A 57,671-nucleotide genomic window follows, 5' to 3' on the forward strand; every position below is an offset into this window, starting at 1 on the left:
GTGTCTTCGCCGTTGATGAACCCGCTGAACGAGAGTTCAAACTCGGGATTCTCCTCGCCCTCGATGCGCACGGCGTTGGCCACGCTCACGCTCAGGGGCGCTTTGCCGATGGTGAAGTCGAGGGCTTCCGACTCGCCGGCCGAGAAGAAGGCGCTTTCCTCCTGATAGGCTTTCAGCGAGGTCGTTCCGCTCTTGACGATGACAATCTTGCCGTTTTCAAGTCGGGCGATGGTGGTGTCGGCGATTTCGAAGCGCACGGGGCTTTCGGTGTTGTTCGACGAGAAAGAGGGGGTGAAAGGCGTGTCTCCATATCGCTTGTCGGTGATTTCACCGAGCGTGATGCGGGTCTTGCCCTTGACGAGCAGCGTACCGCCGATGTATTGGTTGAACGCATAATTCTCATCTTCGCCGCCACTGATGACGATGTCGTAATAACCGCCGGACGAGAGGGCGTCGGCCTCGCAGGAGGCGGTGGGCAGGACGTCGAGGCAGGAGGCGTTATCTCCGTTGAGGAAGCCGCGGTAGGAGAGGACAAATGCGGGATTCTCCTCGCCCTCGATGCGCATCGTGTCGCCGGCAATCACTTGCAGCGGGGCTTTCTCTACGGTGAGGGTGATTTCTTTCGATTCACCCTCGGTGTAGTTGGGGCTGCTCTTTTGTACGGCTTTCAAGGTGGTTGTTCCGCTTTTGAGGATATGGAACGCACCCTCCTTGTATTCCACAACGTCCGGGGTACCGAAGACAAATTCCACTTCGGTCTCGTTGTTGTTGGTGGTGACGGTGGGGGCAAACGGGGCGTCGCCGTAGCGTTTGGTGTCGATGCTCATGAGTGAAATCATGGTCTTCGACAAGGTGGCCGACCGCACGGTATATGTTCCTTCGGTGTAATTGAAATCATAGCAATCGTCCTCGCCGCCGCTGATGATGAGCGGATAGAAGCCAATGGGCGAGGAGACCGTCACTTCGCACGTCACGGTGGGCATCAAGTCGATGACCGAACGTTCTTCCCCGTTGACAAATCCGGTGATGTAGAGTTCGAAGTCGGTGACCGGCGTTTGTCCCACGATGCTCGATTCGTTGCGGCAACTTACTTCGAGGGTCGCTTTCCCGATGGTCAGTTCACCGTCGAGGGTCTCTATTGCATATCGCTCGTCGGTTATTTCGGTGAGTGTGATGGGGTAGTTGCCCGGTATGGAGGTGGAAGTTGCCTCGCAAGCAATTTCGGGAACCTCGATGTCGTCTTTGTTGTCGCCATTGACAAAGCCTTCATACACGAGGGTGAGGGTCGGGTTGGCCTCGCCATACTTGCGGCTCTTGTTTTCGGCCTGTATGGTAAGGGGGGCTTTGTTCACCACCAGTTCGGTTGTCGTCGTTGCCTCGCCGAAGTTGGTCGATGCGGCCTGGTGGGCGGAGATGGTAGTCTTGCCGGCTTTGAGTATCGTCACCGTGCCGTCGCTGATGGTGGCGATGCTTTCATCTTCGATGGAGAAGGTGATGGGGGTCTCGGTGTTGGGTGACGAGATTTTCAGGGCAAAGGGGGCGTCGCCGTAGGTTTTCTCGCCGATGGCGGTGAAGGTGAGTTCACCCGACGAGGCGGTGACGGTGAGTGCACCTTTCACATACACAAACCGGTAGTTCTCGTCTTCGCCGCCGCTGACGATGATGTCATAGCGTCCGGCCTGAGACGTGGAGGTCGCCTCGCACGAGGCCGACGGTTGCATGGTGAGTACCGACTCGTCCTCGCCGTTGACGAAACCGCTGTATGTGAAGGTGAGTGTGGGGTTCTCCTCGCCATAAGAACGCGTTTGGTCGTCGGCCGTGACCGTCAGCGGCGCTTTCTCCACGATAAGGGTGCCCGGGGTGTATTCGAGGGTGTAGTTGCTGCCTTCGCCGCCGCTCACCGTGATGTCATAGCTTCCGGCCGGCGATTGGGGGGTTGCTTCGCACGAGAGGGTGGGGAGGCTGGTAAGCACGGCTTCGTCTTCGCCGTTGGCAAATCCGCTGTATGAGAGGGTCAGCGTCGGGTTCTCGGCTCCGTAGGTGCGCGAGAGGTCGTCGGCCGTAACGTCAAGAATGGCTTTCTCCACGGTGAGGGTGGCGTTGGCAAAGGCGTAGGTGTAGTTCACGTCGTCGTCACCGCCGGCAACGATGTCGTAGGTGCCCACCGGCGAAGCGGGGTTGGCTTCGGTCGTTGCTGTGGGCGGGAGCACGAGGTCGCTCTCGGAGTCGCCGTTGACAAAGCCCTCATAGGAGAAGGAGAAGGTCGGGTTTGCCTCGCCGTAGGCTCGCGATGCGTCGTTGGCCGAGGCTTTCAGTGGGGCTTTGTTTACCACCAGCAGCGCCGTGGCCGAGGCTTCGCCGTAGTTGGTCGAAGCATCTTGATGGGCGGTGATGGTGGTCGAGCCGGCTTTGAGTATCGTTACCGTGTTGCCGCTGATGCTGGCGATGGTCGGGTCTTCGATGGTGAAGGTGATGGGCGTCTCGGTGTTGGGCGACGATACTTGCAGGTCAAATGCCGCATCGCCGTAGGTCTTCTCGCCGATGGCGGTGAAGGTGAGCTCACCCGACGAGGCCAGGACCGAAAGGGTGCCGTTGACATATCTCAGGGTGTAGTTCTCGGCCGCACCTCCGCTCACGACAATGTCGTAGGAGCCGGCCGGCGACTCGGCGGTGGCTTCGCAGGTCACCGTGGGGAGGCTGGTGAGCACCGATTCATTCTCGCCGTTGACAAAACCGCTGTATGAGAAGGTCAGTGCCGGGTTCTCCTCGCCGTAGGAGCGCGAGGCGTTGTCGGCCGTTACCGTGAGGAGGGCTTTGTTCACCACCAGTTCGGTCGTGGCCGAAGCCTCTTCGTAGTTGCCCGAGGCTGCCTGGTGGGCGGTGATGGTGGTTGAGCCGGCTTTGAGTATCGTTACCGTACTGCCGTTGATGCTGGCAATGGCCGGGTTTTCGATAGAGTAGGTGATGGCGGTCTCTTTGTTGGGGCTGGTGGCCTGCAATTCAAAGGGGGCATTGCCGTAGGTCTTCTCGCCGATGGGGGTTATCGCGATTTGTGCCGCCGAGGACGAGACGGTGAGCGTTCCTTTGACATAGGTAAACGCGTAGTTGGTGCTCACGCCCCCTCCCACGGTGATGTCGTAAGTCCCCACGGGTGATGAGGTCGTCGCGTTGCAGAAGGCGTTGGGTTTTATCGAGAGGTCGTCTTCGGTGTCGCCGTTGACAAAGCCCGAATAGCTAAGGGTGAAGGTCGGGTTTTTCTCGCCGAAGGCCCGGGTGGCGTCATTGGCCGTGACCGTCAGCGGCGCCTTGTTTACCACCAGTGTCGTGGTGGCCGACGTGGCATTGAAGTTGCCCGAGGCCGCCTGGCTGGCGGTGATGGTGGTCGAGCCCGCTTTGAGTATTGTGACCCGTCCGTTGCTTACGGAGGCCACTGTCGGGTCGGCCACCGTGTAGGTGATGGCGGTGGCGGTGTTGGTGCTGGTGGCCTGTATGTTGAAGGCGGCATCGCCGTAGGTCTTCTCACCGATGGGGGTAATCGTTATTTGGGCGGCGGCCGAGGTGACCGTGAGGGTACCTTTCTTATAGATAAAGGTGTAGTTGTCGCTCTTTCCGCCGCTCACGGTGATGTCGTAGGTGCCCACGGGCGAAGTCGCCGTGGCCGGGCAGGTGGCGGTGGGGCGGGTGGTGAGGCTGGCCTCGGTGTCGTTGTTGACGAAGCCCGAATAGCTGAGGGTGAAGGTCGGGTTGCCGGCTCCGAAGGCGCGGGTGGCGTCATTGGCCGTGACGGTGAGATGAGCCTTGTTGACGGTGATTTTTACGGTCTTGCTGGCTGCCGTGTAGTTTTTCGAAGCCTTTTGCGAAATGGTGAGTGTGGTCGAACCGGCTTTGAGGGGAACGACCTTGCCGTTTTCCACGCGGGCTATCGTGGGGTCGGCCACGGCATATTCGAGGGCGCTTTGGTTGTTGTTGGTCGTTACCGACAGGGCCTTTTCGGTGCCGTAGGTGGTGATGACGTCCGATGCCGTGATGGTGGTGTTCACCGTGTAATTGATGACGTAGGTGTGTATGTTCGAGGGGTTCGACGAGTAGTCGTTGCCTTTCACGGTGACGGTGGTCGACCCGTCGGAGGTGCTCTGGGTTACGCTGGCACCTATGCCGTCGGCGGTGGCGGTGACGGCGGGGAGCGAGCTGAGCGAGCTTACCGTGTAGGCGTATTCATAGGTGTTTTTGTCGAAGCCGCTGAGGTCGCTGCCGCCCACCTTCAACGAGGCGAGCCGGGAGTTGTAGACAAACTCGACGTCATCGATATATACAAGATCATTGGTTGTCCCTTCACCTGCATTTTTATTGGTGGAGAAGGAGATGAGGATATAGGCCGGCGTCACGCTGCTGTTGAGGACATTGAAGGGAATGTTCAACTGCTGCCAGCCGTTGCCCGAGGCGGCTTGGTAATTGAGGGTGGCCTGGGCATATTTTATGCTGGTGTAGTCTGTGTTTTCGGGGTCCTGGTAATTGGCGTTTCCGTGAATCACCGTGTTTACGCGGGCATAGTCGCCGGCATTCCCGGGCACATATTTTACCCACACCGTCATGGCATCGGGTTTCCCGGTGAACGGTTGGTTGTAACCCGTATTGGAGGGATAGGATTTGTTGTGGTTGGCTGTACTTGACGGTGTGGCTGATCCTGCTACTATTTGGCCCGTTGTCAGGTTGCCATTGGCTTTTGCACCCATCGCCGATCTAGAATTAATACGAGCAGAATATGAACCCGAACTACCGGGTCGAGTATCTGTTTCTTTGGATAATTGATCGGCTGTTTTAGCGATTGAATATATTCCCGAAGCACTTGCTGAATTAAAAGAGTGAAAACCAACAGGCTCTTCGCCTTTTTCTGCCGAAACCCAGTTTTCAAAACCGGGGTTGGGCAACTGGTATTGGCCGTATGCGATGAAAGGAAGGGCAAATAACGTGAGCAACAGAATGCCAAGTCTCAATTTTCTCATAATACTATTTTAGAAAAAACGCTGCAAAGATAGTGTAAGATTTCTTATCATTATTTCATTTCTCTTTAATATTAAGTATTTATAACTTTATAAAACTCGAAAGGTGTATAAAGTTTTCTCCCATGTTTCATGTTTGAAGGGGTAGGGGCGTAGGTCTTCTCTCTCAGAGGAAAAGGCTCATGGCCGGACGGAAATTCTCCTGACGCTCACTGTTTATCGAAAAACGAACATAAAAAGAAGAAATTGCTATCTTGACTTTGCAAAAAAAAAGAAAATAGTTTATCTTTGTCCCGAAATATAGCCGAGAAAGATGGAGACATTTTTTAAGACACACAAATATCTGGTCGAGCATGTAAACTCTCCCGTGAAGAGGGGGCTTATGCAGGAAATCGACTGGTCGCACCGTCTCATCGGTATCAAAGGAAGCCGGGGCGTGGGCAAGACGACGTTTCTCCTGCAATATGCCAAGGAGAAGTTTGGCGCCGACGACCGCACCTGTCTCTACATCAACCTCAACAACCTCTATTTTGCCGACAAGAAACTGGTCGACTTTGTCGATGAGTTCTACCGCCTCGGCGGCCGTTGCCTGCTCATCGACCAGGTGTTCAAGTATCCCTTCTGGGCCGAAGAGCTGGCACATTGCTACTATGCCTACCCCGATCTCCATGTTATTTTCTCGGGTTCGTCGGTCATGCGGCTCAAAGAAGAAGACTCGCCCATACACGAAATCGTCGACTCGTACAACCTGCGCGGGTATTCTTTCAGAGAATTTCTCAACCTCATGGCCGGCACCGATTTCCCGGCCGTGAAACTCGACGACATCTTGCGCGACCACACGGCGATGGCCCGCGAGGTGGTTTCGCGCATACACCCCCTGAGCTACTTCAAGGAATACCTGCACCACGGCTTTTATCCGTTCTTCATCGAGCAGCACAACTTCACCGAGACCTTGGTGAAGACGATGAACATGATGATGGAGGTCGACATACTCTTCATCAAGCAAATCGAGCTCACCTATCTGCCCAAGATACGGCGGCTGCTCTACCTGCTGGCCACCTCGTCGCCCTGCTCGCCCAACGTGAGCCAGTTGAGCAAGGAGATACAGACCTCGCGCGCCACGGTGGTCAACTACATCAAGTATCTCAAAGACGCCCGCCTCATCAACATGCTCTACCCCGTCGACGAGGAGTTCCCCCGCAAGCCGGCCCGGGTGTACCTGCACAACACCAACCTGATGTACCCCATCTGCCCCGACCATGTCGACCCCCAGGCGGTGCGCGAGACCTTCTTCTATAACATTTTGCACAAGGACAACCGCCTCAACGAAGGAATACGCAACACCCATTTCCTGGTAAACCGCCGCTACAACTTCAAAATCGAAGGCGAGATTTTGCGGGGCCGCAACAACCCCGACTACTACTACGCCATGGATAACAACGAAATAGGGAAAGAAAATAAGATTCCTTTATGGTTATTCGGTTTTTTATATTAACTTTGCTATTCATCAAAAAAATATAACCTTAATCCTCAAATATTAATTTGTATGAGCAAACAAAAGAAATTCATTACCTGTGATGGTAATCAGGCTGCTGCGCATATCTCCTATATGTTCAGTGAAGTAGCCGCCATTTACCCCATCACTCCGTCCTCGACCATGGCCGAGTATGTAGATGAATGGGCTGCCGCCGGAAGAAAAAACATCTTCGGTGAGACTGTTCTTGTGCAAGAGATGCAGTCAGAGGCCGGAGCTGCCGGTGCCGTACACGGATCGTTGCAAGCCGGTGCTTTGACAACCACCTACACCGCTTCGCAAGGTCTGTTGCTGATGATTCCCAATATGTACAAGATTGCCGGAGAATTCCTTCCCTGTGTATTCCATGTATCGGCTCGTACATTGGCATCGCACGCCCTCTGTATTTTCGGTGACCACCAAGACGTGATGTCGACCCGCCAGACCGGTTTCGCCATGCTCGCCGAAGGTTCGGTACAAGAAGTGATGGACCTGGCCGGTGTTGCCCACCTCTCCACCATCAAATCGCGTGTGCCGTTTGTCAACTTCTTCGACGGCTTCCGTACCTCGCACGAGATACAGAAAATCGAGATGCTCGAAAACGAAGACCTCGCTCCGCTCATCGACCAGAAAGCCCTGAAAGAGTTCCGCGACCGTTCGCTCAACCCCGAGCACCCCGTGGCACGCGGTATGGCCGAGAACCCCGATACCTTCTTTGCTCACCGTGAATCGTGCAACAACTTCTATGACGCCGTTCCCGCCATCGTAGAAGAATACATGAACGAAATCTCGAAAATCACCGGTCGCAAATACGGCTTGTTCGACTACTACGGAGCCCCCGATGCCGAGAACATCATCATCGCCATGGGTTCGGTTACCGAAGCCATTCGCGAGACCATCGACCACCTCGCTGCCAAAGGCGAGAAAGTGGGTTTGGTTGCCGTGCACCTCTATCGCCCGTTCTCGACCAAACACCTCATGGCCGCTATCCCTGCCAGCGTAAAACGCATCGCCGTCCTCGACCGCACCAAAGAACCCGGTGCCAACGGTGAGCCCCTCTACCTCGACGTGAAAGAGGCTTTCTACGGAAAAGAAAATGCCCCGCTTATCATCGGTGGCCGCTACGGTCTCGGTTCGAACGACACCACGCCGTCGCAAATCCTTGCCGTGTATGAAAACCTCGCTTTGCCCGAGCCCAAAAACCACTTCACCCTCGGTATCATCGACGATGTAACCTTCACCTCACTGCCCGTGGGCGAAGAAGTCGCCATGGGTGGCGAAGGCATGTTCGAAGCCAAATTCTACGGCCTCGGTGCCGACGGTACCGTAGGTGCCAACAAGAACTCGGTGAAAATCATCGGTGACAACACCGACAAACACTGCCAGGCTTACTTCTCCTATGACTCGAAGAAATCGGGCGGTTTCACCTGCTCGCACCTGCGCTTCGGTGACAGCCCCATTCGTTCGACCTACCTCGTAAATACGCCTAACTTCGTTGCTTGCCACGTTCAAGCCTACCTGCGTATGTACGACGTGACCCGCGGTCTCCGTCAGAACGGTACCTTCCTGCTCAACACCATTTGGAGCGAAGAGGAACTGGAAAAACACCTGCCCAACAACGTAAAACGTTATTTCGCACAAAAGAACATCACCGTTTACTACATCAACGCTACCCAGATTGCCCAGGAAATCGGCCTCGGTAACCGCACCAACACCATTCTGCAATCGGCCTTCTTCCGCATTACCGGCGTTATCCCCGTTGACCTCGCCATCGAGCAGATGAAGAAATTCATCGTGAAATCTTACGGCAAGAAGGGTGAAGACGTGGTGAACAAGAACTACGCCGCCGTTGACCGTGGTGGTGAATACAAACAACTCACCGTGAAACCCGAATGGGCCAACCTGCCCGACGATGAAGTGGTTGCCAACAACGACCCCGCCTTCATCAACGAAGTGGTACGTCCCATCAACGCCCAGAACGGCGACCTGCTGAAAGTTTCGGCTTTCAAAGGCATCGAAGACGGTACTTGGCCCCAAGGAACCGCCAAATATGAAAAACGCGGTGTGGCTGCTTTCGTTCCCGAATGGACGGCCGAGAACTGTATCCAATGTAACAAGTGTGCCTATGTTTGTCCTCACGCTGCTATCCGTCCCTTCGTACTCGACGCTACCGAGCAAGCCGGCGCACCTTTCAAATCGATCAAGGCCGTAGGCAAGATGTTCGACGGCATGACGTTCAGAATGCAAGTCGACGTGCTCGACTGCCTCGGTTGCGGCAACTGCGTCGATGTATGCCCCGGCAACAAGCAAGGCAAGGCTTTGGCCATGAAACCGCTCGAAAGCCAACTCGCCGAAGCTCCCAACTGGGAATATTGCGTAAACAACGTGAAGAGTAAACAAGCTCTCGTCGACATCAAATCGAACGTGAAGAACTCGCAATTCGCCACTCCGTTGTTTGAATTCTCCGGCGCTTGCTCGGGTTGCGGTGAAACTCCCTATGTGAAACTCATCTCCCAACTCTTCGGCGACCGCGAAATGGTATCCAACGCTACCGGTTGCTCGTCGATTTACTCGGGTTCGATTCCTTCGACTCCCTACACCACCAACGAAAAAGGTCACGGACCTGCTTGGGCTAACTCGCTCTTCGAAGACTTCTGCGAATTTGGCATGGGTATGGCTCTCGCCGTTGAGAAAATGCGCGACCGCATCGAAATCCTCATGAACAAGGCCATCGCCGACGAGGCTTGCCCCGAAGAAAGCAAGGCCCTCTTCAAAGAATGGATCGAAAACCGCGAGAACACCGAAAAGACCGTTGAACTCGCTGCCAAGATTCTTCCCATCGTTGAAGCCAATGCCGACAAGTGCGACGTTTGCAAGGGTATTGCCGACCTCGGTAAGTTCCTCGTTAAGAAATCGCAATGGATCATCGGTGGTGACGGTGCATCGTACGACATCGGATTCGGTGGCCTCGACCACGTTCTCGCTTCGGGCAAGAATGTAAACATTCTCGTTCTCGATACCGAGGTTTACTCCAACACCGGTGGTCAGGCTTCGAAAGCCACCCCGCTCGGCGCCATCGCCAAATTTGCCGCTGCCGGTAAACGCGTTCGCAAGAAAGACCTCGGTCTCATCGCTTCGACCTACGGTTATGTTTACTGCGCACAAATCGCCATGGGCGCCGATCAGGCTCAAACCCTCAAAGCCATTCGTGAGGCCGAGGCTTACAACGGACCGTCGATTATCATCGCTTACGCTCCCTGTATCAACCACGGTTTGAAGAAAGGTATGGGCAAATCGCAAGCCGAAGAAGCTGCTGCCGTTGAATGCGGATACTGGCACTTGTGGCGTTACAACCCCGAGTTGGAAGCCGAAGGCAAGAATCCTTTCACCCTCGACAGCAAAGAGCCGCAATGGGATAAGTTCGAAGACTTCCTCAAAGGTGAGGTTCGTTACGCATCGGTAATGAAACAATATCCCGCCGAAGCCGAACAACTCTTCGCCGCTGCCAAGGAAAACGCTATGTGGCGCTACAACAACTACAAGCGTTTGGCCAAACAACAATGGGGTACCGATGCCGAATAATCCCGGATAAGGAATCCTGATATGACAAAGCCGCACGGATTTTTCCGTGCGGCTTTTTTTATGAATGCGGGGATTGTCGCGGATTTTGCGTATTTTTGCAATTCGTAGTTATCTCTGTTTATGAAAAATAGTTTCTTCTTGGCAACGTTGTGTGTTGCCCTGCTTCTCCCGACCCATCGTGTGTTCGCATCGACGCCCGATTCGGAGCCGGCAACGGCTCCCCTCACTGTCGAGAATCCGCTTTTGGACGCTTCCCGCACGGGCGCGTCTGTTGCCCCGGTCTTGGATAAAGGTTATGCCGGATATTTCGACCTCGGAGTCGAGGCGACGATGCGGGGTGAGAGTGCATTTTCGTTCTCCACGTCGCATGGCTATCGGTTCAACCCCTACCTCTTTGCCGGAGGCGGTATCGCCCTCTCGGCTCATGCCGACGGCTCGCTCTTTACGCCGCTCTATGCCGTGGGACGTTTTACGCTTCCGCACTACCCGACTATTCCCTTTGCCGATGTGCGCGTAGGCATATCACCCGGTCTCAAAGACGGTTCGCATTGGGCTTTCGGAGCCTATTTCTCCCCGTCGGTAGGGCTTTCCTTCCCTGTGGGTGTGGCTGCCGCCGTGCAGGTGGGTGCGGCCTATACCTTGCAATCGCAGAGTACCGATTACTCCTATGACGATGGTTACAAGCGTTATTTCGGAACCCGGGTGACGCTGCATCACGCCCTTTCGTTGCGGGTGGGGCTGGCTTTCTGACACCCATGCTTTGTAAAAACGAGAGAGAGTAGAGTCACCCGATGACTCTACTCTCTCTCTCGTTCTGTTGTGTGTGGGACGGCTATTTTACCGGTTTTTCGTCGGCAATGCCGATATGCAGCAAGGCGCCGCTCTCGGGGCAGAATGTTGCCTCGACGGCTCCGCTGCCGTTGAAAACCGAGGGGTCGATGCCATACGCGGCACCTAGTTGGGCCATCGGAATCTCCTTCTGGCACAGGGTCTCGCCCTTATAGGAGACTTTTACGTCGGCCTTTCCGGGCGTGATGTAAACCAATGCGTTCGAGGCCGGGGCAATGACCTTCCCTTTGGAATCGGTCGGAGCCTCTATCACCTCTTTTACTTCGGTGCTTACATATATCGGTTCGCCCGAGAGGTCGTCGGCGGGAAGAATCCCTTTGCGCTCGGAGAAGCGGAACGCCACGCTGTTTTTGTTTTCGGGGTCGATGACAATGTCTTCGACGAGGGTCTCGGTCTCTACCGTACCCAGGAACAGGGAGGTGAGGAGAGCTTCACGCTTGTCCATCTCCCGGAGGAGGATTTCAAACGATTGTCCTTGTGGAATCTCGTCGCTGTTGCCCGTGAGCAGGTCGAGCCGGTATTCGCGCAGGAGGTAGATTTGCTGGGCGGCCGCCTCGGCCATGTTGCGGGTCGAGGAGCTGATGAGCATCGTCTCGGTGTAGAGCTGGGCATACTCGGCGGCCTGCTTCTGCTCTTTTTTCGCTGCTTTTTCGGGAGAGGGGGCGGGGCGTTCGGCTTTGGGCATCGGGGCGGGACGTGTCGAAGCCGGTGCCGGTGCGCGGTTTATCGACACCAGCATGCCCTCTTCGTTGAGGTAGAATGCGGTGCGATTCTCTTTTTTCAACTGTATGGCATATCTTTTCTCCGGGTCGGCTATCCCCTTTGGCAAGATGTCGACGTTCTCGATTTTCCACACCGTGCGTTCTTGGGTTACCGTGGGACTTTGCCCGAGATACTTCTGGGCAAATTGGGCAAACGGGCCCGGCTTTTCGACCGAGCGGGTGACCGTTGCCCGCACGTCGATGGCGGTTTTCGGCAGGGAGTAGACGATGCCGTATCCGTTGAATTTGTTGGCCGTCACTTTGACGGTCTCTTGCGCATAAACGCCGAGAGCCGTGAAAAGACCGAGGGTCAGAATAAGTTTTCTCATAATGATGGGGTTATTTAGTTTCTATGTTTTTATATGCATGGAGTTTGGCAAATGCCCGTCCTAAACTGGCCGAGATGTCGCCTGCGGTGATGTACTCTTGCGATTCCCGGTTGGCGGCGATGTCGCCGGCCATGCCGTGCAGGGTCACCCCCATGATGGCGGCTTGCAGGGGCGTGTAGTGCTGGCACAGCAGGGCCCCGATGATGCCGGTGAGGGTGTCGCCGCTGCCGGCCGTGGCCATGCCGGGATTGCCGGTGCCGTTGAAATAGATATTCCCGTCGGGTGAGACAATGGCCGTGTGAGCTCCTTTCAGCACGATGATGATGTGGTAATAGTTGCTCATTTCAAGTGCCTTTTGCAGCCGGTCGTAGGGCGTTCTGCTCTCACCGAAGAGCCGGTCGAACTCTTTCTGGTGCGGTGTGATGATCGACCACTTGGGTAACAGATTGAGGGTTGTCGGACTGCCTTGCATGAGATTGAGGGCATCGGCGTCGACCACGATGGAGGCCGTGCATTGCGCCAGCAGTCTGATGTAAGCCTCCCGGGTTTCAGGGTCCCGGCCCAGACCCGGGCCGATGGCGACACTGTCGTATCGACGGGTAACAGGTATGTCGCTGATGTGGTTTTCGTTGGCGTCGGCCTGGAACATGGCTTCGGGCACGGCGGTCTGCAAGATAGTTTCGCAGCCGGCGGCCGAGTGTATGCTCACCAGTCCGGCCCCGCTGTGCAAGGCGGCGCGGCTTGCCAGTACGGCGGCACCGGCCATGCCCCGGCTTCCGGCAACAACCAACAGGTGGCCGTAGTCATATTTGTTCGAGAACTTTTCCCGGCATTTGAGCCACCTTGCCACTTCGCTGGGGGGCAGGTAATGGTAAGGGGTCTCTTCTTTCTCGATGATGTCGGGGTGCAGTCCGATGTCGAGCACTTTCCAATGGCCGGTGAGCGGGGTATCTTCGGCGATGAAGAATGCCAGTTTGGGAAATTGCAGCGTGAGGGTGAGGTGGGGGTGTATCATGTTTTTCCACAGGCATTCCCGGTTGTCCTCGCCCATCATGCCCGACGGCATGTCTATCGACACGATGGTGGCGCCCGATGCGTTGATGTATTGGACGACGGCCGCATAGGCGTTGTCGAGAGGCCGTTGCAGCCCCGAACCGAAGAGCCCGTCGATGACGATGTCGTCGCTGTCGAGTCGTGGCGGGGCAAACTCGTGCATGACCTCATGCAGAGGGACATTCGTTTCCCTGAGCCGGTCCCGGTTGATTTCGCAGTCGGGAGAGAGGCGGTTCTTGGGGTTGAAGAGAAAGCATTCCACATGGTATCCGCATTTGGTGAGCATGCGGGCCACGGCCAAGGCATCGCCGCCGTTGTTGCCGGCGCCGGCAAAGACCACGATGCGTCGACGGGTATCCCACCGTTCGGTGATTTCCCGGGTGATGGCCGTGGCAGCCCGTTCCATCAGGTCGACCGAGGCAATCGGTTCATGTTCGATGGTGTAGCGGTCGATTTGCTTTATCTTTTCGGTAGGGAATATCTTCATGTCGGCTACGATGTTTTTGAGTGCGGAGAGATGTTTGCCGCAAGGCGCGGTTGAAATTTTGAAGTTTCCCCCGGGCCCGGGGCACATATCCCAAACAAAGATATTGTTTTTTTCGGGAATAACCTTTTCCTGCCGCTAAAAACCATAGTCTGGGGAAAAACTCTCTCTTCTTTTCGGCAAATAGCCCTGACTTTTCGTGATTTTATGCCATAAAGTTTGTACCTTTGTCTGCCTTTTGAAACAAGATGGAAAAGATACATATCAAAGACAAGACATTCCGCCCGTATATTTCGGGAGAAGAGATTGCCCGTGCCGTGGACCGCGTGGCTCGTTGCATACGCGAAGATGTGAGGCAGGAGGAGGGTACCCCCCTTTTTGTTGTCATGCTCAACGGCGCGTTTATGTTCGCATCGGACTTGTTGCGTGCCATCGATGTTCCTTGTGAGGTCGCTTTCATGCGCATGAAGTCTTATCAGGGAACGGCTTCGACCGGCACGGTCGACCTGTTGCAGGATATGCATGCCGAAATAAGCGGTCGCACGGTGATTGTTATAGAGGATATTGTCGATACGGGAGCGACGATGCATGCTTTGCTGGAACACTTGCAAAGGTGTCGACCCAAATGCGTGAAGATAGCATCGTTGCTGTTTAAGCCTGAGTCGTTGCAATATGATGTGCCGGTCGACTATGTGGCCTTTGAAATTCCCCGGGACTTTATCGTGGGGTATGGCCTCGATTATGATGAGGAGGGACGGAACCTCAAAGATATTTATGTGATAGATAATTAGGCTGACTTTTCCGCCTTGGGTGGAAAACGAGGTAAAAAGGAAAACAAGAAATAGGTAAAAAATTATGATGAACATTGTTATTTTCGGTGCCCCGGGTTCGGGAAAAGGCACCCAAAGCGAAAAACTCATCGAGAAGTATGGCTTGTACCACATCTCTACCGGAGACCTCCTGCGTCAGGAAATCAAGGCCGGTAGCGAACTGGGAAAAATCGCCGACGGTTACATCTCCAAGGGACAGTTGCTTCCCGACTCGCTGATTATAGATATGCTGGCCAAGTTGCTCGACACGACGCCCGAGACACGCAAGGGCGTTATCTTCGACGGTTTCCCCCGCACCATTCCGCAAGCCGAAGCTCTCGAAGCCCTTCTGCGCGACCGTGGCATGGAACTCTCGGCTGTCGTGGGTCTCGAAGTCGACGAGCCCGAGCTGATCGACCGTCTGCTCAAACGCGGACAAGTATCCGGCCGTTCCGATGATAACCTCGAAACTATCAAAAAACGTCTCGACGTGTATCACAACCAGACTACACCGCTCAAAGAATTTTATATCGCAAACGGCAAATACAAAGCAATTCACGGCATGGGCTCGGTCGACTCGATTTTCGAGACCATCACCCGCGCTCTCGACGGTTGCGCTTGCTGATAGGCGCACCGCGAGAAACGTCGGTGCCCGCGTCGTTCTCAAAAAATCCCTTCGTCCCGCAGGGTGATGAAGGGATTTTTTTCGTCCCGCACCTTCCTGTTTTGTCGGAGAAAAAGAAAACCATATCTTTGTACGACCGTTTATCTTGTGGCGGGTTGTCTCTATTTCCATTAAAAAAAGAAACGTATGGCCGAATCAAATTTCGTCGATTATGTAAAGATTTATTGCCGCTCGGGAAAGGGCGGAGCCGGGTCGGCTCACCTGCACCGGGCCAAGTACACCCCCAAAGGCGGTCCCGACGGTGGCGACGGCGGGCGCGGCGGACATATCATCTTGCGTGCCAATCGCAATTACTGGACCCTGCTGCACCTGCGTTACGAACGTCATGTCTATGCCGGAAACGGGGAGTCGGGCAGCGACTGTCGCAGCACCGGAAAAGATGGCGCCGACCGTGTCATCGAGGTGCCTTGCGGTACGGTGGCTTACGATGCCGTGACCGGTGAATACTTGTGCGAGTTGACCGACGACGGTCAGGAAATCGTGCTGCTCAAAGGGGGCCGCGGCGGCTTGGGCAACTGGCACTTCCGCAGTGCGACCAACCAGACGCCCCGTTATGCACAGCCCGGCGAACCGGCCATCGAACGCACTGTCGTGCTCGAACTGAAACTTCTCGCCGACGTGGGTCTGGTAGGTTTTCCCAATGCCGGGAAATCGACCCTCCTCTCGGCCGTGTCGGCGGCACGTCCCAAGATTGCCGACTATCCTTTCACGACGATGGAACCCAACCTCGGCATTGTCTCTTATCGCGACAACCGCTCTTTTGTCATGGCCGACATTCCCGGTATCATCGAGGGCGCGAGCGAAGGCAAAGGGCTTGGCTTGCGTTTCCTGCGCCACATCGAGCGCAATGCCGTGCTGCTCTTTATGGTGCCGGCCGACTCCGACGACATAACCCGTGATTATGAGATACTCTTGGGCGAGTTGGCCGCTTACAATCCCGAGTTGCTCGACAAGCACCGCATACTCGCTGTCTCGAAATGCGACATGCTCGATGACGAACTCCTGCGCGACTTGAAAAAGACCGTTCCCGATGACCTGCCCGTCGTTTACATCTCTTCGGTTACGGGGCAGGGTATCGGTGAACTGAAAGACGTCTTGTGGGAAGCCGTCAACAGCGAAGACAACAAAGTCTCGACCTTGACCCATCACAACCTCGACCCTCGTTTCGACGATGACGAGTGCGTCGAAGATGAAGGTGAAGAGAATTACGACGAGTATGACTGGGACGACGACGATAAAGCCTGAGATGCTTTTCTCTCATCTCGACCCCGAAATTGAGGTCGGGACATATCCTTTGTTTCGACGCTTTCCCGAAATTTCCCATTTTGTCACGTTGCGTGGGACGGTTGTCCCCGATGACCCCTTTTCCTCTTTCAACCTGGGGCGTCATTCGGGAGAGGATTTGTCTCGCGTGATGAAAAACCGCGACCGCTTGTGCCGTGCGCTTTCGCTGCCTTCATCGGCTCTTGTGCAGCCGCGCCAGGTGCATGGCAATGAAGTGTTGCCGTTGTTGCCCGATTTTTTCTCTCTCACCGACGAGGCGCAAGCCGAATATCTGTCACTGGCCGACGGGTTGGTCACGGCACTGCCCGGCGTGTGCGTGGCCATATCGACGGCCGACTGCGTCCCGCTCCTGTTCTATGACCCTTGCCGCGGGGTGGTGGGGGCTTCGCATGCCGGTTGGCGGGGTACGGTGGGTCACATCGCCCGCAAGACGGTCGAGGCGATGCATCGTGTCTATGGCAGCGACCCGCGTGACATTTATGCGGCGATAGGCCCCTCGATTGGACGTCCGGCATTCCAAGTCGGCGATGAAGTGGTCGAGGCTTTTCGCGAAGCCTATCCCGGTGAGGTGCCGGTTGTCTCTCCCTGTCGGGACGACGAAGGTCGCCATCATGTCGATTTGTGGGAGGCCAACCGGGCCGATCTCCTCTCCTCGGGCATCATCGGTGGACATCTCTCATTGGCCGCCATCTGCACCTATGCCCGCAACGACCTTTTTTTCTCTTCCCGCCGGGCTCGGGGCAAGAATTTCGGCCGTTTCCTGTCGGGAATTTTCCTGCACAACGATGAGTAACAAACAATAAGGGGCAGCCTTACGAGCCGCCCCTTATTGTTTCGATTTATTTTTTGTCGGTTTATTTCTGTTCGCTGGCGTATCTCTTGTTGAGTATCCGGGTGACCTCGGGGGTGATGTTGTATTCGGGTTTGATATAGAGCACGCTGCTGTTGTTGAGAATGGCTTCGTACCGGCCGTCCTTGTTGTACTCTTTGATGAAGTTGGTAATCGAGTCGGTGACTTGTATCAACATCTTTTGTTGTTCTTGCAGCAATTCATTTTCGAGTTGTTGGGCATAAGCCTGCAACTCTTGTTGCTTTTTGAGGAGACGTTGCTGCTCTTGCTCGAAACGCTCTTGGGAGAGGAAGGCGTTGTTCTTGACTTTCCGTTCAAATTCGGCGACCTCTTTTTCGAGTTGGCGGCCTTTCTCATTGATGGTGGCACGGGCATTTTCTTGCCGCGTGAGCATTTTTTCGTTGAGGTCTTTGGCCAGGTTATAGTTGCTCAGCAGGGAGTCTACTTCGACATAAGCGATAGGCAGGTGTCCCGAGAAGTCGACCGTCTGAACTTGTGTGTTGTTTTGAGGGGCGGCAGGTGCCGTGGTTTGTTGCTGGCAACTCGACGAGCAGAAGAGTATTCCGGCGATGGCCGTCGATAGCATAAAAAATTTGTGCATGTTTTTATTTTGGTTTAGTGAATAATGCGATAGTGTGTTTAGTGATGGAGACCTTCTTTGTGGCGGTCGGCGTAATCGGTCGATATGGCGCATCTTATCCCCCTCTTTTTCATCTCGGGATTATCTCCGATGTGGGTTTTGGGAAAAGTTCCTCCCTTCACAAAAAAGACTTTTATTCCCAGTAACAATATGGCCACGGCCACAATTATTATGGAGAGAAGAATGACTTTTACCATATATTCGCTATATTTGTATGCAAATATAAATAAGAAACAGAGACTTGGTACTTTTTGTCGGTCGATTTGGAGGTTTATATTAATTTATAAAACTTTTTAACAAAGACTGACTTCTGTTTACCCGCCAGTCTCATAAATCATCATAACTATGAAAATCAAAGATTTGAAACCGCAGTTGATTTGGAGTTATTTCGATGAGATAACCCAAGTGCCCCGACCCTCGAAAAAAGAAGAAAAAATAAGGGCTTACCTGCTCGATTTTGCCCGGAAACACCATTTGGCCGTGCGCACCGATGCCATCGGTAACGTGCTTATGAGCAAGCCGGCCACGCCGGGCAGTGAAGGCAAGCCCGGTGTCGTCTTGCAGGCGCACATGGATATGGTGTGCGAGAAAAATGCCGATGTGCAGCACGATTTTGAGAAAGACCCCATCGACACTTATATCGATGGTGAATGGGTGAGAGCCCGCGGTACGACGCTCGGAGCCGACAACGGTATAGGTATGGCTGCCGCCTTGGCCGCCCTCACCGATGATACCCTGGTGCACCCGGCTCTTGAAGCTCTGTTTACCGTCGATGAGGAGACCGGCCTTACCGGAGCTTTCAATATGGAAGAGGGGTTCATTACCGGCAAATATCTGCTCAATCTCGACTCCGAAGATGAGGCCGAGGTATTCATAGGCTGTGCCGGAGGTATCGACACGACATCGACATTTACTTATACCGCTACGCCGTTTCCTGCCGGAAATGTGGCTTTGCGCATCTCGGTGTCGAAACTGCAAGGCGGCCACTCGGGTAGCGACATAAATGCCGGTCGTGGCAATGCCAACAAGATACTGGCCCGTTTCCTGTGCAGCTGTCTGGCCAAATACGATATGCAGTTGTGTGCCATCGACGGAGGTAACCTGCGCAATGCCATTCCGCGGGAGGCTTGGGCGATCATTGCTGTCCCGGCCGATTGCAAGGAAGCTCTGCGGGTCGACTTGAACCTTTTCCACGCCGTCATCGAATCGGAACTTGCCGAGACCGACCCGGCTGTGTCTCTCACGCTGGCTTCGTGTGATGCCCCGGGAGAGTGCATCGACAAGACAACGGCCGTCTCTTTGCTTCGCGCCCTCTATGCTTGTCCCCATGGAGTGATAGGCATGAGCCGCGATATGCCCGGACTGGTGGAAACCTCGACCAACCTGGCTTCGGTGAAGATGAAAGAAAATCACACGATTGTCGTGGCGACCAGCCAGCGCAGCTCGGTCGAGTCGCTCAAAAAGGACATTGCCGGTCAGGTCGAGAATCTCTTTGCCCTGGCAGGAGCTGTACCTACCCATAGCGAAGGCTATCCCGGTTGGAAACCCAACCTCAAATCGCCGCTGCTCGATGTCGCCGTGAAGGCTTATGAAGAGTTGTACGGAATTACGCCGGCCGTGAAAGCCATTCATGCCGGTCTCGAATGTGGCCTGTTCCTGACGAAGAATCCCGAGTTGCTCATGATTTCGTTCGGCCCCACATTGCGCGGCGTACACTCTCCCGATGAAAAAATGCACATTCCCGCCGTTGAGAAATTCTGGAATCACCTGACGCTGATTCTGAAAAAACTGGCTCAGTAATCTTCGGGTTAAAGAGCTGCATCGATAACAGAACAGCGTAATCCGAAGACCGGATTACGCTGTTCTGTTTTGTTTTTAACCTGCCGACGGTAAACGTCGGGACTCATGGTTGGTGTGGCACGAATTGTGATGGCATCGCTTCCGGTTTATTTTATCTTTTTTCCGTTGAAAGAGACATTCTTTACCTCTTCCCAGATGACGGCATCGCCCTCTTTGGGGGTAATGACGACATTCTCCATGACGATGTTCTCCGATTGTCGAATGATGGCACCGGTTGTGCTGCCCGAGATGGAGATGTTTTTCAGTGCAATGTTCTTGACCGGCATTTCGGGCAGTCCGTTGAAGAGCATGGCGCAACGTCCGCCGATGGCTTTCACGTTGGCTATATATATGTTGCGGAATTGGGGTGTACCCTCGTCGACGGCGACCGGGCGGTTGTCTTTGTCTTTGACACCGTAGTAGAGGTCGAAGAGAATATTCTCGTTGGCAATATCAAACATGTTGATGTTGCGGCAATAGATGTTTTCTACCACGCCGCCGCGGCCCCGGGTGCTTTTGAAGCGGATACCCACGTCGGTGCCGATAAAGGTGCAGTTGTCGATGAAAATGTTTTTTACGCCACCCGACATTTCGCTGCCCACGACAAAGCCGCCGTGTCCGTGATACACCACATTGTTGCGGGCGATTACATTCTGGCAGGGCCAGCCCCGTTCGCGTCCGGCTTTGTCTTTGCCCGATTTGAGGCAGATGGCATCGTCGCCCGCATCGAAAGTGCAGTCGTAGATGACTACCCGGTCGCACGACTCCACATCGAGGGCGTCGCCGTTTTGCGAATACCACGGGTTGATGACCGATACCTGGTGCAGGGTCAGGTCTTCGCAATGAATGGGGTGTATGCACCATGCCGGCGAGTTGCGGAAGGTAACGCCTTGCAGCAATACCCGGTTGCACTCGAAGAGCCGCACCATGTTGGGGCGCCCTTCGCCCTCCATGGCAGCCTGGCTCGGGTACCACACGTCGCCGGCTTCGTTGACCACGCCACCCGAGGTGACCCGTTCTTTCCACTGTCCGGCCGTGAGTTTGCTGCGTTTCACCATGCGCCAGGTGTCGCCGTTGCCGTCGAAGATGCCGTCGCCCGTGATGGCGATGTTGTCGGCATGGTCGGCAGAGATGGGTGAGAGCGACGGTTCGCCTTTTTTAGCTCCTTCTTTTTTATACAGGCTGTGGTCTTCGGAGAAGAGGATAAAGGCGTTTTTCTCGGTGTGGAGTTCAACTCCGCTTTGCAGTCTGATGGGGCCGGTAATCCAGTAGCCTGCCGGAATTATAACCGTACCGCCACCCTTGCGGCTCACGGTGGCGATGGCATTGTTAATGGCTTCGGTATTCAGCGTCTTGCCGTCGGGTACGGCACCGAAGTCGGTTATCGACACTGTGTATCGGGCGAAATGGGGTTGCTCTACTTTTTTCATCTCAAAAGGCAAGCCCTCATAGACCGATGCCGGCAAGGCATCGCCCGGTTGGGCGTGCAGCGTCCCTGCCAGGCCGACCGTGAGGAAGAGGAGGATTCTTGGTAACAGTTTTTTCATGAGGTAAAATATTGTGTTTGTTTGTCTCTTTTCGGTTGTCGCCCGTAGCCGGTAAGGCGAGTGGGGTTCCGGTTGCATTCGTCGAGGCGGGAACCGTCAGCCCAAAGATAGCCATAATAAGTATATCGGGCAAGAAAAGTCCCGATTTACCCGGCGGGTCTTACGGCTTTTGTGGAGCCGATATGGCGGCCGATGATAAAAAAACGCTGCGTTTGGCGTAGAAAAAATAAAAAAATGTAGGAGTTTTGAGATATTTTGCGTAATATTGCCGCCGAATATGAAATTCAGATAATATGCACTGCCGGAATATAATGACTTGTTTCACGATGACAACCCCTTAGGGGGTCCGTTGTTATTTTCCGCGAATTTATGCCAACTTCCGCTTCGGGAAGTATTTTTCACTATTATTTGTTTTGAAATGACGTTCTGATGAAAAAGTGCCGCTATATGCCTTTTTCTCAGGCATGAAATAGTTGTATATCTCTATGAAAGTATTGAAATTCGGCGGGACCTCGGTAGGGTCGGTAAAGAGCCTGAAAAATGTAAAACAAATCGTTGAATCGTGTCACGAACCGGTGATTGTGGTGGTCTCGGCCTTGGGCGGAATTACCGACAAACTGCTCGAAACCGCGCGTGAAGCCGCCTCGGGTTCGCTCGATTACCAAGACAATTTGCGAGAAATCATTGCCCGCCATCACGATATTATTGCCGGAGTGGTTCCGGCCGAGCGTCAGCAAGAGGTGCGCGTGCAGACCGATGCGCTTCTCGAAGAGCTTTCGAACATCTACAAGGGGGTGTCGCTCATACGCGACCTCTCGTCGAAGACACAAAACATCATTGTGAGCTACGGTGAGCGGCTGTCGTCGTTCATCATCAGCCGCATTATCGATGGAGCCGTGCATTATGACTCGCGCACCTTTATCAAAACCGAATCGCAGTTCGAGAAAAACATCGTCGATTTCGAAAAGACCAACGCTCTCATACACGAGACATTTACCCGCCTGCCGCAGGTCGCTTTGGTGCCGGGTTTCATCTCCTCCGACAGCCAGACGGGTGAAGTGACCAATCTCGGCCGGGGCGGCTCGGACTACACGGCTGCCATTATTGCGGCCGCTCTCGATGCCTCGCGTCTCGAAATATGGACCGATGTCGACGGCTTCATGACAGCCGATCCCCGGGTCATCAACAACACCTATGTCATCGAGCAGCTCTCGTTTACCGAGGCCATGGAGTTGTGCAACTTCGGCGCCAAGGTGATATATCCCCCGACGATATATCCCGTATATCACAAAAACATTCCCATCGTTATCAAGAATACGTTCAACCCCGAAGCTCCCGGCACGCTCATCGCCGAGGGGGCTCATGCCACCGACGGGAAAGCCATCAAGGGAATCTCCTCCATCAACGATACCTGCCTCATCACCGTTTCGGGATTGGGCATGGTGGGCGTCATCGGTGTCAATTACCGCATATTCAAGGCGTTGGCCAAGTCGGGTATCAGTGTGTTCTTGGTTTCGCAGGCCGCTTCGGAGAACAATACTTCGATTGCCGTGCGTAATGCCGATGCCGACAATGCCATTGCCGTGCTCAACCGGGAATTTGCCCATGAAATCGAAATGGGTGAGATGAGCAAGGCTTTTGCCGAGCGTGACTTGGCCACGGTGGCCATCGTGGGGGAGAACATGAAACATACCCCCGGTATTGCCGGAAAACTTTTCAACACGTTGGGACGAAACGGTATCAATGTGATAGCTTGCGCGCAAGGTGCCAGCGAGACCAACATATCGTTTGTCATCGAGTTGGGCAGCCTGCGCAAGGCACTGAACGTGATTCACGACTCGTTTTTCCTCTCCGATACACAGGTGCTCAATGTCTTTATTGCCGGCATCGGCCTTGTGGGAAGCAATCTGCTCGAACAGATTCGCAGCCAGCAGCCCCGCCTGCTCAAAGAGAAATCGTTGCGCATCAATATCGTGGGGCTCTCCAATTCCCGCCAGTCGGTGTTCTGCCGCGAAGGTATTCCGCTCGACAATTACAAGGAGTTGCTGAAAAATTCTTCCATAAAGAGTTCTCCCGAGGAGATTCGCGACTCGATTATCAAGATGAACATCTTCAACTCGGTCTTTGTCGATTGCACGGCCAGTCCCGAGATTGCGGCCATATACCAGCAGCTGCTCGACCACAACGTGTCGGTCGTTGCCGCCAACAAGGTGGCTGCCTCGTCGGACTATGAGAATTATGCCCTCTTGAAACAGACTGCCCGCCGTCGCGACGTGAAGTTCCTCTTCGAGACCAACGTCGGTGCCGGGCTGCCCATCATCAATACCATCAACAGCCTGATAAACAGTGGCGATACCATACTGCGCATCGAGGCAGTCGTTTCGGGTACGCTCAACTACATCTTCAACGTGCTGAGCGAAGACGTGCCTCTGAGCCGGGCCATACGCATGGCCCAGGAGGCCGGATACAGCGAGCCCGATCCCCGTGTCGATTTGAGCGGACAGGACGTTTTGCGCAAACTGGTCATTCTCGCCCGTGAAGCCGGCTACCGCATCGAACAGTCCGATGTGGAAAAAAATCTCTTTATTCCCGACAAGTATTTCGAGGGTTCTTTGGAAGATTTCTGGAAAGAGGTTCCCGAGCTCGACGCCGAGTTTGAGCAACGTCGCCGCGAAGTGGCCGCCCAGGGCAAGCGTTTCCGTTTTGTCGCTTCGCTCGCCAATGGCAAGGCCCGCATCGGTTTGCAGGGAGTCGGCCGCGAGCACCCCTTCTACGAATTGGAAGGCAGCAACAACGTCATTCTCATTACGACCGACCGATACAACGAATACCCGATGATTATCAAAGGATATGGTGCCGGAGCACCGGTTACCGCTGCCGGCGTGTTTGCCGACATTATAGGAATTGCCAACATACGATAATTTTGACGACATGAAATATATTATAGTTTTGGGCGACGGCATGGCCGACGAACCTATCGATTCGTTGGGCGGACGCACCCCCATACAGGCGGCCGACACACCGGCCATGGACTGGCTGGCGGCTCACGGCCGTTGCGGTCGATTGCATACCGTACCGGCGGGTTTTGAACCGGGCAGCGAAATTGCCAATATGGCTATTTTGGGCTATGACCTGCCCACCGTTTTTGAAGGGCGCGGTTCGCTCGAAGCTGCCAGTATGGGCATCGACATTCTCCCCGGCGAGATGGCCATGCGTTGCAATCTCATCTGCATCGAGGAGGGGAAGATAAAGAACCATTCGGCGGGGCACATCTCAAACGAGGAGGCTCACGAATTGATCACTTTCCTCCAACAGGAGTTGGGCGACGAGACGGTGCATTTCTATCCCGGTGTCTCCTATCGTCACCTGCTCAAAATCAAAGATGGCGACAAGCGTCTCCATTGCACCCCCCCGCACGATGTGCCCGGCACCCCGTTTCGCGACGTGCTGGTGCGTCCGCTCGATGTCCGGGCCTCTGAGACAGCCTATCTCATAAACCGGCTTATTCTGCGTTCGCAAGAAATTCTGCCCCGGCACCCGGTGAATATCCGGCGTCGGGAACAAGGCAAGGATATGGCCAACAGCATTTGGCCGTGGTCGCCCGGTTACAAGCCTCGCATGGAAACTCTGGCTTCGCATTACGGCATCAAGAGCGGAGCCGTCATTTCGGCCGTCGACTTGATAAAGGGCATCGGCGTGTATGCCGGCCTGCGTTCCATCGATGTGCCCGGAGCCACCGGCCTCTACGACACCAATTACGAAGGAAAGGTGGCTGCGGCGATTGAAGCCTTGAAGACCGATGACTTTGTTTACCTCCATATCGAGGCCAGTGATGAGGCGGGACACGAGGGCGATGCCCAGTTGAAGAAGACGACGGTCGAGTACCTCGACCATCGTGTGTTGCAGCCCTTGCTGGCTGCTGCCGATTCATTGGGCGAGCCGCTTACCATAGCCCTCTTGCCCGACCACCCGACCCCCTGTCGGCTGAAAACGCACACCAATGCTCCCATACCGTTTGTCATCTACAAGCCCGGTGAGACCCCCGATGCCGTGCAGGTATATGACGAGGAGAGCGTTGCCCGGGGCTATTATGGCACACTCTCGGGCGATGAATTTATCAAGGCATTCTTTGCCAGCCCAAGGAAGTAGGGCAAGAGATTGTCGTATAAGCGCAGATAAGTGTGCATGCTAAGTAATAAAAACAATCGTTGGAATATTTCAACTAAAATAGTTCGCACGAGCTTCTAAAAAGAACTTCTTTTAAGAAACACTTCTCCAAAAAAAATTTATCTTTGTATCGGTAGCCTTGCACGGCCGGAATCTCCGGCTCGGAGAGGTTCCCGAACAGTGAAAGATAAGAAACATCATGCAATATTACAGTACCAATAAACAGACACCACCTGCCTCGCTCGAAGAGGCCGTTGTCAAAGGACTCGCCCCCGACAAGGGGCTCTATATGCCCGAAAAGATCAAGCGTCTCCCACCGGCATTTTTCCATAACATGGGAGGAATGTCGCTCCAAGAAATCTCGTTTATCGTAGCCGAGGCTTTCTTTGGCGAAGACGTTGATGCCAATGTGCTCAAAAACATTGTTTATGATACCCTGAATTTCGACATACCGCTGGTGCCGGTGCATGACTCCATTTACAGCCTCGAACTCTTCCACGGTCCCACGTTGGCGTTCAAAGATGTCGGTGCCCGTTTCATGGCTCGCCTGCTGGGCTATTTTATCCAGCGTGAAGGCGGCAAAGACGTGAATGTGCTGGTCGCCACCTCGGGCGACACGGGCAGTGCCGTGGCCAACGGTTTCCTGGGTGTGCCGGGCATACAGGTGTATGTGCTCTATCCCAAGGGAAAGGTGAGCGAGATACAGGAGAAGCAGTTTACCACCCTCGGCCGCAACATCACGGCACTCGAAATCGACGGTACGTTCGACGACTGTCAGGCTTTGGTGAAGAGTGCCTTCATGGATAAGGACCTGAACAAGATGATGCATCTTACCTCGGCCAACTCCATCAACGTGGCCCGTTTCCTGCCGCAGGCATTCTATTATTTCTATGCCTATGCCCAGTTGCTCCGCCGGGGAATTTCCGAAAATGTGGTGATATGCGTGCCCAGCGGAAATTTCGGGAACATCACTGCCGGCCTTTTTGCCAAACGCATGGGATTGCCCGTGAAACGTTTCATCGCTGCCAACAACCGCAACGACATTTTCCTGCATTACCTTCGTACGGGCGAGTATGAGCCCAAGCCTTCGGTAGCCACCTTGGCCAATGCCATGGACGTGGGGGCCCCCAGCAATTTTGCCCGGGTGCTCGATCTTTACGGCGGTTCACACGACGCCATCTGCGCCGACATCAGCGGTGCGGCCTATACCGACGGGCAGATACGCGAGACGCTGGCCGACGTCTACCGCCGTCACCATTACTTGCTCGACCCGCATGGGACGTGCGGGTACCGTGCTCTCTCCGAAGGTTTGCAGCCCGGAGAAACCGGTGTCTTTCTCGAAACCGCCCACCCGGCCAAGTTCCTGGCTACGGTCGAGGAGATTATCGGCGAACCGGTTGCCGTCCCCGACACGCTGCAACGCTTTATGCAGGGCAAGAAACGCGCGGTCGAGCTGTCGTCCGACTTTACCCACTTCAAACGCTATCTCTTGGGAAAATAATAATCCCCGCAGACATAAAGACACCGAAGGCAAATCGTTTTCGCGATTTGCCTTCGGTGTCTTTGCTTGTATCAAGTCTGTCCATAAGGGACGATGGCCTTCTCCGGGGAAACCCGTCGTCTCCTGCCATTCCCGGTTGAGGTTACGAACCGAAACCCTTTCTGTGGGTGTTGTACCAGTGTCGGCGCAACAGGTAGTCGGCCAGGAGGAGTATTCCGGCCAAAAAGGCCAGCCCGTAGTAAGGGAGGCTTTCGACCCAATAAAGTTTGATGTTTTGCTTTATCGAAGCAAAGGTTTCTTGCACGGTTTCTTGTGAGGGTAATATGCCGTAGTGATGGAGTATGACCCCGGCCATGACAATGAGTGTCAGCGATACGAGGGCGGCGGCGATGAGGCCCGCGATTTCTGCGCGTCGTTCCCTGACAGCCTTTTCGCGTTGCAGGCGATGCAGGGTGCGGGCGGTGAAATCGGCAGGCAGCACGGCCGGACTTTGCCGGGCAATGGCCTCCTTCATCAATTCATGATAGCGGTCTGTTTCCATATTTGATGCGATAAATATACGAAGATAATTTTTTCCGTATGCGATGTAGGCGCACTTTTATGTTGGCTTCGGACAGTCCGGTAATGTAGGCGCAATCCTCGATGCTCTTGTTGTCGTAGTAGAAAAGGGTAATCAGGGCGCGCTCTTCGGTCGTGAGCCACGAGAGGGCGAGTTGCAGGTCCTCGATGCGTTCGTCGCGTTCTTCCTCGTCGGCGAAGTCGAAGGAGGAATCGGTGTCGGCCGGTTCCGGTGTGTTTTCGTCGGTCGGCAGGAACTCCTGCCGTTGTTTGCTTTTCCGCAGGGCACTGTTTGTCATGTTGTAGGCGATGCGGTATATCCAGGTGACGAACTGGCAATCGCCCCGGTAATTTTTCAGCGATTCGAAGGCTTTTACAAAAATATCCTGCGTGAGGTCCTCGGCATCTTCGCGGTTGGAGACAATCTGCTGCACCAACGTGAAGATGCGTTGGCCATAAGTGTCGAGAAAGTAGCCATACAGCTCGGTCTCGCCACGCAGAATGCGTTTGATGTAGGTCTGTTCCTCCGGATTCATCGGAATGGTCGGGCACCGAAGGAAAAGTAACCGGTGCTCGGGCTTTTAGGGGATATTTCGGCTTTTTTGATATTAGACGCTGATGTAGGGAAAAGGTTACACAAAAATAGGAAGAAATTTCATACCTTTACTGTAACCTTTTGAGAGCTTCTGCGTCTAACTGAGTAGAACCAAAATTATTCATCTCATAAAAATCTGCGTTATGTTTAATTTTTTGACACCTATCTTTGTGACAGCTACGATTTGCTTGACGGTATATAAGCTTTTCGAACTGTTTGTCCGTCGGAAAGAGCGGAACATGTCTGTCGAAAAATTGTCCGAAATACCGGTCGAGAATCTGTCCGGCTTTTCCGGTCGTGTGCCCTTTATCCATGAGACGGGGTTGGGGCGCCCGTGGAGCTTTGCCGCTTTGCGCATCGGCATGTTGCTCTTTGGTATAGGCGTGGGCCTTTTGGTCGGATATTTCATTGCCGATATAAATGTCTACACCAATGAAGATGTGTTGCTTCAAGCCCGGCATCGCACCTATATCAATATGGTGAAGGAGTCGTTGCCGGTTATTTACGGTTCGTCGGTGCTTTTCTTCGGTGGCCTCTCACTGGTAGGTTCGTTCTTGATAGAACAGCAGGTGTTGCGGCAACGCGACAAAGCGGAATGCCAAAAGAAAAACGACACAATCGGTGGCGAGATTTGATCCTTCCCGGCCGAAGAGTTGCCACCCGTGCTTACCCTCGTTGTCGCGAGTCGATGGTCAAGATTATTATGTTAGGTATAAAATGGATATAATCATGAAAAAAAGTATTGCACTGTTCTGCTTGTTTGCCCTCTGCTGTTGTGGCGTGCGGGCCCAAAAAATCGAACCCCAGGTAAAGGAAGAGGTCGAGCTCATGTCGTCCTTGGCCCGGCTGGCCGGATACAAGGAGTATAATTCTGATTATGGCCGTCGTTATACGGCCGATATCGACTCAGTTTTGGGAGAATACCGTTCGCATCAGGCGGTTGAAATGATGAAACAGTTCCGGAACAAATATGGATTGGCGTATGACCGTGTCATGTCGATGGCCTTGCAGATTGAGTGCCGGGGCGACAGTATCATCAAACTCGATACCGGGAAGAAACGTCTTAGCCCCGTGAGTGAACAGGAAACACCCGGGTTTCTGGCCGCCCTCAACGATTTCTACCGGACCAGCCGCTTCAACGACTTTTTCCATGCTCATGCCGATGTATATGCACTCGGACTGCAAGTGTTCAACGACTCGGTTATGGCCTATTTCGACGAGGACTGGTACACCCGTTTTTACGGTACGCCTCCCGTCGAACAGTTCCGTATCGTCATAGGTTTTGCCAACGGACCACAAAATTATGGTGTCAGCCGCAAACTGGCAGACCAGCCCAAAGAGGTCTTTGCCATCATGAACTATATGGTCAACAAAAGCGGGCAGCCTCTTTTCAACAAAAAAAGCGCGGAGCTCCTTGTTCACGAATTTTGCCATTCGTTTACCAAAATCAAAGGCGATACCGAAAAAGCGTTGGAAAAATCGGGTAAGGCTCTACGAGAATATACCCGGAGTTCGATGAAAAGGCAGGCTTATGGCCAGTGGAAAATTATCTTGGAAGAGTCGTTGGTGCGTGCCGCCACGATATGCTACCTCATAGACCATGGTTATGATGAGAAAGCTGTACGCGGAGCCATCGTGGAAGAGATGGACCTTAATTTCTCCTGGATGCCCGAGTTGGTGCAGACGTTGCGTTATTATGAATCGCATCGCAGGAAATATCCTGCTTTTGCCTCGTTCTGGCCCGAAATCGTGAGGTTCTTCGACAATTATGTGGCCGACAGGGAAAAGCAGATAAGCAAGGCCATGAAATAATGTGGCGCGTTTTGTTGGAACCAAACGGGGGGGCAGCAACAGCTGCCCCCCCCGTTGTTTTTTCTTCAATCTCTGTTAGGACGAGAGGCTGGCGGAGGTTATATAATGTGCCATACGACTCTTACGGTTATCCATACGAGAGCAACCAGCCATAGAACCAGTGCGACTATTTTTACGATGCGGAGGGTTGACGGTTCTTGCGGCCACCGGCGGTTGATGAACAGGAAAATGACGGTGAGCAGTGGTACGAGCCACAATACATTGAGCATCAGGGTCGACACCCAGTCGCCGAGGGTACCCGGCGGGAGAATGCCTCGTTCGAGATGATGCATGGCGGGCCCGAAGTGGAACAGTTCGTCAAGCGCGTCCCATGCAATCGGTATGCTCATGAGCAAGGTGAGCAGGGCCAGGACGATTACCGGCAGGAGTATCAGGATACCGCACCCGATGGCCGAGGCTTGCAGGCACCCGTTCCCATTTTGGGTCGGCAGATTGCCGCATTCAACCGATTTGGAAACATAATGGCGTATGTTTTCGGCAGTTGGCCGTATGCCCTGCATTTCGAGCCGTTGTGCGGTTGTGCGGGCTTGCGGCATGACAATCCACAAGACCAAGTAGATGATGAGGACGATTCCGCCGCTGAACAGGAAGAAGAGAACAAACAAGATGCGGGCCCAAACCGATTGTATGTCGAGGTAGGTGGCCAGTCCCGATGCCACGCCGCCGATGACCTTGTCGTCGGGGTTGCGGAACAGTTTTTTGCGAATCATGTCTTTCTCGGGATACCCTTGGCTTGCCGGCTCATTCTCGGGCTCAACGGGTTGTGCCGATTCTCCGTCCGTTTTGTTTTCGGTTGTGTCTGTTGATTCCTCGATGGTCCCGAAGTCGTCGACCTTGCCCAGTATCGACATGGCTTCTTCGACTTCACGCATCGACACGACTTGCATGCCATATCGTTTGTGCTCGTCGAAAATCTCCCACAACCGCATCTCGATGTCGTTCATCACTTCGTCGGTCGACGGGTTGTCGCCGAAATGGCGGCGCAGTTCGTCGAGATAGTTTCTCAGTACCTCGGCGGCATCGTCGTCGATGTAGCAGGCATTCCCGCCCAAATTAAAGATAGATGTCTTTTTCATATGTCCTTGTGTTTTTGTTCTTGTTTTATGATAACCCTTTGAGGTGGTTTACGGTTTGGTTCAGACTGTTCCATGTCGCTTCCAGTTCCGAAAGGAATGTCTCTCCGTCGGGGGTGATGACGTAGTATTTGCGCGGCGGCCCCTGGGTCGACTCTTCCCATTCGTAGGTGAGCAGACCGTCGTTTTTCAGACGGGTGAGGAGGGGGTAGAGCGTCCCCTCGACGACGATGAGGTGAGCCTTTTTCAACTCATCGATGATGTCCGAGGCGTAGGCTCGTTTGCATTTGAGCAGAAGCAGGATACAGTATTCGAGCACCCCTTTGCGCATTTGTGATTTGAGGTTTTCGCTGTTCATCTCTTTTTTTCTTTTTCACTACTGGGACAAAAGTATATAATTATATAGTACTATGCAATACATGGTACTATTATTTTTAGATAATTAACAAATTGAGGGCACCATTGATTGGGTTACAGGCAGGAGACCGGTGGCGGAAAAAGGTCGGGTAATCGGGGAATATTCTCATGACGGGGATTTGGATCTGTTTGTCCGAGGCCGGCCTTACGCGTGTGGAGTAATCGGGGCAGAGCGGAAAAATCATGTGAACGGGTATGTTTTTGAGAAGGGGCAACAGGTTTGTCAAAGGTCTGTCTTGCGCGTGTGGCGTAAGCGGGCTGGCGAAAAAGGTCGGGTAATCGGGGAATATTCTCGTGATGGGGTCTTTTGACAGTTGTCAAAGATCGGCCTGGTGGGACAGCGCAGACAGGCTGGGGCACCGTCTTGCTCTCTTATATAAAAGAAACGGGATTGTGTCGGGCATTTCGGCACAATCCCGTAATAGGAGGGGAAAAGTCGGTCTTAATCTTCCTGCTCGGGCGTATTGAGGTCGAGTACCTCTTTGTCGCCGCTCTTGTCGAAATATTGCTTGCGCAGCGGGTTGGCATGTTCGGCCGCGTGGTAAGCCCGATTATTGGTCACGTCGATGGCAAGGTAGAGAGCCTGTCTGAACGACTCTTCCGAGGCTTTGTTTTGGCCGGTGATGTCGTAGGCTGTTCCGTGGGCGGGTGAGGTGCGCACGATAGGCAATCCGGCGGTGAAGTTTACGCCGTCTTCCATGGCCAGGGTTTTGAACGGGGCGAGACCTTGGTCGTGGTACATGGCCAGTACGCCGTCGAACTGGGCAAAGTGTCCCGACCCGAAAAATCCGTCGGCAGCATAGGGGCCGAAACAGAGAATGCCTTGTTGCTCGGCCTCTTTGAGGGTGGGAATGATGATGTCTTGCTCTTCGCTTCCCAGCAGGCCGTCTTCTCCGGCGTGAGGATTGAGGGAGAGCACGGCGATGCGCGGTTTCTCGATGCGGAAGTCTTCGTGCAGACTGCGGTTGAAGATGGTGAGCTTTTCGAGGATGTTCTCCCGCGTAATCATCGAGGGAACTTTCGAGAGGGGGAGGTGGGTGGTGACCAGTGCCACGCGTATGCGCTCATTGAGCAGAATCATGAGCGATTTCTGTCCGTTTCCGGTTTTTTTCTCGAAATATTCGGTGTGTCCCGGGAAGTCGAATCGGTCCGACTGTATGGTGTGTTTGTTGATGGGAGCCGTGACGATGGCGTCGATGAGTCCCGCCTGCAAATCGGCCGTGGCGGCTTCGAGGGCGAGGAAGGCGGCTTCGCCGGCTTGTGTTGTGGGCTTGGCGAGTTCCACTTTCAGTTCGTCGTCGAAACAGTTGATCATATTGATTTTTCCGGCGGCGCATTGCTCGGCCGAAGTGATGATATTGAAATTGAACGCAGGCAGGTCGAGAGCCTTGCGGTGGTAGGCGGCAACTTTCGAAGAGCCATACACGACCGGCGTGCAGAGCTCCACGATACGGGGGTCGGAGAGGGTTTTCAGAATCACTTCATAGCCTACGCCGTTGATGTCGCCGTGCGTAATACCTATTTTCAGTTTATGTTCCATGTCGTTTGTTTTTATGCGGGAGGTCTTTTCCCGACAGGCTAAGGTAATTATTCTTTGTCAATAAAACAAATTTGGGGCTTTCGTGTTGTGCCGAGCGGCCTGCGTATGGCCATTTGGGAGGCAATCTATTTCCTTTCGGCCTCTTTGCGGGCGGTCGACAACATGCCGCATGCCGCTTTGATGTCTTCGCCCCGTGACGCCCGTATGGTGCAGATGATGCCTTTGCGGGAGAGCGCGTCGCGGAAGGCTTCCATTTTTTCTGTCGAGGGGCTGTGCAGGTCGACCTGCGGAATGGCGTGGAAGCGTATGAGGTTGATGCGGCAGTCGAGGCCGTGCAGCAGGTGGGCCAATTCGTTGATGTGTGCCGGTGTGTCGTTGAGCCCTTCAAATACGATGTATTCGAACGAGAGCCGGCGTTGGTGACTGAAATCGTATTGTCGCAGCAGCTCGATGGTGGCGGCTATGGGGAAGGCTTTTTGCACGGGCATCAGTTCCTGGCGTTGGTCGGCAAATGGGTTGTGCAGGCTGATGGCGAGGTGGCATTGGCTCTCGTCGAGGAAGCGGCGCAGGTTGGGCGTGACGCCGATGGTCGAGAGGGTGATGCGCCGGGGGCTCCAAGCAAAGCCATAGTCCGAGGTGAGTATGTCGAGAGCTTTGAGCACCTCGTCGGTATTGTCGAGCGGTTCGCCCATGCCCATGAAGACGATGTTGGTGAGGTGCTCAAATTCGGGTATTGAGACAATCTGGTTGATGATTTCGGTGGCGGTAAGATTCTTTTTGAATCCTTGTTTGCCGGTCATGCAGAAACGACAGTTCATTTTGCAGCCTACCTGTGACGAGACACAGAGCGTCGCCCGGTCGCGGTCGGGGATATAGACGGTCTCGATGTAGCTGTCGCCGGCGGCGAAGAGGTATTTTATCGTGCCGTCGTCCGACCGGTTTGCCTCGATGGGAGCCGTGTAGCCGACCTCGAAGTCGGCAGCGAGTTTCTCGCGGTTGGCTTTCGAGAGATTGGTCATTTTGTCGATGCTGTCGACACGGTTGCGATAAAGCCATGATGCGATTTGCGATGCGGCGAAGCGGGGCATGCCGTATGCGGCGGCGATGGTTTTGAGTTCTTCGGCCGTTTTGCCGGCAAGGAATTGTTTGTCTGTCATTTTCGAGTAGTGGGTATTGTGGGACAAAGGTAGGGATTTGTCGTGGAAAATGGGGCCGCATGCGGCATTTTCCTGCGTAGTGGGGATAAAAAAACAGCGCAAAACCGAGTTTTGCGCTGTTTCTTGATGTGAGTGATAAGTAGTGTATCAATAAAACTTGATGCGATTGTCTTCTACTTCGGAGTTCTCTTTGAGAACGCTCATGAATTGGTTGAGGAGGACATATACTTTTTGGTTGTATTTCTCGGCCTCGGCAACGGCGTCCATGGGCTCGGTGTTGTTCTCTTGGGTGGTCACGGCAAACATGTAAACGCCGCGGTTTCCGGCAACGGGGCCTCCCAGTTGGCCTTTGGAGGCGCTGGTGGCGGCACCGATGAGGGCGTATTCGCTACCCAGCCCGGCAATCGAAGAGGTGTTGAAGGTGATGAATTTGGCCTCCTCGACTTTCGAATTCATGGCTTGTGCAGCTGCATCGATTTGGGTCGGGTTCTTGGCTTTGAGGTCGGCCATGATTTTCTCGGCCTTTTTCTCTTTCAGTATCTCCTGACGCAAGTACGGTTCGACTGTTGCTTGGGGCATGTAACCCTCTTCGGAGATGTTCGATACCATGGCTACGAGGAAGTTGTTTTCGATGTTGAAAATTTCCGACATGGCTTCTTTCTTGGCGTTGAAAGCCCATCTTACGACAGAGCGGCCGTCGTTGATGGTTCCGAAGTTGATGTCGTCGGCCGTGAGGGTGGCGGTGTTGACCAGCAGACCTTCATTGGAGGCGTTGGCTTCGAAGTCGGCCAGTTTGTTGTTGTTGGCAATGTATTGGCTTACTTTGTTGTAGAGGTCGCTGTATGTGTCGGAACTGGGACGTACGTTCATGACCAGTTGGGCTACGTTGGCTTTGGCTACCGGGGCTTTGCGCTCGGTTACCTGCACCAGGTGAATGCCGTAGGGCGATTCGATGCGGGTGACGCCGTTGTTGCGGCTGTTGAAGCAGAGGTCGTTGAAGTCTTTGCCGAATTGTATGGCGTCGATTTCACTTATCCACCCGATTTCACCTCCGTTGGCACCCGAATTTCTCTCGGCCGAGAATTGACGGGCCATTTCGGCGAAGTTACCCCCTTTTTGCAGAACCGTGTAGATACTGTCGATGCGGGCCGTAACGGCGGCACTGTTATTGAGCGGGAACATGATGTGACGCACTTTTACCGAGTCGGGGGCGTTGTGTTTACCCATCAGACGGTACATTTTATACGATTCATCTTCGAAGAAGGGTCCGTAGACGTCACCGGTTTGTGATTTCTGTACGAAATTTTTCATTTCGTCGTCCATCGACGACACGGCCACATAGGCTTCGGTGTAGGGTACATCGGTGTTGAAGGTCAGGAATCCGCCCATGTCGTGGGTCGAAGCAAAAGTCTCGCGCAAAGCGTTGATTTTCTCTTCGGTGGTTTTGTAGTCGGCCTCGCTGGGGACGATTTCTACGGCAATGTATTTGATGGTGCGGTGGGCATCTTGTTTGTAGCGCTCTTTGTCTTTGTTGTAAGCGGCTGCCAATTCTTCATTGGTAATAGTGATGTCGTTGTCGGAGATGCTCGAATAGGGTTGCAGGGCGTAGTCGAACGCTACCGATTTGCGACCGTTGTCATAAGAGGCTTGCAGGTCGTATTTGTTGGGTGCCATCGTTTTGAGTATCAAGCCGAGGTATTTTTCCGAGAGACGTTGTTTTTTCACGTCTTGTTCGAGATTGATCCATTTGGTACGGTAGTCCAGGATTTGTTCTACGACATCGTCGGAATATTGCGAAAGGTCATCGTTGAATACAACTTGCAAGAAATTGAGCAGTTCGGCTTTGTTGGAGAACATTTGCTGGATTTGCGGGGCGATGTGGTCGCCTTGCAGCATGTCGCTCAACTCTTCTTTCGATACTTTCACGCCTACGCTGGCTGCGGCGTCGCTGATGAGCATTTCTTGCACGATTTGGTCAAACACCTCTTTGTTGATGCGTGCCGAGTAGCCTTCGGGCAAAGACATGCCGTATTGCTGGCGGAACATGGCCTGCATCTCTTCGGTGCGGCGGTTTACCAATGTCGAGAATTCTTGTGTTGTCACTTTTTTGCCGTTTACCACGACGACCTTGTCTTTCGACATTCTGAAAAAGGCTTGTCCCGAATTGAGGAAGTCACCTATGATAAACGCGAGCAGGGCGACACCGATTACGATGACCAGAAGTCCTGCTTTGTTTCTGATTTTCTGTAAAGTAGCCATTTATGTGTGTTGTTTTTAAGTTTCGGTTACAAGGTGTTTCTCACAATAAAGCGCACGAAGATACAAAAAAAAGTGTTTCTATGTGAATTTTACTGCCAATTTTATCGTTTTTCCTTTTCAATCTTTTCCGATTCGCTGCTCGGGTCGGGCTCGTTGACGTGCATTTTCACCCGGCCGATGCGGGAGTTGTTGCATTCGCTGATTTCGAAGCGGTATTTCCCGCATTCGATGATTTCTCCCGGCTGGGGAATTGTCTGGTGGTCGTGCAGGATAAATCCGGCAATGGAGAGGTATTCGTCCGATTCGGGAAGATCGAGGTGGTATATTTCGTTGATTTTGCCGATTTCCATGCGACCCGAAAATTCGTATGTGCTGTTGTCGATTTTGCGGGAGAAGTAGCGTGGCGTATCGTGTTCGTCCTCGATGTCTCCGAAAATCTCCTCGACCAGGTCTTCGAGAGTGATGATGCCCGAGGTGCTGCCATATTCGTCGACGACGACGGCGATGCTCTTTTTTTGTTGCATGAGCTGTTTCATCAACTTTTGGGCGGGCATGGTTTCGGCCACTTGGAGTATGGGGCGAATCAATGTTTTCCAGTCGGACGAACGCTTGAAAAGATCCGAAGAGTGGATATAGCCGATGATGTGGTCGATGTTGTCTTTGTAGACGGGAATTTTGGAAAATCCCGAGTCGGAGAAACGTTTTATCAGGCTCTCTTCTGTCGTTTCGTCGATGTTGACGGCAATGATTTCAGGTCGTGGAATCATGCACTCTCGGGTGTTGCGAGACGAGAATTCGAGGGCGTTTTGCAGGATTTTCACCTCGGTGTCGACACTTGGGTCGTTGTGTGCCTCGTCGAGGCTTTGTTGCAGGAACTCGTCGAGTTCGTCGATGCTCACCGCATTTTCGGGAGCCTCTTTCTCCACTTTTATGCCCGACAGGCGCAAGATGCTGTCGGATATGACTGTTGAGAAGCGGGTCACCGGGTAGAGTATGAGGTAGAAGAGATAGGTGGGTATGGCGAGGAGGCGTAACCAGAAGTTGGGATTGATGCGAAACAGCGTGTTGGAGAAAAATTCAGAGGTCAGCAAGATGGCGACAGTGGCCACGAGAGCCTGGCCGATGATGATGAAAAGCGGCTGGTCCCACAGGTCGGCCAGCCAAGGCCGTGTGAGGCTGGCCACGCAGATGCCGAAAATGACCAGGGCAATGTTGTTGCCCACCAGCAGCGTGGCGACAAACTGTTGCTGGTGTCGGGTGAAAACCGAGAATATGCGCCCGATAATCGACCGGCTTTGGGCGTCGAGGTCGATGCGCACTTTGTTGGCGGAGACAAAGGCGACTCCCATTCCCGAAAAGAAAAAGGATAGCAAGAGCGATATGACAATGAGCGTCGATGTCATTTTTTCGGAGCGTATTTCTGTGCGTTGTTTTTGGGATTGCGCGAAGGGCTGTTTTTGGGCGAGCTTTCTTCCTCGTTCCTGTTCTGGTTAATGGGGAATATCCCCGTCGTGTGGCGTATGGTATATTGGGTCATGGCTTCGTTCGAGACAAACCCTATGCCCTCAATGATTCTGTCAGAGCGTTCGATGTGTATGGCACTGTCGGAGTAGATGCTCTTTTTTTGCTGGTTCCAGTAAATCTCTTCGGTGAAGAAGCGTTCGTCTTGCATGTTCTCGATGCGAACGTCGCCCCTGAGCCGCCACAGTTGCAGCTTGTTGTAGAAGATGGCTGTGTCGCTGAGAATGAAAGATTCTGTGTTGAAACTGGAATCGAATTTCTCGACAAAGATGCCTTGTGGGAAATACCAATAGGGCTCGTCGGCTTTGTCGAACACGCGCCACTCCTTGGCTTGTATGCGGTAGCGGGTGACTCCGGAGTCGGAAATCAGCGTGTTGACATCGAAGGTCGAGAGCGACGGCACGTCTTTGGGGTCGCTGAAACTGTCGATAATGGCTTTTTTCTCTTTTTTGCAGGAGGTGAACACCGACCCCAGTATCATGACCGCGAGTATGAGGGTGGCGGTGAGTTGCGAAATGCCGATGGAGTGAGTCTCTTTTTTCATCTCTTGCGCGCTGTCTCCTGTTCGCTATCGGTTAGTGCAGGCGGCTCTTATAGAACCACATTTCGTTGAACGTCAGTCCCAGGGAGATTTTAAATTCGTTCTCGCTTACCAGCCGGGTGGGGGCGGTTCTGCGATTGGTGTATCCAAAAGAGATGTTGATAATCGATTTGTTCCGTTTCATGGGAATGCCGGCACCCAGTGTGATGGCTGTCTCCCACAAGGAGTTTTCTCCGGTTTTCGATTGCACGCGCGGATAGGCGCGGCCTACATTCACGCCGGCGCGGTAGCGCACGCTCTGGAAAAAGTTGTTCGAGTAGGTCTGCGGCAGGTATTCTGCTCCGACTGCGGCTTGGAACGAGTTGTTGAAATACGATGTCGTGTTTTCAAATTTCGCTTTGCTCCACGGTTGGAAAGTGAAGTCGGCCTCTATCGCAAGCCGCTCGTCGTAGGTGTAGCTTATGCCTCCGCCGTATGAAGCGGGGAGGGAATATTCGTTTTTGAGGTTGATGGTGTCGTTTTGAAAATAGGTGACGCTACCCGAGGAGGTGTTGTAGTTCCCGCCGCTGATGTAGCCTTTGCCCAACAGGTTTTTCCCGGGGGTGTAGACGGCGCCGAACGTGAGGCGGTTTTTCTTGTTGAAGCGCACCGTGTATTGGGCTCCGATTTCGATGCGGTAATCCGACACGTCGATGATGTTGTCGAATACGGTGGCATTGGTGGCATCAATGGTCGAAATCGATGTCGAGCTGTTGGTGATGTCGCCAAACAGATAGTTGACGTTCACCCCGAGGGTGAAACCCTTGAAGAGGTAGACCCCCAGTCCCGCAAAGGCTTGATTGATGCTGCCTTCGCCGGTCTGTCTTGCGGTGCCGTTGGTGATGCTTCCCGTGTAATCATATCCCACCGTCGAATAAGGTACAACACCCAGCGTGGCTGCCAACCAGCGGGCCATGGGAAATTGCATGGCGAAGTATTCAAAACTCCAATTGGTCCGCGTCTCTTTCAGAGAACCCTCTTTCATGTGGTCTATTTGCAGGCTCACGCCGAAGTCGCACAGGAATGTGAGCGTGTCGATGGCTGCATAAGATGCCGGATTTTTTATGTTGATTTGCTTTCCGCTCTGCAAGGCATATCCCACGCCCCCCATCGAGCGGGAAGCTCCGATGGCGTGGCTGTCGAGTGTGCCGTAACCGTAGCGGGAATAGGGACTGTCGATGTTGCTTTGGGCCGACAAGGGCATCGCCCCGATGACCAGCGCAAAAATGATAAATGCGTATAAAACCGGTTTATGGTTGGACATTATGATGCAATATTCTGTTTAAACCTTTCAATACAATACAATCGTCTACAAAGATGGCGGTTTTTAATTTGTCTGCCAATAAAAATGCATCTCCACCCGTTAAAAAAATCAAAAGCTCGGGATATTCCTGTTTCAAATGCGAGATATACCCCTCGATTTCATGGCATACGCCAAATACGGCTCCCGAGCGCATGGCGGTCTCGGTATCGTACCCGACGAGTGGGGTGTCGCCGTTTTTCTCGACGATAGGGAGCCTTTCGGTATATTTGTGCATGGCCTTCAAGCGCATTTTTATGCCCGGAGCTATATTGCCTCCGAGAAAATGCCCCCGAGATGTTATGATGTCATAAGTAATGCAGGTTCCCGCATCGACCACCAGAAGGTCCTTGTCGGGCATTTCGGCGTGTGCCCCCACGGCTGCGGCAACGCGGTCGCTCCCCAAGGTGCGGGGGGTGCGGTAATCGATGGTAACAGGCAGAGGCGTGTCGGCAGTGAAGAAGAAAAATCGGGCTATTTGCGATTGCAGGTAATCGCAAATTTCGGCATCGGCATGGGCCACAGATGAGTAGATGCAGCCTGTCACCGGGTAGCGGGCAAGCAACTTGTCGATATACGACCGGGTGAGGCGTGGTATGCGTTCTATTCGGTCGGGATTTCCTTCTCCCGAGAACAGCGCGGCTTTGATTGTGGTGTTTCCTTGGTCGATAACCAGGTGCATGACGGCGATTTTTGCCTGCAAAGATACAAAAAACCCGCTGATTATTCGACGCTTGCCACGGGATTTATTTTTCTTCGCCTGTCCCGATGCCGCGTGTTGCGAGATTCGGTTCGAAAAAACTTTCCCGTTTCAAAAAATTTGTGTACGTTTGTGGAAACTTTCCCGCTTGAAGGAATGAGAAAATTCGTGAAGATATGGTCCTTGTTGCGTCGTGTACCGCTGATGTTTTACATCGCGGGTGCATTGATTTTTGAGATGGTCTTTATCGACGAGAATAGCTTTGTCCAGAATATCCGCTATGACCGGCAAATATCGCAGCTGCGCAAGAGTGTCAACCATTATCAGCAGATTGTCGATGAGAGTCGGGCGCGCCTCGATGAATTGCGTTCTGACGATGAGAATCTCGAAAAGTTCGCCCGGGAAACCTATCAGATGAAACGCGACAACGAAGATGTCTTCGTCTTTGTCGATGATTGACGCCTTATGCAAAAAAACAAAATATCCGATACCCTGTTTCAATGCTCGGCTGTGGCCGTGCTTTTGGGGGCTGCCACCTACACGTTTATTCCCGACCTGCCGGCCTATTTCCTTGCGGTCGGTTCGCTCGGAATGTTCTTGACCCGTCTTACGCGCCGTTATGCCGGTTCGAATTTGCGTTTGCGGCGTCTATATCGCCAAGAGCTTTTTTCGTCGTTGATTTTCATGGGAGCTGCCGCCCTGATGTTTTGGCGAGGGGGCACCGATTGGGTCGTGCTGTTTATTGTCGCCACCATTTTGCAGGTATATGCGGCGATACTCATTCCTCGTGAGGAGGCCAAGGAGAAGCGCGAGTAACGGCTTTTGTGATTGTTTACAATCCCCTCCCCGGGGCTACTGTGGTTTGCCTGAATTTTTTCTCGACTCATATATTAATATGTGATGCTTTCCCAAATGAGGGATAAAAACCATTGCCTTATTTGGAGCGTGTGCCGTGGAATCGAATCCTTGTGGCGTGTGATACCAAGGAGCATTCAGAGTAAAGAAAAAATAAGGTCTGTCCGGGAGAAGGAACAGCAAGGAATAATAAAAAGAGGACACCCCGTCGGGGTGTCCTCTTTTTATTTATGAAGTCTTTCTCTGCGACAGTTATTCGGCAGCAGCCTCTTCGGCAACCACTTCAAAGGGGATTTCTACGCTCACCTCTTTGTGCAGTTTTACGACAGCTTTGTAAGAACCGATTTCTTTAACGGCATCTTTCACAACGATAATCTTGCGGTCGATTTCGTGTCCGAGTTTGGCCAAAGCCTCAGCAACTTGGATATTGGTAACCGAACCGTAGATTTTTCCGGTGGCACTGGCTTTGGTGGCGATGGTAAGGCTTACACCTTCGAGTTTTGCAGCCAAATCCTGAGCGTCTTGTTTGATTTTTGCCAGTTTGTGAGCACGTTGTTTCAGGTTCTCGGCGAGTTCTTTCTTGGCCGATTCCGAAGCGATAACGGCTTTTCCTTGCGGAATGAGGTAGTTGCGGCCGTAACCGTCTTTTACGGTAACGATATCGTCTTTATATCCCAAGTTGAGAATATCTTCTTTCAATATAACTTGCATGCTTGTGTCCTCCTTACTTTTAGATTATTTCATCATATCGGTTACGTAGGGCAGCAAAGCCAAGTGACGGGCACGTTTTACAGCTTGTGCAATACGACGTTGGAATTTGAGTGAAGTTCCGGTGATGCGACGGGGCAGGATTTTACCTTGCTCGTTGAGGAACTTTTTCAAGAATTCGGGATCTTTGTAGTCGATATATTTGATACCGCTCTTTTTGAAACGGCAATATTTTTTCTTTTTCACATCGACCGAGGGGGGGGTCAAATATCTGATTTCAGATTGTGCTTGTGCCATGATTAGTTCTCCTTCTCTTCTTTAGCTGATTTTACATTTCTTCTCTTGGCGGCGTATTCGGCAGCGAATTTGTCCATCTTGAAGGTGAGGAAGCGAATTACGCGTTCGTCGCGACGGAAGTTTACTTCAAGTTTCTCGATGACAGAAGGTTCTGCATCAAACTCCAACAATTGGTAGAAACCGGTAGATTTTTTCTGAATAGGATAGGCCAACTTGCGCAATCCCCAGTTTTCTTCGTTCACGATAACGGCACCTTGCTCGGTGAGTATCGATTTGAACTTGTCTACCGTTTCCTTCATCTGAACATCAGACAAAACGGGAGTTAAAATGAAAACGGTTTCGTAATGGTTCATGATAATTTTGAGATTGAATTGGTTAATACTTTTTTCAATTGCGGGGCAAAGGTACGACAATATTTCTTGTCGTGCAACACTTTATCTCTATTTTTCGGAACTTTTTTATCGCCCTTCCGTTGCCGCGAGTTGGCGGGAGAGGAGGTCGATGGTTTTCCGGGCAATCTTTTTCTCCCGTTCGAGATTGACGATGCGTCTTTCCAATGAAGAGAGGCGGAAGCATTGCTCGAAGGCTTTGCGGTCGTTTTCGCTTAGCGTGTAAGAGTAGGGGAATTCGCCTTCGTAAGATACTTTTATCGGTTTCTCTTTGGCCGATATGATGGTCTCGATGACGGGACGGAGCTCATGCCCCCGGTAGCACACCAGTTCGCAATGGGTCCCGTTCTGGTAGGTGAAACGGTAGTTCAAGGCTCCGTCATAGGGCGTTGTCGGGGTGAGGGCGTAGGTGCCGTCGGGAAGCTCTATTTTGGCCGCTACATGGTGGAGGGGGGCTTTCCCGCAGTAAACGCTTATGATTTCGGCTTCGAACGAAGGGGTGAGTTGTATGCGCAGGCAGGTGGTGCGGGCACTCCCGGCATGGTGGTCGTGCAGGTAAACGTAACGTCCCTTGTCGGGGTCATTGCCATTTTTTATGAATCGGAATTGGGGCATCATCTCTTCACGGCTCTCTCGCAAAAGGGGGAGGAGGCTGTCGATGAAGTGCAGGTTGCGTCGGTTTTGTTCCAGTGTGATGCGTTGGTTGAGGGTGATTCCTTTGCGTATCCAGTCGAAGGCCAGGGAGTCGCTTTCGGGTATGGAGTCGATGAGGCGTTGTGCCGCTTGGTATTCGCCGGCGACAAAGGCTTCTTCGGCTTTGAGGTAGAAGGCTTTGGCTTGTGGGTGCCGGTCACAGGCCGTCAGTGACAATGCGAGTATGGCAATGCCGGTTCCCAGGAGATGGGTGATGTGTCGTTTCATGACTCTCTCGGGGTGTAGAGGGGTGTTTCGCGGGCGACGCTTTTTACCCCTTTTATGGTTTTGATTTTCTTTATCAAGGCGTTGAGGGCTGTCGTGTCGTCGACAAGGACGGTGATGTGCCCTTGGAACAGGCCGTCGTTGGAGTCGATGGCGATGCTGCGCATCGAGACGCGTTTTTCTTTGGAAATGACCGACGTGATGTTGGTTACGATGCCGATGTCGTCGTTGCCGATGACTCGCAGCACGATGGCGTATTGCGACCCTTGTTTGCCCGACCAGCGGGCTTTTACGATGCGGTATCCGAATTGGGTGCGCAGATTTTCGGCATTGGGGCAGTCCTCGCGGTGTATTTTGATGCTTCCCTGGGAGGAGACGAACCCGAATATCTTGTCTCCGAAAATGGGGTTGCAGCATTTCGACAGTTTGTAGTCGAGCCCTTTGATGTTTTGGTCGATGACCAGTTCGTCTTCGCCGAGGCTGTCGCCCGACTGGGTGGCGATAAAGTTCTCGGCCGTGCGGTTTTCGGTCGACTCTTCGTTGTTTTCCTTGTGTTCTATCTCGTGATAGAGGTCGAGTATGTGGTTGACGTCGAGCCGCTCCTGGGCCAGTGCGCAATAGAAATCGGTTACGGTCTTGTAGCCGGTCTTGCGAATGAGCTTCATGAGTATGGCGTCGTTGACGTCGATTTTGCGGTTTTTGAATCGCCGGCTCAGCATCTCTTTGCCCATCTCGGCCTCCTTGTGCTGGATTTCGTTGAGGGCTTGTTTTATTTTTACCCGGGCTTTGGAGGTGCAGGCGATGTTGAGCCACTCCTGTTTGGGTTTTTGGGTGGGCGAGGTGAGTATTTCGATGGTGTCTCCGCTTTTCAGCTTATACCTGATGGTCTGGTTCTTGCCGTTGACCTTGCCGCCTGTGCAGCGACAGCCCAACTGGCTGTGTATGAGGAAGGCGAAGTCGAGCAGCGTGGCGCCTTTGGCCAGTTTGTAGAGGTCGCCTTTGGGGGTGAAGACAAAGACCTCTTTGTCGTAGAGGTCCATGCGGAATTCTTTCATCAACTCCATGGGGCCTCCGTCGCCCGATTCGAGTATGTCGCGCACGTTGTTGAGCCAGTCGTCGAGACCTTTCTCGCTTTTCAGCCCCTTGTATTTCCAGTGGGCGGCGAGCCCCCGTTCGGCGATTTCGTCCATGCGTTTGGTGCGTATTTGCACCTCGACCCAGCGGTCTCCGGGTCCCCATACGGTGATGTGTAGCGACTCGTAACCGTTGCTTTTGGGCACCGAGAGCCAGTCTTTCAGCCGTTTGGGGTTGGGCCGGTACATGTCGGTGATGATGGAATAGACGTGCCAACAGTCGGCCGACTCCTTTTCTATCGGGCTGTCGAGTACCACGCGTATGGCGAATAGGTCGTAGATGCCTTCGATGTCGACGTTTTGTTTTCTTATTTTGTTCAGAATGGAGGATATGGACTTGGTGCGCCCTTTTATCTCGAATTTCAGGCCGGCGTCGAGTAACTTCTGTTTGATGGGGGCGATAAATTCGCGGATATATTTGTCGCGCGACTCCTTGGTCTCGCTTAGTTTGTGGGCGATGCGGTCGTATTCGTCGCGCTGGGTATATTTCAGGGCGAGGTCTTCGAGCTCGGTTTTTATGCGGTAGAGACCCAACCGGTGGGCGAGCGGCGCATAGAGGTAGGAGGCTTCATAGGCGACGTTTTCGCGGAACTTGGTGTTGGGGTGGTGGTTGATCATGCGCATGAGGCACAATCGGTCGGCAATCATGATGATAATCACGCGCACGTCCTCGGCAAAAGTGAGCAACAGGTTGCGGAAGTTGTCGCTTTGTACGGTCTCTTGCTTGGCATAGAGGCTGCTGGCCTTGATGAGGCCGCGAATGATTTTTACGCAGTCGGCGCCGAAGAGGTCTTCGACCCGGTCGAAGGCGATGCGTTCCTCGACGACGAGGTTGCAAGTCAGTACGGCCGCCAACGTGCTGCGGTCGAGACCCACCTCTTGTGAGAGTATCAGAGCTGTTTCGATGTCGCGGAGCAGCCGGTTCAACCCGTTGGCGTCGCGCAAATAGCTGCCCGACAGCACGGCTTCGGAAATATGTTTGCGTAAAAAGAGAAATTCTTTTTCCCCGATGAGAGGACGTGCCGTTGCAAACAACGCACGGTAGGCACAAAGGAACTCTTTGCGCTCGGCGGCGGTAAAGTATTGTTTCTCATTCATAAAACCGACAAGTATTGAAAACCGATTCAAATATAAGTTTTTTTTGCTCGATAATAATTGTTTTTACCGATGATTTTTTTTAAATTTGAGAAGTTTTCGATTTCTGACAATCCTAAAACAAATACTATGTTTACACCCGAAGATTTAGACCTATTGAAGCAGAAGGGAATCTCTGCACAACAAATCGAAGAACAGTTGCATTGTTTCGAAACCGGTTTCCCCTACCTCAAACTCGAAGCCCCGGCCGGGCTGGGAAACGGTATCCTTTCGCTCGACGACACGGCCGTAGACCATTACCTCGAAGTGTGGGAAGAATATTTGACGACCAATCCCGCCATTGTGAAGTTTGTCCCCGCGTCGGGCGCTGCCAGCCGCATGTTCAAGAATCTTTTTGAATTTGTCGATGCCGATTACACCGAGCCGACGACCGATTTCGAGAAGAAATTTTTCGGACACATACACAATTTTGCCTTCTTTGCCGACCTCAATGCCGCTTGCCTCAAAAACGAAGGCCGGGACATCGATGCCCTGATGGCTGCCGGCTGTTACAAAGCGGTGGTCGAAAATCTCCTTTTGGAAAAAGGTCTCAATTACGGAGCCCTTCCCAAAGGCATGTTGAAGTTCCACCACTATCCCGAGACCGATCGCACCGCCATGGAAGAACATCTCGCCGAAGGGGCCATGTATGCCCGCAATGAAGCCGGCGACGTGAACGTGCATTTTACGGTGTCGCACGAGCATTTGCCCTACTTCAAGCAAGTGGTCGCCGACAAGCAGGCCGCCTATGAAAAGGAGTATGACGTGAAGTACCACATCAGTTTCTCCGAGCAGAAACCGTCGACCGATACCATTGCCGCCGACATGGAAAACAAACCTTTCCGCGACAAAGGCAAATTGCTCTTCCGCCCCGGCGGACACGGAGCCCTCATCGAGAACCTCAATGACATCGATGCCGATGTGATATTCATCAAGAACATCGACAACGTAGTGCCCGACCGCATCAAACCCGAGACCGTGCGCTTCAAGAAAATCATCGGCGGAGTGCTCGTCTCGCTCAAAAAACAAATCGACACCTATGTGGCCATGCTCGAAAGCGGCAAATACACGATGGACGACGTGCGTGAGGTGATACTCTTCCTGCAACAGCAGCTCTTCACCCGTCACCCCGACATCAAGAAGATGGAAGATGCCGAGTTGGTCGTCTATCTGCTCAAAAAACTGCGCCGCCCCCTGCGCGTGTGCGGTATGGTGAAGAACGTGGGAGAACCCGGCGGAGGCCCGTTCCTCGTCTATAACGAAGACGGCTCCTTCTCACCGCAAATTCTCGAAAGTTCGCAAATCGACTTGAAGAATCCCGACTCCAAAGCCATGTTCGACAAGTCGACCCACTTCAACCCCGTCGATTTGGTATGTGCCGTCAAAAACGGAAAAGGCGAGAAATATGACTTGCCGCAGTATGTCGACAAGAAAACCGGTTTTATCTCTTACAAGTCGAAAAACGGCAAAGAGTTGAAAGCCCTCGAATTGCCTGGACTGTGGAACGGAGCCATGTCCGACTGGAACACCCTCTTTGTCGAGGTGCCCATCTCCACGTTCAATCCCGTGAAGACGGTCAACGACCTCCTGCGCGAGCAACACCAGTAACACCAATCAATCTGTGAAAGCAGCGGACTGCGCGTTTCCCCGGGCAGCCCGCTGCTTTTGCATGGAGAAGTCCCGGCCGGGCGTAAATTGTGGCGGTGCTCTTGCCCGGAATTCAATAGAAAAGGTTATCTTTGTAGCGGTATAAACCGACAACACAAAAAAACAACAACGCAAAATGGGAAAAGTCCTCATTATCGGTGCCGGCGGCGTAGCTACCGTGGCCGCGCACAAAGTGGCGCAGAACGCCGATGTTTTTACTGAAATCATGATTGCCAGTCGCACCCAGTCGAAGTGCGACGCCATTGTCGAAGCGATAGGGAACAAGGCTATCAAGACCGCCCAGGTCGATGCCGACGACGTGGAACAGCTGGTCGCCCTCTTTGAGAGTTTCCGTCCCGACATCGTGATGAACCTTGCCTTGCCCTACCAAGACCTCACCATCATGGAGGCTTGCCTGCGCACCGGTGTCAATTACCTCGACACGGCCAATTACGAGCCCAAAGACGAAGCCCATTTCGAGTACAGCTGGCAGTGGGCCTACAAAGACCGTTTCGAGAAAGCCGGCCTCACCGCCATTCTCGGTTGCGGCTTCGACCCGGGGGTGACCAGCGTTTACACCGCCTATGCCGCCAAGCACTATTTCGATGAGATTCATTATCTCGACATCGTCGATTGCAATGCCGGCGACCACCACAAGGCATTTGCCACCAACTTCAATCCCGAAATCAACATTCGCGAAATTACCCAGAAGGGTCTCTATTGGGAAGACGGCAAGTGGATTGAAACCGAACCCCTCGAAATACACCGTCCGCTTACCTATCCCAACATCGGCCCCCGCGAGAGCTACCTGCTCCATCACGAAGAGTTGGAGAGCCTGGTCAAGAACTATCCTACCATTAAGCGGGCTCGTTTCTGGATGACCTTCGGGCAGGAGTATCTCACCCACCTGCGCGTGATACAAAACATCGGTATGGCCAGCATCAAGCCCATCAATTACAACGGCATGGAAATCGTCCCGTTGCAATTCCTCAAAGCCGTGCTGCCCAATCCGCAAGACCTCGGCGAGAACTACGAGGGCGAGACCTCGATAGGTTGCCGCATACGAGGTGTCAAAGACGGCAAGGAGCTCACCTATTATGTCTACAACAACTGTTCGCACCGAGCCGCTTATGAAGAGACTGGCATGCAGGGCGTAAGCTACACCACCGGTGTACCGGCCATGATAGGTGCCATGATGTTCCTCAAAGGCATCTGGAAAAAGCCGGGTGTATACAATGTCGAGGAGTTCGATCCCGACCCCTTCATGGAGCAGCTCAACAAGCAGGGGTTGCCTTGGCACGAGATTTTCGGCGGCGACCTCGAACTGTAATGTCCAATCCTTATCATTATATAAAAAGGCATCGAGTATTCGATGCCTTTTTTGTCAGTGTGTCCCGTATCCGCAAGAGAAGATTTTTATAAAAGATAAATGTCATTCACCATTTGGAAAACTGGGTATTTTATGCTTATCTTTGTCCAAGGTAGCGTGTTGTCCCTGTGCGGTTTTTCACGGGACAAAACCCTGTCATAAATCCCAAACAGATATGAAAGTAGGAGACCTTGCCCCCGACGTGTGGGGCGTGAATCAGAACGGAAAAGAGATACGTCGCAGCGACTATCAAGGTCGCAAAGTCGCCCTTTATTTCTATCCCAAAGACAATACTTCGGGTTGCACGGCCGAGGCTTGCAATCTGCGCGACGGCTACGAAGCCTTGCGGGCTGCCGGCTACGAGGTGGTGGGCGTGAGCAAGGACAGTGAAGCGTCGCACCGCAAGTTTATCGAGAAACAGTCGTTGCCCTTTGACCTCATTGCCGACACCGATACCTCGCTCAATCAGTCATTCGGCGTGTGGACCGAGAAAAAACTCTACGGCCGGGCCTATATGGGTACGGCCCGCACGACCTTTATCATCGACGAAAACGGTGTGGTGGAACGTATCATCGACAAGGTCGATACCAAAAACCATGCCGACCAAATACTGAACAATAAATAAAATAGATAATATGGAAGAAGAAGTAAAAAAAGAACCGGCCAAAATTCCGGTTCCTGCCGAGAAGCTCAATGCGCTCCGTGCCGCGATGGACAAAATCGAGAAAAACTACGGCAAAGGCGCCATTATGAAACTGGGCGATGACCAGGTCGAGGAGATTGCCGTCATACCCTCGGGCTCTATTTCCCTCAATGCCGCGCTCGGAGTGGGTGGTTATCCCCGTGGGCGTGTCATCGAGATATACGGTCCCGAGTCGTCGGGAAAAACGACCTTGGCCATACATGCCATAGCCGAGGCTCAAAAAGCCGGCGGCATCGCTGCCATCATCGATGCCGAGCACGCTTTCGACCGCTTCTATGCCGAGAAGTTGGGCGTCGATGTCGAAAACCTTTGGATTTCACAACCCGATAGCGGCGAGCAGGCGCTCGAAATTGCCGAGCAGCTTATCCGCTCGTCGGCCGTCGACATCGTGGTCATCGACTCCGTGGCGGCCCTTACCCCCAAAGCCGAACTCGAAGGTGACATGGGCGATTCGAAGATGGGCTTGCAGGCTCGTCTCATGTCGCAGGCTCTGCGCAAACTCACCGCTACCATCAGCAAGACCAATACCACCTGCATCTTCATCAACCAGTTGCGCGACAAGCTCGGTGTGATGTTTGGCAACCCCGAGACCACTACCGGTGGTAATGCCTTGAAGTTTTACGCCTCGGTGCGCCTCGACATTCGCCGCATCAGTCAAATCAAGGACGGCGAAGAGGTCATCGGTAACCAGACCCGCGTGAAGGTGGTCAAAAACAAAGTGGCGCCTCCTTTCCGCAAAGCCGAGTTCGACATCATGTTTGGCGAGGGTATTTCCCGTTCGGGCGAAATCATCGACCTGGGTGTCGACAAGGGCATCATCAAGAAAAGCGGTTCCTGGTTCAGCTACAACGACACGAAGTTGGGGCAAGGCCGCGATGCCGCCAAGAAGTGCATACAAGACAACCCCGAGTTGGCCGACGAGCTCGAAGCCCTCATCATGGAAGCTCTCAAAGCCGGGAAATAACTGTTTCGCGGAGATACAAAAAAAGAGGAAGCCTTGCCGGGTTTCCTCTTTTTTGCAGTTAGAGTATGACGTTGGGTTTTTAGTATCTGAGGTCCTCTTCGCTCATGTCGAGGTCGTCAAATCCTTCGGTGTCGAGTTCCGAGGGGTCGTAGTCGTCGTTGCCGTAAAACTCTTCGTCGATACCGAGGTCGTTGTTCTTGATGTTCTTTTCCATCTCTTCGAAGTCTACGGACTGGGCGGGAGGGTTGCCCATGGATTTGGTGCAGACGGCCTTTTTCAGGTTTTTGCCGGTGATGATTTCGCGCAGTTCCATGAAGAATGCGCGTTCGGTCATGTTGTCGAAGACGAAGAGCATGCGTTGTTTCTCCTCTTCAAGCAGTTCGCTCAGTCGGGTTTCACCCATGACCCACGAGTCTTCGTCATAGCCGGTTTCCATGTCCATCAGCGTAACCTCGGTTTTCTTTTCCCAGTTGTCCTCGCAGATGAAGAATGAGGTCAGTTGGTCTTTGGCAAAGCCCACCGAGTCGAGTATGGCGTCGTTCAATTCGAGAAACGTCGCTTCGGAATCGATTTCTATTTCACGGGCGAAGTGGTCGACTTCGTCGGAGAGAATCAAAAATTTATAAACCATAATATTAGTAGAACCTCTTAGTTTTAAGCGTTTGTTATTTAAGTCCGCGCACGATGCCGCGTTCGGAGGAGTGTACGAATTGTAGGATTTCGTCGCGCTCGGGAGTGGCAGCGACGTTTTCTTCGATGTATTTGAGCGCGTCGCTGGTGTTCATGCCTGACATGTAGATGCAACGGTACACTTCTTGTATCACGGCGATGGCCTCGTCGCTGAATCCGCGCCGACGCAACCCTACGGTATTGATGCCGGCAAAGGCGATGGGGGTGTGGCCTATCTTGGCGTAGGGCGGAATGTCTTTGTTGACCTGCGAGCCTCCCTGTATCATGACATGGCTGCCGATGTGGGTAAACTGGTGGCACAGTACGCCGCCGCTGAGAATGGCGTAGTCGTCGATAACGACTTCTCCGGCAATCTGAGAGGAGTTGGAGATGATGATGTTGTTTCCGAGTTTGCAGTCATGGGCAATGTGCACATAGGCCATGAGCAGGCAGTTGTTGCCGACGATGGTTTTGCCTTTTGAGGCGGTGCCCCTGTTTACGGTGACATATTCGCGCAGGGTGGTGTTGTCGCCGATTTCGGCCGTGGTCTCTTCGCCTCTGAATTTGAGGTCTTGGGGAATGGCCGATACGACGGCTCCCGGGAATATGGTACAGTTCTTGCCGATGCGGGCGCCTTCGAGAATGGTTGCGTTGGACATGATGCGGGTCCCGTCGCCGATGACGACATTCTTGTCGATGGTGACAAACGGGCCTATTTCGACATTGTTACCGATTTGGGCTTCGGGGTGAACAAATGATAATGGGTGCTGCATGAGATATGAGGGTTAGGACTTTTATTTGTTTTTGGAAATTTGTGCCATGAATTCGGCTTCGGTCGTGATTTTGTCGCCGACAAATACGTAACCTTTCATGTAAGCGCAACCGCGGCGCATCTCGGTCATGAACGACACATGGAAGATGGCCGTGTCGCCGGGTACCACTTTTTGGCGGAATTTTACGTTGTCGATTTTCATGAAGTAGGTCGAGTAGCTGGTGGGGTCGTCGACGCTGTTGAGCGTGAGCAGACCGCCGGTCTGAGCCATGGCTTCGATGAGCAACACGCCGGGAACGACCGGTTCCTGGGGGAAGTGTCCCTGGAAGAAAGGTTCGTTGCTGGTGAAGTTCTTGATGCCGACAATGTGGTTCTTGCCGATTTCGATGATTTTGTCGACCAGCAGCATCGGGTAACGGTGCGGCAGCAACTCTTTGATGCGGTTGACGTCCATGACCGGTTCTTTGTTCGGGTCATAGAACGGGGCTTGTATCTCTTGCCGTTTCACCTCTTTGCGTATGGCACGGGCAAACAGGTTGTTGATTTTGTGCCCCGGACGTGTGGCGATGATGCGCCCCTTGATGGGCTTGCCTATGAGGGCGATGTCACCGAGAATGTCGAGGAGTTTGTGGCGGGCCGGCTCGTTGTTGAAGGCGAGCGGGCGATTATTGATGAATCCCAGTTCGTTGGCATTCTTGTGCGGCGCTCCCACGAGGTCGGCTATGCGGTCAAATTCCGATTGTTCTATCTTTTGGTCATAGATGACGATGGCATTGTCGAGGTCGCCACCTTTGATGAGGTTGTTTTTCAGCAACGGCTCTATCTCTCTCACGAAGACGAATGTGCGTGCACCGGCAATCTCCTCGGCAAAGTTTTTCATGTCTTCGAGGCAAGCATACTGGTAGTTGAGTATCGGAGAGTTGAAGAGTACCATGGTGCTTACGCTGAAATGGTCGTCGGGCAAGGCGATAATCGACGAGCCGCTCTCTTCGTCGGTGATTTCGATTTTGTTGCGAATGATGTAATAGTCTTTCTCGGCTTCTTGCTCTTCGATGCCGACACGCGCGATGTTTTCGATATAGATTTGCGAGCTGCCGTCGAGTATGGGAAATTCGGGGGCATTGACCTGTATCAGGCAGTTGTCGATTTCCGAGGCGTAGAGCGCTGCCATGGCATGCTCGATGGTGCTTACCGTGATGTTGCTTTTGCTCAGTACCGTGCCGCGTTGGGTATTGGCAACGTTTTCGGCAACGGCGTCGATGATGGGTTGTCCTTCGAGGTCGATGCGTTGTATTTTATATCCGTGGTTTTCGGGAGCCGGCAAGAACGTGATTTCGATGTCGAGCCCGGTATGCAAGCCTTTCCCCCGCAGGGTAAAGCTGCTTTTCAGTGTTTGTTGTTTCATCTCCATATCTCCTTATCGTTTGGGGCCGGTTGGAGGTTTATTCGCCCCGTTGTTGTTTTAATGATTTTATCTCTTTTTGTAGTTCTCTGATGGTTTGGCTCAACTCGGGCAATTTGCGCATGAGTACCGAAACCCGGGCAAATTCGCGAGCCGGCATGGCCGGTGTCCCCAGCAGGGTGTTGTTCGGGTCGATGTGGTTGGGAATGCCCGTCTGGGCTCCCACATTCACATGGTCGCCCACGGTGATGTGACCGGCTACGCCTACTTGTCCGCCCATCATGCAGTGGCTGCCTATCTTGGTCGAGCCGGCGATGCCGCACTGTGCGGCCATGACGGTGCTTTCGCCTATCTCCACGTTGTGTGCCACCTGTATGAGGTTGTCGAGTTTCACCCCTTCATGTATGACAGTCGAGCCCATGGTGGCACGGTCGATGGTCGTATTGGCGCCTATCTCTACGTTGTCTTCGATGACCACGTTGCCGATTTGGGCGATTTTTACATATTTCCCGTCATGCGGGGCAAACCCGAAACCGTCGGCTCCGATGACCGCACCCGCGTGTATGATGCAGTTGTTGCCGATGACGCAGTCGTGGTAAATCTTCACGCCGGGATAGATGGTGGTGTTGTTGCCAATCTTCACGTTGTCGCCGATATAGGCTTGGGGATAGATTTTGCACCCTTCTCCCAAAACGGCATGTTCGCCGATGTAGGCAAAGGCTCCTATGTAGATAGAGTCGGAAAGTGTGGCCGACGCTGCAACATGGGAACCCTCTTCGATGCCTTTTTTCTCGGGGCGGGCGGCATTTACCATGTTTAGCAGCATGGCGAGGCAGGCATAGGCATCTTCGACCTCGATGAGCGTGGCCTTTATTTCGCCTTCGGGAGTGAACCCTTTGTTTACCAATACGATGCTGGCTTGGGTCGTGTATATGTGGGGCGTATATTTCGGATTGGCAAGAAAAGTCAGAGTCCCGGCTTTCCCTTCTTCGATTTTGGACAGATTGCTAACTTTGACGTTTTCGTCGCCGATGACTTTTCCACCCAGGAACTGGGCGATTTCTTTTGCCGAAAATTCCATAAATGATTCTTTTTTATTGTTCGGTCTTTTTCTTAAAACGACAAAGTACGCATTTTTTTTTGAAATTAGAAAATAAATCCCACACCATATTTTCATGCGGTCATTTCGCTTCCTCCGAAAAAATATCGATTTGTCTTTTTATATAAATAAAAGTGTATATGTGTGACGATTTTTCAAATAAAATGGTTACTTTTGTCCGAATTTGTAGCTTTAAAATTTTCTTTTCAAAAAGCGGATTTTGCGGTTGCAAATTTGTTTATATGTCGAAAATACAAAAACTCTGTATGATATGATGAAGCCTTTGCAGGAAAAACTGGCTAAGTACGATGCTCCCCAAAAAGCCAAAGCTTTGGGCGTGTATCCCTACTTTCGGAAAATAGAAAGTGAACAGGATACCGAAGTGATAATCAATGGGAAGAAAGTCCTCATGTTTGGCTCGAACAGCTATTTGGGACTCACCAACCACCCGAAAATAAAAGAAGCGGCCATTGCTGCCATCAAGAAGTATGGCACGGGTTGTGCCGGGTCGCGCTTCCTCAACGGTACTCTCGACATACATGTGGAGCTCGAAAACCGTTTGGCCCGTTTTGTGGGCAAGGAAGAGGCGATTATCTATTCTACCGGTTTTCAGGTGAACATGGGCGTGATTTCCTGCCTCACAGGTCGCGAGGATTATATCATTTGGGACGAGCTCGACCATGCCTCGATTATTGAGGGTCGTCGACTCAGTTTTTCCAACTCGTTGAAGTTCAAACATAACGATATGGCATCGCTCGAAAAGGTCCTCAAATCGTGCAAAGAAGATGCCATAAAACTCATCGTTGTCGATGGAGTGTTCAGCATGGAAGGCGACGTAGCCAATCTCCCCGAAATCGTGGCGCTTGCCAAGCAATACAACGCGTCTATCTATGTCGACGAGGCCCACGGAATCGGAGTGTTCGGGCGTCAAGGCCGTGGCGTGTGCGACCATTTCGGGGTGACCGACGATGTCGATTGCATCATGGGCACATTCAGCAAGTCGTTTGCTTCGTTGGGCGGTTTTGTCGCCACCGACTCTGTTACGGCCAACTATTTGCGCCACAATTCCCGTTCCTACATATTCAGTGCCAGCATCACGCCCGCTTCGACGGCTGCCGTTTCGGCGGCTCTTGACATCATCGAGAGCGAACCCGAACGCATTCAGCACCTGTGGGACATTACCCATTATGCCCTCGACGGATTCCGTCGCATCGGTTGTGAAATCGGCAACACGACGACACCTATCATTCCGCTCTTTATCCGGGACAACAACAAGACATTCAGGGTAACCCGCGACCTCTTCGAAGAGGGAATCTTTGTCAACCCGGTTGTATCGCCGGCCGTGCCTTCGGAGGATACGCTCATTCGCTTCTCCCTGATGGCAACCCATACCTTCAAACAAGTCGATTACGCCTTGGAGAAGATAGAGAAATGCTTCAAGAAGCTCGATATCATCAAATAATATTTTCTTTCGAACGCAAAACCCCTCGACCGATAAGGTTCGAGGGGTTTTTGTTTTTACCTTCTCCCATAATATGGCCGTTTCGGGCATGAAGCGGTGTGCTTTGCGAGTCTGTCTCCTTGATGTCGGCATTTTCTCGTGATATAAAAACACAGGCGAGATTCCTGACGAATCTCGCCTGTGCTTCTTCCCGAAGAGGGAAATGTGTTTTTATTTCATTTTAAGCGCTTTGCGAATGTCCTTGGGTATGGCGTTCTTGTTTACCATATAAGACATGGTCTTGTAGGCGACGAACGGGCGCGAGAAGTAGTAGTAGCCGTCGTAGGGCGATGCCGTTACACCCCATGAGTTTTTCACCTTGTAGTAGGGGTTGCCGTTTTGGTCTACGGCTGTTCCGATGATGACCATGCCGTGGTCGTCGGTCGTCTCGTAGTTGTCAAATGCCGTTTGGCGCATTTCCTGGGTGATGACTTTTTCTTTGCCGGGCTTGTCAAACTTGTAGAGCATGTTCTCGCGTTCTCTCGGCGAAAGGTCCCCCCAGCGTGAAGCCTCGGTGCCCTCCATGCTTTCGAGGTCGACTTCGGGAACGATGGCAATGGCTTTGGTGCGGCTGAACCCTCTCTCGCTCACGTCACTGCCCCAGGCGATGGTGTATCCGTTTTCGAGGGCGTTGTCGATGATGCGCATCATGTCGTCGAGCGGCACGTTGTAGCTATATCCCCACGACCAGTTGTCGGGAACTTCGAGCACGAAAGTCGAGTAGAAGGGGTGGTGCGTATAGGAGGTGATGTCGACATAGTCTTCCATCTTGATGGGGAGCGATGCGGCAAACGATTGAGGCGTATATTCCTTTCCGTTGTAGGTGAATGTCTCGGGCATTTTGCCGAAGTAGGCATCGAGAATGCCGTTCAAACCCTCTTGCCAGGCGGTCGTGAGTTTTCCGCCGGTCGCATCGGCGGTTTTGATTACGGCGTCGACATAGGCTTTCAGCACGGCGTCTATTTCGTTAAATTCGGGCAACTCCGTTCCGTAGTTGAGCCCGGGATACACCTCTTCGGGTACGATGCCGTAGTCGCGAATGCCGTTGGTGACATCGTGTGCGGCACCGCCGACGGCAAAGTTGAGGCTGCCGTGCAGACGTACATATTTCACCGCTTTCTCGAAGTAGATGTTACGCACGATCCACATTTCCGAGAGGTCTATTTCTCCTCCCCCGGCACGGCGTATCTCATCTTCGAGGAACGACAGGGTCGAGAAGCACCAGCACGTCCCGCTGCGGTATTGGTTCTTGATGGCATTGGTGGGAAGCACTTTGACATCGGTGAATACATAGCCTTCCTCTTTTTTCTCCTCTTTCTTTTCGGGCTCTTGGGCTGCGGCCGAGAAAACAACGCCGGCCAAGGCCAAGGTAAACAGAAATCTCTTCATATCGGTTTGTGTGTTAAAAGTTTAAATGCGATTCCGTGAAAAATATATTCTCTTCTTCGCAAAAATACAACAAACTTTGCAAAGTACCATCTCAGGGAAAGAATTCTTTTCCTGTGCTAAATGAAAACGCCGAAAGATTAATTCTTTCGGCGTTTTCATTAAATATGTTTTGTATTAAAATTCGTAACCTAAACGCAGAGAAAGCGAGTGTCCGTTTGTTGATTCAAAATAACCACTACTATACCACCCCCCGTAAT

Annotated in this window: 48 protein-coding genes (1 of these 48 running past the window's edge); 20 read left to right on the forward strand and 28 right to left on the reverse strand. The window is 52.9% G+C overall.

Going from position 1 to position 57,671, the window contains the following annotated elements; translation table 11 throughout:
• Positions 1–4,733 (reverse strand): hypothetical protein (locus IAD09_04150; GenBank protein ID HIT81415.1); only part of this gene is annotated, 4,733 nt, incomplete at its 3' end.
• A 580-nt stretch (positions 4,734–5,313) separates the two neighbouring features.
• Between IAD09_04150 and IAD09_04155 the strand changes: the two genes are divergently transcribed.
• The 3 genes from IAD09_04155 (at position 5,314) to IAD09_04165 (ending at position 10,845) form a co-directional block, all read left to right on the forward strand.
• Positions 5,314–6,495 carry an ATP-binding protein gene (locus IAD09_04155; protein ID HIT81416.1) on the forward strand — a complete coding sequence of 394 codons (1,182 nt, stop codon included), beginning with the start codon at positions 5,314–5,316 and terminating at the stop codon, positions 6,493–6,495.
• Between the two features lie 51 nt (positions 6,496–6,546).
• On the forward strand, positions 6,547–10,095 hold the full coding sequence (gene nifJ / locus IAD09_04160) for a pyruvate:ferredoxin (flavodoxin) oxidoreductase (protein HIT81417.1): 3,549 nt from the start codon (positions 6,547–6,549) through the stop codon (positions 10,093–10,095).
• Positions 10,096–10,215: 120 nt separating this feature from the next.
• The gene (locus IAD09_04165) at positions 10,216–10,845 is read left to right on the forward strand and encodes a hypothetical protein (protein ID HIT81418.1); all 630 of its coding nucleotides are present in this window, start codon (positions 10,216–10,218) and stop codon (positions 10,843–10,845) included.
• Positions 10,846–10,927: 82 nt separating this feature from the next.
• On the opposite strand, the gene IAD09_04170 is transcribed toward IAD09_04165, so the two are convergent.
• Both IAD09_04170 and IAD09_04175 read right to left on the reverse strand, forming a co-directional pair.
• Positions 10,928–12,034, reverse strand: coding sequence for a DUF4831 family protein (locus IAD09_04170; GenBank protein ID HIT81419.1), 1,107 nt, complete (start codon positions 12,032–12,034; stop codon positions 10,928–10,930).
• 10 nt (positions 12,035–12,044) lie between these two features.
• A complete protein-coding gene (locus IAD09_04175) occupies positions 12,045–13,574 on the reverse strand; it encodes an NAD(P)H-hydrate dehydratase (GenBank protein HIT81420.1) in 1,530 nt (509 codons plus the stop codon).
• A 245-nt stretch (positions 13,575–13,819) separates the two neighbouring features.
• Between IAD09_04175 and hpt the strand changes: the two genes are divergently transcribed.
• The 4 genes from hpt (at position 13,820) to pgeF (ending at position 17,142) form a co-directional block, all read left to right on the forward strand.
• Positions 13,820–14,362, forward strand: a complete 543-nt coding sequence (hpt, locus tag IAD09_04180; protein HIT81421.1) for a hypoxanthine phosphoribosyltransferase — start codon at positions 13,820–13,822, stop codon at positions 14,360–14,362.
• 64 nt (positions 14,363–14,426) lie between these two features.
• The gene (locus IAD09_04185) at positions 14,427–15,005 is read left to right on the forward strand and encodes an adenylate kinase (GenBank protein ID HIT81422.1); all 579 of its coding nucleotides are present in this window, start codon (positions 14,427–14,429) and stop codon (positions 15,003–15,005) included.
• A 186-nt stretch (positions 15,006–15,191) separates the two neighbouring features.
• Positions 15,192–16,310 (forward strand): GTPase ObgE, encoded by a 1,119-nt coding sequence (gene obgE, locus IAD09_04190; protein ID HIT81423.1) that lies wholly within the window; start codon positions 15,192–15,194, stop codon positions 16,308–16,310.
• A gap of 1 nt (position 16,311) precedes the next feature.
• Entirely contained in the window at positions 16,312–17,142 is an 831-nt protein-coding gene (gene pgeF / locus IAD09_04195) for a peptidoglycan editing factor PgeF (protein HIT81424.1), read from the forward strand.
• A 61-nt stretch (positions 17,143–17,203) separates the two neighbouring features.
• On the opposite strand, the gene IAD09_04200 is transcribed toward pgeF, so the two are convergent.
• Together IAD09_04200 and IAD09_04205 are read right to left on the reverse strand one after the other, a co-directional pair.
• The gene (locus IAD09_04200; protein HIT81425.1) at positions 17,204–17,800 is read right to left on the reverse strand and encodes an OmpH family outer membrane protein; all 597 of its coding nucleotides are present in this window, start codon (positions 17,798–17,800) and stop codon (positions 17,204–17,206) included.
• 38 nt (positions 17,801–17,838) lie between these two features.
• Positions 17,839–18,036 carry a hypothetical protein gene (locus tag IAD09_04205; protein ID HIT81426.1) on the reverse strand — a complete coding sequence of 66 codons (198 nt, stop codon included), beginning with the start codon at positions 18,034–18,036 and terminating at the stop codon, positions 17,839–17,841.
• Between the two features lie 148 nt (positions 18,037–18,184).
• Here IAD09_04205 and IAD09_04210 point away from each other — a divergent pair, with 148 nt between their 5' ends.
• Positions 18,185–19,639 (forward strand): aminoacyl-histidine dipeptidase, encoded by a 1,455-nt coding sequence (locus tag IAD09_04210; protein HIT81427.1) that lies wholly within the window; start codon positions 18,185–18,187, stop codon positions 19,637–19,639.
• Between the two features lie 146 nt (positions 19,640–19,785).
• Here IAD09_04210 and IAD09_04215 read toward each other — a convergent pair whose 3' ends face one another.
• Entirely contained in the window at positions 19,786–21,225 is a 1,440-nt protein-coding gene (locus IAD09_04215; protein ID HIT81428.1) for a glycoside hydrolase family 28 protein, read from the reverse strand.
• Between the two features lie 485 nt (positions 21,226–21,710).
• Between IAD09_04215 and thrA the strand changes: the two genes are divergently transcribed.
• The 3 genes from thrA (at position 21,711) to thrC (ending at position 26,893) form a co-directional block, all read left to right on the forward strand.
• The gene (gene thrA, locus IAD09_04220; GenBank protein ID HIT81429.1) at positions 21,711–24,146 is read left to right on the forward strand and encodes a bifunctional aspartate kinase/homoserine dehydrogenase I; all 2,436 of its coding nucleotides are present in this window, start codon (positions 21,711–21,713) and stop codon (positions 24,144–24,146) included.
• A gap of 10 nt (positions 24,147–24,156) precedes the next feature.
• The gene (locus tag IAD09_04225) at positions 24,157–25,374 is read left to right on the forward strand and encodes a cofactor-independent phosphoglycerate mutase (protein ID HIT81430.1); all 1,218 of its coding nucleotides are present in this window, start codon (positions 24,157–24,159) and stop codon (positions 25,372–25,374) included.
• Between the two features lie 217 nt (positions 25,375–25,591).
• On the forward strand, positions 25,592–26,893 hold the full coding sequence (gene thrC, locus IAD09_04230; GenBank protein HIT81431.1) for a threonine synthase: 1,302 nt from the start codon (positions 25,592–25,594) through the stop codon (positions 26,891–26,893).
• 142 nt (positions 26,894–27,035) lie between these two features.
• On the opposite strand, the gene IAD09_04235 is transcribed toward thrC, so the two are convergent.
• Together IAD09_04235 and IAD09_04240 are read right to left on the reverse strand one after the other, a co-directional pair.
• A complete protein-coding gene (locus IAD09_04235; protein HIT81432.1) occupies positions 27,036–27,434 on the reverse strand; it encodes a hypothetical protein in 399 nt (132 codons plus the stop codon).
• Complete coding sequence (locus tag IAD09_04240) at positions 27,412–27,987, reverse strand: RNA polymerase sigma factor (protein ID HIT81433.1); 576 nt, start codon at positions 27,985–27,987, stop codon at positions 27,412–27,414. Before IAD09_04240 ends, IAD09_04235 begins: the two co-directional genes overlap by 23 nt.
• Before the next feature lie 298 nt (positions 27,988–28,285).
• On the opposite strand from IAD09_04240, the gene IAD09_04245 reads away from it, so the two are divergent.
• Positions 28,286–28,681: a hypothetical protein gene (locus IAD09_04245; protein ID HIT81434.1), complete on the forward strand. Its 396-nt coding sequence runs from the start codon at positions 28,286–28,288 to the stop codon at positions 28,679–28,681.
• Positions 28,682–28,775: 94 nt separating this feature from the next.
• The gene (locus IAD09_04250; GenBank protein ID HIT81435.1) at positions 28,776–29,858 is read left to right on the forward strand and encodes a DUF4932 domain-containing protein; all 1,083 of its coding nucleotides are present in this window, start codon (positions 28,776–28,778) and stop codon (positions 29,856–29,858) included.
• A 98-nt stretch (positions 29,859–29,956) separates the two neighbouring features.
• Here the strand turns inward: IAD09_04250 and IAD09_04255 are convergent, their stop codons facing one another.
• From IAD09_04255 to IAD09_04295, 9 genes are all read right to left on the reverse strand, one after another.
• Entirely contained in the window at positions 29,957–30,994 is a 1,038-nt protein-coding gene (locus tag IAD09_04255; protein HIT81436.1) for a PspC domain-containing protein, read from the reverse strand.
• Between the two features lie 25 nt (positions 30,995–31,019).
• Positions 31,020–31,349 (reverse strand): PadR family transcriptional regulator, encoded by a 330-nt coding sequence (locus IAD09_04260; protein HIT81437.1) that lies wholly within the window; start codon positions 31,347–31,349, stop codon positions 31,020–31,022.
• A 501-nt stretch (positions 31,350–31,850) separates the two neighbouring features.
• Complete coding sequence (pdxA, locus tag IAD09_04265) at positions 31,851–32,948, reverse strand: 4-hydroxythreonine-4-phosphate dehydrogenase PdxA (protein ID HIT81438.1); 1,098 nt, start codon at positions 32,946–32,948, stop codon at positions 31,851–31,853.
• A gap of 125 nt (positions 32,949–33,073) precedes the next feature.
• Positions 33,074–34,105: a 23S rRNA (adenine(2503)-C(2))-methyltransferase RlmN gene (rlmN, locus tag IAD09_04270; GenBank protein ID HIT81439.1), complete on the reverse strand. Its 1,032-nt coding sequence runs from the start codon at positions 34,103–34,105 to the stop codon at positions 33,074–33,076.
• Between the two features lie 147 nt (positions 34,106–34,252).
• On the reverse strand, positions 34,253–36,364 hold the full coding sequence (locus tag IAD09_04275) for a SurA N-terminal domain-containing protein (protein ID HIT81440.1): 2,112 nt from the start codon (positions 36,362–36,364) through the stop codon (positions 34,253–34,255).
• A gap of 101 nt (positions 36,365–36,465) precedes the next feature.
• Positions 36,466–37,767 carry an HlyC/CorC family transporter gene (locus IAD09_04280; protein ID HIT81441.1) on the reverse strand — a complete coding sequence of 434 codons (1,302 nt, stop codon included), beginning with the start codon at positions 37,765–37,767 and terminating at the stop codon, positions 36,466–36,468.
• Positions 37,764–38,429 (reverse strand): LPS export ABC transporter periplasmic protein LptC, encoded by a 666-nt coding sequence (lptC, locus tag IAD09_04285; protein ID HIT81442.1) that lies wholly within the window; start codon positions 38,427–38,429, stop codon positions 37,764–37,766. The genes IAD09_04280 and lptC overlap by 4 nt, the downstream gene beginning before the upstream one ends.
• 31 nt (positions 38,430–38,460) lie before the next feature.
• Positions 38,461–39,729: a hypothetical protein gene (locus IAD09_04290; GenBank protein HIT81443.1), complete on the reverse strand. Its 1,269-nt coding sequence runs from the start codon at positions 39,727–39,729 to the stop codon at positions 38,461–38,463.
• Positions 39,716–40,447 carry a type III pantothenate kinase gene (locus tag IAD09_04295; protein ID HIT81444.1) on the reverse strand — a complete coding sequence of 244 codons (732 nt, stop codon included), beginning with the start codon at positions 40,445–40,447 and terminating at the stop codon, positions 39,716–39,718. Before IAD09_04295 ends, IAD09_04290 begins: the two co-directional genes overlap by 14 nt.
• Before the next feature lie 174 nt (positions 40,448–40,621).
• Between IAD09_04295 and IAD09_04300 the strand changes: the two genes are divergently transcribed.
• Together IAD09_04300 and IAD09_04305 are read left to right on the forward strand one after the other, a co-directional pair.
• Positions 40,622–40,924 (forward strand): septum formation initiator family protein, encoded by a 303-nt coding sequence (locus IAD09_04300; protein HIT81445.1) that lies wholly within the window; start codon positions 40,622–40,624, stop codon positions 40,922–40,924.
• A 6-nt stretch (positions 40,925–40,930) separates the two neighbouring features.
• Entirely contained in the window at positions 40,931–41,281 is a 351-nt protein-coding gene (locus IAD09_04305; GenBank protein HIT81446.1) for a hypothetical protein, read from the forward strand.
• A gap of 291 nt (positions 41,282–41,572) precedes the next feature.
• Here the strand turns inward: IAD09_04305 and IAD09_04310 are convergent, their stop codons facing one another.
• From IAD09_04310 to IAD09_04330, 5 genes are all read right to left on the reverse strand, one after another.
• On the reverse strand, positions 41,573–42,031 hold the full coding sequence (locus tag IAD09_04310) for a 50S ribosomal protein L9 (GenBank protein ID HIT81447.1): 459 nt from the start codon (positions 42,029–42,031) through the stop codon (positions 41,573–41,575).
• Positions 42,032–42,055: 24 nt separating this feature from the next.
• The gene (locus IAD09_04315) at positions 42,056–42,325 is read right to left on the reverse strand and encodes a 30S ribosomal protein S18 (GenBank protein HIT81448.1); all 270 of its coding nucleotides are present in this window, start codon (positions 42,323–42,325) and stop codon (positions 42,056–42,058) included.
• Between the two features lie 2 nt (positions 42,326–42,327).
• Positions 42,328–42,678 (reverse strand): 30S ribosomal protein S6, encoded by a 351-nt coding sequence (locus tag IAD09_04320; GenBank protein ID HIT81449.1) that lies wholly within the window; start codon positions 42,676–42,678, stop codon positions 42,328–42,330.
• 105 nt (positions 42,679–42,783) lie between these two features.
• Positions 42,784–43,635, reverse strand: a complete 852-nt coding sequence (locus tag IAD09_04325) for a hypothetical protein (protein ID HIT81450.1) — start codon at positions 43,633–43,635, stop codon at positions 42,784–42,786.
• The gene (locus tag IAD09_04330) at positions 43,632–45,863 is read right to left on the reverse strand and encodes a bifunctional (p)ppGpp synthetase/guanosine-3',5'-bis(diphosphate) 3'-pyrophosphohydrolase (GenBank protein ID HIT81451.1); all 2,232 of its coding nucleotides are present in this window, start codon (positions 45,861–45,863) and stop codon (positions 43,632–43,634) included. The genes IAD09_04325 and IAD09_04330 overlap by 4 nt, the downstream gene beginning before the upstream one ends.
• Before the next feature lie 126 nt (positions 45,864–45,989).
• Here IAD09_04330 and IAD09_04335 point away from each other — a divergent pair, with 126 nt between their 5' ends.
• The 4 genes from IAD09_04335 to recA all read left to right on the forward strand — a co-directional run bounded on the left by IAD09_04335 (position 45,990) and on the right by recA (position 50,582).
• Entirely contained in the window at positions 45,990–47,507 is a 1,518-nt protein-coding gene (locus IAD09_04335; GenBank protein HIT81452.1) for a DUF4301 family protein, read from the forward strand.
• A 175-nt stretch (positions 47,508–47,682) separates the two neighbouring features.
• The gene (locus IAD09_04340) at positions 47,683–48,876 is read left to right on the forward strand and encodes a saccharopine dehydrogenase family protein (GenBank protein HIT81453.1); all 1,194 of its coding nucleotides are present in this window, start codon (positions 47,683–47,685) and stop codon (positions 48,874–48,876) included.
• A gap of 214 nt (positions 48,877–49,090) precedes the next feature.
• Positions 49,091–49,540, forward strand: coding sequence for a thioredoxin-dependent thiol peroxidase (gene bcp, locus IAD09_04345; protein HIT81454.1), 450 nt, complete (start codon positions 49,091–49,093; stop codon positions 49,538–49,540).
• A 10-nt stretch (positions 49,541–49,550) separates the two neighbouring features.
• A complete protein-coding gene (recA, locus tag IAD09_04350; GenBank protein ID HIT81455.1) occupies positions 49,551–50,582 on the forward strand; it encodes a recombinase RecA in 1,032 nt (343 codons plus the stop codon).
• Positions 50,583–50,661: 79 nt separating this feature from the next.
• On the opposite strand, the gene IAD09_04355 is transcribed toward recA, so the two are convergent.
• From IAD09_04355 to lpxD, 4 genes are read right to left on the reverse strand one after another with little or no spacing between them, the layout of a single operon-like run.
• Positions 50,662–51,213 (reverse strand): hypothetical protein, encoded by a 552-nt coding sequence (locus IAD09_04355; protein HIT81456.1) that lies wholly within the window; start codon positions 51,211–51,213, stop codon positions 50,662–50,664.
• A gap of 34 nt (positions 51,214–51,247) precedes the next feature.
• Positions 51,248–52,024, reverse strand: coding sequence for an acyl-ACP--UDP-N-acetylglucosamine O-acyltransferase (gene lpxA, locus IAD09_04360; GenBank protein HIT81457.1), 777 nt, complete (start codon positions 52,022–52,024; stop codon positions 51,248–51,250).
• Positions 52,025–52,045: 21 nt separating this feature from the next.
• Entirely contained in the window at positions 52,046–53,428 is a 1,383-nt protein-coding gene (locus tag IAD09_04365) for a bifunctional UDP-3-O-[3-hydroxymyristoyl] N-acetylglucosamine deacetylase/3-hydroxyacyl-ACP dehydratase (GenBank protein ID HIT81458.1), read from the reverse strand.
• Positions 53,429–53,465: 37 nt separating this feature from the next.
• Complete coding sequence (gene lpxD, locus IAD09_04370) at positions 53,466–54,506, reverse strand: UDP-3-O-(3-hydroxymyristoyl)glucosamine N-acyltransferase (protein HIT81459.1); 1,041 nt, start codon at positions 54,504–54,506, stop codon at positions 53,466–53,468.
• 292 nt (positions 54,507–54,798) lie between these two features.
• Between lpxD and IAD09_04375 the strand changes: the two genes are divergently transcribed.
• A complete protein-coding gene (locus IAD09_04375) occupies positions 54,799–55,986 on the forward strand; it encodes a pyridoxal phosphate-dependent aminotransferase family protein (protein ID HIT81460.1) in 1,188 nt (395 codons plus the stop codon).
• A gap of 210 nt (positions 55,987–56,196) precedes the next feature.
• Here the strand turns inward: IAD09_04375 and IAD09_04380 are convergent, their stop codons facing one another.
• Together IAD09_04380 and IAD09_04385 are read right to left on the reverse strand one after the other, a co-directional pair.
• On the reverse strand, positions 56,197–57,414 hold the full coding sequence (locus IAD09_04380) for an aminopeptidase (protein ID HIT81461.1): 1,218 nt from the start codon (positions 57,412–57,414) through the stop codon (positions 56,197–56,199).
• A 174-nt stretch (positions 57,415–57,588) separates the two neighbouring features.
• A protein-coding gene (locus tag IAD09_04385) for a hypothetical protein (protein HIT81462.1) crosses the window boundary here: on the reverse strand, positions 57,589–57,671 show its final stretch. 520 nt of this gene lie beyond the right edge of the window; 83 of the gene's 603 nt are visible here — the last part of the coding sequence; the start codon falls outside the window, past its right edge — the gene reads right to left on this strand; it ends in the stop codon at positions 57,589–57,591.

The sequence above is a fragment of the Candidatus Caccoplasma merdavium genome (assembly GCA_018715595.1).
GTDB classification, from domain to species: Bacteria; Bacteroidota; Bacteroidia; order Bacteroidales; family UBA11471; genus Caccoplasma; species Caccoplasma merdavium.

What these genes read in the sequence shown, in the direction of transcription:
- IAD09_04320 (HIT81449.1), bottom strand. Translation starts at nt 42,678, where the DNA reads ATGAACCATTACGAAACCGTTTTCATTTTAACTCCCGTTTTGTCTGAT.
- bcp (HIT81454.1), top strand. Translation starts at nt 49,091, where the DNA reads ATGAAAGTAGGAGACCTTGCCCCCGACGTGTGGGGCGTGAATCAGAAC.
- IAD09_04330 (HIT81451.1), bottom strand. Translation starts at nt 45,863, where the DNA reads ATGAATGAGAAACAATACTTTACCGCCGCCGAGCGCAAAGAGTTCCTT.
- nifJ (HIT81417.1), top strand. Translation starts at nt 6,547, where the DNA reads ATGAGCAAACAAAAGAAATTCATTACCTGTGATGGTAATCAGGCTGCT.
- thrC (HIT81431.1), top strand. Translation starts at nt 25,592, where the DNA reads ATGCAATATTACAGTACCAATAAACAGACACCACCTGCCTCGCTCGAA.
- IAD09_04225 (HIT81430.1), top strand. Translation starts at nt 24,157, where the DNA reads ATGAAATATATTATAGTTTTGGGCGACGGCATGGCCGACGAACCTATC.
- IAD09_04300 (HIT81445.1), top strand. Translation starts at nt 40,622, where the DNA reads ATGAGAAAATTCGTGAAGATATGGTCCTTGTTGCGTCGTGTACCGCTG.
- IAD09_04215 (HIT81428.1), bottom strand. Translation starts at nt 21,225, where the DNA reads ATGAAAAAACTGTTACCAAGAATCCTCCTCTTCCTCACGGTCGGCCTG.
- rlmN (HIT81439.1), bottom strand. Translation starts at nt 34,105, where the DNA reads ATGACAGACAAACAATTCCTTGCCGGCAAAACGGCCGAAGAACTCAAA.
- IAD09_04355 (HIT81456.1), bottom strand. Translation starts at nt 51,213, where the DNA reads ATGGTTTATAAATTTTTGATTCTCTCCGACGAAGTCGACCACTTCGCC.
- IAD09_04310 (HIT81447.1), bottom strand. Translation starts at nt 42,031, where the DNA reads ATGCAAGTTATATTGAAAGAAGATATTCTCAACTTGGGATATAAAGAC.
- obgE (HIT81423.1), top strand. Translation starts at nt 15,192, where the DNA reads ATGGCCGAATCAAATTTCGTCGATTATGTAAAGATTTATTGCCGCTCG.
- lptC (HIT81442.1), bottom strand. Translation starts at nt 38,429, where the DNA reads ATGAAAAAAGAGACTCACTCCATCGGCATTTCGCAACTCACCGCCACC.
- IAD09_04280 (HIT81441.1), bottom strand. Translation starts at nt 37,767, where the DNA reads ATGACATCGACGCTCATTGTCATATCGCTCTTGCTATCCTTTTTCTTT.
- pgeF (HIT81424.1), top strand. Translation starts at nt 16,312, where the DNA reads ATGCTTTTCTCTCATCTCGACCCCGAAATTGAGGTCGGGACATATCCT.
- IAD09_04155 (HIT81416.1), top strand. Translation starts at nt 5,314, where the DNA reads ATGGAGACATTTTTTAAGACACACAAATATCTGGTCGAGCATGTAAAC.
- IAD09_04250 (HIT81435.1), top strand. Translation starts at nt 28,776, where the DNA reads ATGAAAAAAAGTATTGCACTGTTCTGCTTGTTTGCCCTCTGCTGTTGT.
- IAD09_04340 (HIT81453.1), top strand. Translation starts at nt 47,683, where the DNA reads ATGGGAAAAGTCCTCATTATCGGTGCCGGCGGCGTAGCTACCGTGGCC.
- IAD09_04290 (HIT81443.1), bottom strand. Translation starts at nt 39,729, where the DNA reads ATGTCCAACCATAAACCGGTTTTATACGCATTTATCATTTTTGCGCTG.
- lpxD (HIT81459.1), bottom strand. Translation starts at nt 54,506, where the DNA reads ATGGAATTTTCGGCAAAAGAAATCGCCCAGTTCCTGGGTGGAAAAGTC.
- IAD09_04210 (HIT81427.1), top strand. Translation starts at nt 18,185, where the DNA reads ATGAAAATCAAAGATTTGAAACCGCAGTTGATTTGGAGTTATTTCGAT.
- IAD09_04335 (HIT81452.1), top strand. Translation starts at nt 45,990, where the DNA reads ATGTTTACACCCGAAGATTTAGACCTATTGAAGCAGAAGGGAATCTCT.
- IAD09_04325 (HIT81450.1), bottom strand. Translation starts at nt 43,635, where the DNA reads ATGAAACGACACATCACCCATCTCCTGGGAACCGGCATTGCCATACTC.
- IAD09_04295 (HIT81444.1), bottom strand. Translation starts at nt 40,447, where the DNA reads ATGCACCTGGTTATCGACCAAGGAAACACCACAATCAAAGCCGCGCTG.
- IAD09_04170 (HIT81419.1), bottom strand. Translation starts at nt 12,034, where the DNA reads ATGAGAAAACTTATTCTGACCCTCGGTCTTTTCACGGCTCTCGGCGTT.
- IAD09_04375 (HIT81460.1), top strand. Translation starts at nt 54,799, where the DNA reads ATGAAGCCTTTGCAGGAAAAACTGGCTAAGTACGATGCTCCCCAAAAA.
- IAD09_04380 (HIT81461.1), bottom strand. Translation starts at nt 57,414, where the DNA reads ATGAAGAGATTTCTGTTTACCTTGGCCTTGGCCGGCGTTGTTTTCTCG.
- IAD09_04235 (HIT81432.1), bottom strand. Translation starts at nt 27,434, where the DNA reads ATGGAAACAGACCGCTATCATGAATTGATGAAGGAGGCCATTGCCCGG.
- lpxA (HIT81457.1), bottom strand. Translation starts at nt 52,024, where the DNA reads ATGCAGCACCCATTATCATTTGTTCACCCCGAAGCCCAAATCGGTAAC.
- hpt (HIT81421.1), top strand. Translation starts at nt 13,820, where the DNA reads ATGGAAAAGATACATATCAAAGACAAGACATTCCGCCCGTATATTTCG.
- IAD09_04365 (HIT81458.1), bottom strand. Translation starts at nt 53,428, where the DNA reads ATGAAACAACAAACACTGAAAAGCAGCTTTACCCTGCGGGGGAAAGGC.
- IAD09_04260 (HIT81437.1), bottom strand. Translation starts at nt 31,349, where the DNA reads ATGAACAGCGAAAACCTCAAATCACAAATGCGCAAAGGGGTGCTCGAA.
- IAD09_04175 (HIT81420.1), bottom strand. Translation starts at nt 13,574, where the DNA reads ATGAAGATATTCCCTACCGAAAAGATAAAGCAAATCGACCGCTACACC.
- recA (HIT81455.1), top strand. Translation starts at nt 49,551, where the DNA reads ATGGAAGAAGAAGTAAAAAAAGAACCGGCCAAAATTCCGGTTCCTGCC.
- IAD09_04305 (HIT81446.1), top strand. Translation starts at nt 40,931, where the DNA reads ATGCAAAAAAACAAAATATCCGATACCCTGTTTCAATGCTCGGCTGTG.
- IAD09_04245 (HIT81434.1), top strand. Translation starts at nt 28,286, where the DNA reads ATGTCTGTCGAAAAATTGTCCGAAATACCGGTCGAGAATCTGTCCGGC.
- pdxA (HIT81438.1), bottom strand. Translation starts at nt 32,948, where the DNA reads ATGGAACATAAACTGAAAATAGGTATTACGCACGGCGACATCAACGGC.
- thrA (HIT81429.1), top strand. Translation starts at nt 21,711, where the DNA reads ATGAAAGTATTGAAATTCGGCGGGACCTCGGTAGGGTCGGTAAAGAGC.
- IAD09_04315 (HIT81448.1), bottom strand. Translation starts at nt 42,325, where the DNA reads ATGGCACAAGCACAATCTGAAATCAGATATTTGACCCCCCCCTCGGTC.
- IAD09_04255 (HIT81436.1), bottom strand. Translation starts at nt 30,994, where the DNA reads ATGAAAAAGACATCTATCTTTAATTTGGGCGGGAATGCCTGCTACATC.
- IAD09_04275 (HIT81440.1), bottom strand. Translation starts at nt 36,364, where the DNA reads ATGGCTACTTTACAGAAAATCAGAAACAAAGCAGGACTTCTGGTCATC.
- IAD09_04240 (HIT81433.1), bottom strand. Translation starts at nt 27,987, where the DNA reads ATGAATCCGGAGGAACAGACCTACATCAAACGCATTCTGCGTGGCGAG.
- IAD09_04185 (HIT81422.1), top strand. Translation starts at nt 14,427, where the DNA reads ATGATGAACATTGTTATTTTCGGTGCCCCGGGTTCGGGAAAAGGCACC.
- IAD09_04165 (HIT81418.1), top strand. Translation starts at nt 10,216, where the DNA reads ATGAAAAATAGTTTCTTCTTGGCAACGTTGTGTGTTGCCCTGCTTCTC.
- IAD09_04200 (HIT81425.1), bottom strand. Translation starts at nt 17,800, where the DNA reads ATGCACAAATTTTTTATGCTATCGACGGCCATCGCCGGAATACTCTTC.
- IAD09_04205 (HIT81426.1), bottom strand. Translation starts at nt 18,036, where the DNA reads ATGGTAAAAGTCATTCTTCTCTCCATAATAATTGTGGCCGTGGCCATA.